Source organism: Paenibacillus thiaminolyticus, assembly GCF_003591545.1.
Lineage (GTDB): Bacteria > Bacillota > Bacilli > Paenibacillales > Paenibacillaceae > Paenibacillus_B > Paenibacillus_B thiaminolyticus_A.
The window spans coordinates 57,672-115,342 of sequence record NZ_QYZD01000007.1; the positions used below are offsets into that span (position 1 = coordinate 57,672).

The 57,671-nt window shown below is 55.6% G+C and carries 39 protein-coding genes and 1 pseudogene (2 of these 40 cut by a window edge); 19 read left to right on the plus strand and 21 right to left on the minus strand.

From position 1 onward, the window contains the following. Together DQX05_RS10335 and DQX05_RS10340 are read right to left on the minus strand one after the other, a co-directional pair. Positions 1–992, minus strand: the start of a protein-coding gene (locus tag DQX05_RS10335) for a DNA topoisomerase III (RefSeq protein WP_119793266.1). It extends 1,141 nt beyond the left edge of the window; 992 of the gene's 2,133 nt are visible here — the first part of the coding sequence; it begins with the start codon at positions 990–992; the stop codon falls past the left edge of the window. Positions 993–1,133: 141 nt separating this feature from the next. Further along, positions 1,134–1,922 (minus strand): SDR family oxidoreductase, encoded by a 789-nt coding sequence (locus DQX05_RS10340; RefSeq protein WP_119793268.1) that lies wholly within the window; start codon positions 1,920–1,922, stop codon positions 1,134–1,136. Positions 1,923–2,127: 205 nt separating this feature from the next. Here DQX05_RS10340 and DQX05_RS10345 point away from each other — a divergent pair, with 205 nt between their 5' ends. Then, on the plus strand, positions 2,128–2,835 hold the full coding sequence (locus DQX05_RS10345) for a TraX family protein (RefSeq protein WP_119793270.1): 708 nt from the start codon (positions 2,128–2,130) through the stop codon (positions 2,833–2,835). A 200-nt stretch (positions 2,836–3,035) separates the two neighbouring features. Next, a complete protein-coding gene (locus DQX05_RS10350; protein WP_119793272.1) occupies positions 3,036–3,776 on the plus strand; it encodes a stalk domain-containing protein in 741 nt (246 codons plus the stop codon). 57 nt (positions 3,777–3,833) lie between these two features. On the opposite strand, the pseudogene DQX05_RS10355 reads toward DQX05_RS10350, so the two are convergent. Next, positions 3,834–4,033 (minus strand): annotated as a pseudogene (locus DQX05_RS10355) (twin-arginine translocase TatA/TatE family subunit). A gap of 213 nt (positions 4,034–4,246) precedes the next feature. On the opposite strand from DQX05_RS10355, the gene DQX05_RS10360 reads away from it, so the two are divergent. The 3 genes from DQX05_RS10360 to serS all read left to right on the plus strand — a co-directional run bounded on the left by DQX05_RS10360 (position 4,247) and on the right by serS (position 6,801). Next, positions 4,247–4,726, plus strand: a complete 480-nt coding sequence (locus DQX05_RS10360) for a glutathione peroxidase (protein ID WP_119793454.1) — start codon at positions 4,247–4,249, stop codon at positions 4,724–4,726. 27 nt (positions 4,727–4,753) lie between these two features. Continuing rightward, positions 4,754–5,245, plus strand: a complete 492-nt coding sequence (locus tag DQX05_RS10365; protein ID WP_119793274.1) for a MarR family winged helix-turn-helix transcriptional regulator — start codon at positions 4,754–4,756, stop codon at positions 5,243–5,245. A 281-nt stretch (positions 5,246–5,526) separates the two neighbouring features. Further along, positions 5,527–6,801, plus strand: coding sequence for a serine--tRNA ligase (gene serS, locus DQX05_RS10370; RefSeq protein WP_119793276.1), 1,275 nt, complete (start codon positions 5,527–5,529; stop codon positions 6,799–6,801). A 137-nt stretch (positions 6,802–6,938) separates the two neighbouring features. Here serS and DQX05_RS10375 read toward each other — a convergent pair whose 3' ends face one another. The 12 genes from DQX05_RS10375 to DQX05_RS10430 form a co-directional block, all read right to left on the minus strand. Next, positions 6,939–7,970: a copper amine oxidase N-terminal domain-containing protein gene (locus DQX05_RS10375; RefSeq protein ID WP_119793278.1), complete on the minus strand. Its 1,032-nt coding sequence runs from the start codon at positions 7,968–7,970 to the stop codon at positions 6,939–6,941. Positions 7,971–8,225: 255 nt separating this feature from the next. After that, entirely contained in the window at positions 8,226–13,742 is a 5,517-nt protein-coding gene (locus DQX05_RS10380) for a non-ribosomal peptide synthetase (protein WP_119793279.1), read from the minus strand. 34 nt (positions 13,743–13,776) lie between these two features. Beyond that, positions 13,777–14,520, minus strand: coding sequence for a VOC family protein (locus DQX05_RS10385; RefSeq protein ID WP_119793281.1), 744 nt, complete (start codon positions 14,518–14,520; stop codon positions 13,777–13,779). Further along, the gene (locus tag DQX05_RS10390) at positions 14,492–16,807 is read right to left on the minus strand and encodes a bifunctional Gfo/Idh/MocA family oxidoreductase/class I SAM-dependent methyltransferase (RefSeq protein ID WP_119793283.1); all 2,316 of its coding nucleotides are present in this window, start codon (positions 16,805–16,807) and stop codon (positions 14,492–14,494) included. Before DQX05_RS10390 ends, DQX05_RS10385 begins: the two co-directional genes overlap by 29 nt. Before the next feature lie 3 nt (positions 16,808–16,810). Then, entirely contained in the window at positions 16,811–17,932 is a 1,122-nt protein-coding gene (locus tag DQX05_RS10395; protein WP_119793284.1) for a saccharopine dehydrogenase family protein, read from the minus strand. Positions 17,933–17,953: 21 nt separating this feature from the next. After that, on the minus strand, positions 17,954–27,016 hold the full coding sequence (locus DQX05_RS10400) for a non-ribosomal peptide synthetase (RefSeq protein ID WP_119793286.1): 9,063 nt from the start codon (positions 27,014–27,016) through the stop codon (positions 17,954–17,956). 31 nt (positions 27,017–27,047) lie between these two features. After that, positions 27,048–30,044 carry a salicylate synthase gene (locus DQX05_RS32820; RefSeq protein ID WP_119793288.1) on the minus strand — a complete coding sequence of 999 codons (2,997 nt, stop codon included), beginning with the start codon at positions 30,042–30,044 and terminating at the stop codon, positions 27,048–27,050. Between the two features lie 21 nt (positions 30,045–30,065). After that, entirely contained in the window at positions 30,066–31,856 is a 1,791-nt protein-coding gene (locus DQX05_RS10410) for an ABC transporter ATP-binding protein (protein ID WP_119793290.1), read from the minus strand. Continuing rightward, the gene (locus DQX05_RS10415) at positions 31,853–33,670 is read right to left on the minus strand and encodes an ABC transporter ATP-binding protein (RefSeq protein ID WP_119793292.1); all 1,818 of its coding nucleotides are present in this window, start codon (positions 33,668–33,670) and stop codon (positions 31,853–31,855) included. Before DQX05_RS10415 ends, DQX05_RS10410 begins: the two co-directional genes overlap by 4 nt. Further along, entirely contained in the window at positions 33,667–35,100 is a 1,434-nt protein-coding gene (locus DQX05_RS10420) for an ABC transporter ATP-binding protein (protein ID WP_119793293.1), read from the minus strand. Before DQX05_RS10420 ends, DQX05_RS10415 begins: the two co-directional genes overlap by 4 nt. Beyond that, positions 35,100–35,777 (minus strand): energy-coupling factor transporter transmembrane component T family protein, encoded by a 678-nt coding sequence (locus tag DQX05_RS10425; RefSeq protein WP_259391896.1) that lies wholly within the window; start codon positions 35,775–35,777, stop codon positions 35,100–35,102. Before DQX05_RS10425 ends, DQX05_RS10420 begins: the two co-directional genes overlap by 1 nt. Then, positions 35,777–36,394, minus strand: coding sequence for an MptD family putative ECF transporter S component (locus DQX05_RS10430; RefSeq protein WP_259391897.1), 618 nt, complete (start codon positions 36,392–36,394; stop codon positions 35,777–35,779). Before DQX05_RS10430 ends, DQX05_RS10425 begins: the two co-directional genes overlap by 1 nt. 226 nt (positions 36,395–36,620) lie before the next feature. On the opposite strand from DQX05_RS10430, the gene DQX05_RS10435 reads away from it, so the two are divergent. Both DQX05_RS10435 and DQX05_RS10440 read left to right on the plus strand, forming a co-directional pair. Next, the gene (locus DQX05_RS10435) at positions 36,621–37,601 is read left to right on the plus strand and encodes a helix-turn-helix domain-containing protein (protein ID WP_119793295.1); all 981 of its coding nucleotides are present in this window, start codon (positions 36,621–36,623) and stop codon (positions 37,599–37,601) included. Further along, entirely contained in the window at positions 37,561–38,376 is an 816-nt protein-coding gene (locus tag DQX05_RS10440) for a thioesterase II family protein (protein ID WP_259391898.1), read from the plus strand. Before DQX05_RS10435 ends, DQX05_RS10440 begins: the two co-directional genes overlap by 41 nt. A gap of 82 nt (positions 38,377–38,458) precedes the next feature. On the opposite strand, the gene DQX05_RS10445 is transcribed toward DQX05_RS10440, so the two are convergent. From DQX05_RS10445 to DQX05_RS10455, 3 genes are all read right to left on the minus strand, one after another. Next, entirely contained in the window at positions 38,459–39,088 is a 630-nt protein-coding gene (locus tag DQX05_RS10445; protein ID WP_119793299.1) for a LysE family translocator, read from the minus strand. 216 nt (positions 39,089–39,304) lie between these two features. Then, positions 39,305–42,082: an endo-beta-N-acetylglucosaminidase gene (locus DQX05_RS10450; RefSeq protein WP_119793300.1), complete on the minus strand. Its 2,778-nt coding sequence runs from the start codon at positions 42,080–42,082 to the stop codon at positions 39,305–39,307. A gap of 326 nt (positions 42,083–42,408) precedes the next feature. Next, positions 42,409–43,074, minus strand: coding sequence for a tetratricopeptide repeat protein (locus tag DQX05_RS10455; protein ID WP_119793302.1), 666 nt, complete (start codon positions 43,072–43,074; stop codon positions 42,409–42,411). 311 nt (positions 43,075–43,385) lie between these two features. On the opposite strand from DQX05_RS10455, the gene maa reads away from it, so the two are divergent. Then, a complete protein-coding gene (maa, locus tag DQX05_RS10460) occupies positions 43,386–43,949 on the plus strand; it encodes a maltose O-acetyltransferase (RefSeq protein WP_119793304.1) in 564 nt (187 codons plus the stop codon). Between the two features lie 116 nt (positions 43,950–44,065). Here the strand turns inward: maa and DQX05_RS10465 are convergent, their stop codons facing one another. Together DQX05_RS10465 and DQX05_RS10470 are read right to left on the minus strand one after the other, a co-directional pair. Further along, positions 44,066–44,638 carry a class I SAM-dependent methyltransferase gene (locus DQX05_RS10465; RefSeq protein WP_119793306.1) on the minus strand — a complete coding sequence of 191 codons (573 nt, stop codon included), beginning with the start codon at positions 44,636–44,638 and terminating at the stop codon, positions 44,066–44,068. A gap of 141 nt (positions 44,639–44,779) precedes the next feature. Next, the gene (locus DQX05_RS10470; protein WP_119793308.1) at positions 44,780–45,109 is read right to left on the minus strand and encodes a thioredoxin family protein; all 330 of its coding nucleotides are present in this window, start codon (positions 45,107–45,109) and stop codon (positions 44,780–44,782) included. 824 nt (positions 45,110–45,933) lie between these two features. On the opposite strand from DQX05_RS10470, the gene DQX05_RS10480 reads away from it, so the two are divergent. The 11 genes from DQX05_RS10480 to ptsP all read left to right on the plus strand — a co-directional run bounded on the left by DQX05_RS10480 (position 45,934) and on the right by ptsP (position 56,360). Continuing rightward, positions 45,934–46,857: an aldo/keto reductase gene (locus DQX05_RS10480; protein WP_119793310.1), complete on the plus strand. Its 924-nt coding sequence runs from the start codon at positions 45,934–45,936 to the stop codon at positions 46,855–46,857. A gap of 176 nt (positions 46,858–47,033) precedes the next feature. Next, a complete protein-coding gene (locus DQX05_RS10485; RefSeq protein WP_087444548.1) occupies positions 47,034–47,222 on the plus strand; it encodes a hypothetical protein in 189 nt (62 codons plus the stop codon). A 310-nt stretch (positions 47,223–47,532) separates the two neighbouring features. Next, positions 47,533–49,620 (plus strand): BglG family transcription antiterminator, encoded by a 2,088-nt coding sequence (locus DQX05_RS10490; RefSeq protein WP_259391912.1) that lies wholly within the window; start codon positions 47,533–47,535, stop codon positions 49,618–49,620. A gap of 32 nt (positions 49,621–49,652) precedes the next feature. Beyond that, on the plus strand, positions 49,653–50,096 hold the full coding sequence (locus DQX05_RS10495; protein ID WP_119793312.1) for a PTS sugar transporter subunit IIA: 444 nt from the start codon (positions 49,653–49,655) through the stop codon (positions 50,094–50,096). An 82-nt stretch (positions 50,097–50,178) separates the two neighbouring features. Beyond that, positions 50,179–50,442, plus strand: coding sequence for a PTS sugar transporter subunit IIB (locus DQX05_RS10500; RefSeq protein WP_119793313.1), 264 nt, complete (start codon positions 50,179–50,181; stop codon positions 50,440–50,442). Positions 50,443–50,461: 19 nt separating this feature from the next. Then, positions 50,462–51,757, plus strand: coding sequence for a PTS ascorbate transporter subunit IIC (locus tag DQX05_RS10505; protein ID WP_119793315.1), 1,296 nt, complete (start codon positions 50,462–50,464; stop codon positions 51,755–51,757). Positions 51,758–51,811: 54 nt separating this feature from the next. Then, positions 51,812–52,804, plus strand: coding sequence for a phosphotriesterase family protein (locus tag DQX05_RS10510; protein WP_087444544.1), 993 nt, complete (start codon positions 51,812–51,814; stop codon positions 52,802–52,804). Positions 52,805–52,817: 13 nt separating this feature from the next. Next, complete coding sequence (locus DQX05_RS10515; RefSeq protein WP_119793317.1) at positions 52,818–53,564, plus strand: creatininase family protein; 747 nt, start codon at positions 52,818–52,820, stop codon at positions 53,562–53,564. A gap of 6 nt (positions 53,565–53,570) precedes the next feature. After that, complete coding sequence (locus DQX05_RS10520; protein ID WP_119793319.1) at positions 53,571–54,305, plus strand: SIS domain-containing protein; 735 nt, start codon at positions 53,571–53,573, stop codon at positions 54,303–54,305. A 43-nt stretch (positions 54,306–54,348) separates the two neighbouring features. Then, a complete protein-coding gene (locus DQX05_RS10525; protein ID WP_119793320.1) occupies positions 54,349–54,618 on the plus strand; it encodes an HPr family phosphocarrier protein in 270 nt (89 codons plus the stop codon). After that, positions 54,618–56,360, plus strand: coding sequence for a phosphoenolpyruvate--protein phosphotransferase (gene ptsP / locus DQX05_RS10530; RefSeq protein ID WP_119793460.1), 1,743 nt, complete (start codon positions 54,618–54,620; stop codon positions 56,358–56,360). Before DQX05_RS10525 ends, ptsP begins: the two co-directional genes overlap by 1 nt. A 713-nt stretch (positions 56,361–57,073) precedes the next feature. On the opposite strand, the gene DQX05_RS10540 is transcribed toward ptsP, so the two are convergent. Further along, positions 57,074–57,671: the 3' portion of an acyl-CoA dehydrogenase family protein gene (locus tag DQX05_RS10540; protein ID WP_259391899.1), read on the minus strand. Its footprint extends 578 nt past the window's final position; the window shows 598 of its 1,176 coding nt (coding positions 579–1,176); its start codon lies beyond the right edge, outside the window; the stop codon is at positions 57,074–57,076.

Here is a 57,671-nt window from a genome sequence, read left to right on the forward strand (position 1 = left end):
ATCGCATCCAGCCGCTCGGGCAGCGTTCCCGTCATATCGGAAGACAGATACCGGCTGTCCGTGCGCGGATACGTCACCAGCTTGTGCTGCTCGTATAGCCGCTGCAGCACATTCGACGTCTGCTTCGCGGAGAAGCCGTAACGCCGGTTCGCGTCCCGCTGCAGCTCGGTCAAGTCGTAAGCGAGCGGGTGCGGCTCGCTCTTCTCCGTCTTCTTCAAGCCGGAGATCACCGCCTCGCGCCCTTTCAGCTTCTCGGCCAGCGCCACAGCCTCTTCCAGCCGGAACAGGCGGGCATCCCCGCCCGGGGCGCGCCATGCGGCCTCGAAGCTGCCGAAGTCAGCGTGAACCGTCTCATATTCCTGCGATTGGAACTCCCGAATCTCCTGCTCGCGCTTCATCAGCATCGCCAGCGTCGGCGTCTGCACCCGGCCGGCGGACAACGGGGTCTCGAACTTGGTCGTCAGTGCCCGCGTCACATTCAAGCCGATGAGCCAATCGGCCTCGGCGCGGCAGCGGGCCGATTCATACAGCCGATCGAACGCCTTGCCGGGCTTCAATTGGCGGAATCCCTCCCGAATCGCCTTGTCCGTCTGGGAGGAGATCCAGAGGCGATGGAACGGCTTGTTCCACTTCACCATCTGCATAATCCAGCGGGCGAGCAATTCTCCTTCGCGTGCCGCGTCCGTCGCGACAATCAGGTCCTTCAGGTCCTGACGCTTGCAGAGCTGCTGGACGGCCTTGAATTGATGAGATGATTCCCGCAGCACCTTCAATCTCATCCGATCAGGGATGATCGGCAGGTCTTCCAGGCGCCAGGTCTGGTATTTCTTATCGTAGTCTTCCGGCTCCGCCAGCCCGACCAGATGACCGAGCGCCCAGGTGACGACATAATCAGGACCTTCAAAATATGTTTTATGCGAGTTGCGGCATCCCAGCACGCGCGCGAGCTCCCGCGCAACCGAAGGCTTTTCTGCCAGAACGAGTGATTTCATGCGTCCATTCCTTCCTTATCGATACTCTGAACCCATTATAGCATGGCGTTCAACCGCAGTGCCGTCCCTTCCACTGCCGCCAACAGCCGTAGCCCCGAAAGAAGTTGTCTCTCGGGGCCCGCATGGCGATGCATGGTCGGCTTAGAGCGAGCGGACGGCTCCCCCGTCGGCCAGCAGCGCCTGTCCGGTCATATAGCTGTTCGCCGGCGAGGCGAGGAACGCGATCAGCGTCCCCATCTCCTCCGGGCTGCCGTAGCGTCCGATAGGAATGCGGTGGCGCTGCTCCTCCTCGATCTGCCCGACCTCCACCTGCCGTGCCTCCGCGGCCAACTGGTCCAATTGGATGACGCGATCGGTCGCGAAGCGGCCCGGACCGACCGTATTGATGAGAATATTGTCCTGTGCCAGCTCCGGAGCCAGCGTCTTCGCAAGCCCGAGCACGCCGACCCGCAGCGTGGAGGAGACGACGAGATTCTCGATCGGCTCCTTGTGAGCGGAGGAGGTCACATTGACGATACGCCCGAACTTCTGGCCGCGCATATAAGGAAGCACGGCGCGAATGGAGCGGATATAGCTGAGCAGCGTCAGCTCGAAGCCGTGCTGCCAGGCCGCGTCGTCAATCTCATCGAAGGTTCCCGGTGCCGGCCCGCCGCAATTGTTGACCAGAATGTCGACCGTGCCGTGCCGCTCCACGGTAACGGCTACAATGCGTTCAATGTCTTGCGGGCGGGTAATATCCGCCATGACGGCAAGCGGCCGGCTGCCTGTCCGTGCCTCTATCTGTCCCGCCGCCTCGCGAACGGTCTCTTCCTGGCGGCCGACCAAGGTCACGCGCGCCCCTTCCCCCGCCAGCGCGGAGGCTGCTGCCAATCCCAAGCCTTTGGATGAGGCCAACACGATGGCCGTCTTGTCCTTCAGTTGCAAATCCATAGATACCCGACTCCTCTCCTGTAAAATACGGCAAGTCTGCCGCACGCCGCGACAGATTCGACATGCGCCTACAATGCTGCTACCGACAGTATACCAAATTCAACCACATTCTTCGTAATCCTCCTCTCTGGTTGTGCTATGATAAGGGAATGGACAACCGTGGCCCGCACGCCGCGGCCGCTATCGCAAGGAGGGATTCCACGCCTTGAACGCGTTCACGCTGAAGCTGCTCGCGCTGGCACTCATGCTGCTCGATCATATTCATTTTTATTTCCCGGATTCTCCCGACTGGTTCCATAGCGCGGGACGGCTGGCAGCCCCCATCTTCTTCTTCTTCGCGGCGGAAGGCTACGCCCATACGCGCGACATCCGGCGCTATATGCTGCGCATGTTCATCTTCGCCCTGGTGATGGCGGCAGGCAGCGAGCTGCTGACGTTGGCGATGCCGGGCGGCACGATCGACAATAACATCTTCCTCTCGCTCTTCGCCGCGCTCGTGCTGATGGCAGCGCTGGACTGGGCGAGATCATCAGGCCAGACGGCGGGCGGCATCCTGATCTGCGGCACGATTATGGGAGCCATGTTCTTCGTCGAGTACAGCTTGCTGGCGGTATCGATGGCGATCGTCTTCCATCTGCTTCGAGGCACCAAAGCGATGATTCCGGCGTTTATCCTCACTTCTCTCGTGCTCTCGCTCGCCCCGTACGCCAATGTGCACCGAGAGGTGATGTGGACGGCGCATTACCTGTTCGTGGTCAATCCGCAATGGATGATGATCTTCGCCATCCCGCTGATTCTGGCCTATAACGGAGAACGAGGCCCGGACCAACCGTGGGCCAAATACGTATTCTATTTCTTTTATCCTCTGCATGTGTGGCTGCTGTATGCCATCAGTTGGCTGGCTGCGGCATAGGCCGGTTCTATGTCAGCCGTGCATTCCCCGTTTTCTCGCAGCGTGCAGCAGGGCAAACGGGATAGGAATATGGTAAAATAGCCCTGCTACTGATAGATTATCAAGCAGCAATGCCGCTGCTGCGAGAAACATAGGCAAAGTCCTAGCAATGATAGGATCTGTTACATGCTTAGGTACATAACTTCAAGAGGAGAGATGACATGAAAAATAGATGGTTCATCGGACTCGTGTTCATGATGCTGCTTGCCGCATTTGCAACCGGAGCGTTGGCCGCCGGCTCGTACAAGCTGATCGTGGACGGGAAGAAAATAGATGCGGACATCCGGGACATCAACGGCACCGTCTATGTACCGTTGCGCACCGTCTCGGAAGCGCTTGGGGCCGCCGTGCGCTATGACAAGACCAGCCAGACGATCACGCTCCATTCGTCTCCGCGTGCTGCGCTGGCCTCGCAAGACGCAGCGGCCGAATCGCGCAAGGGCTCCCGGCAGCACCCGGCTTCGCTGGGCGAGACGGTGGTCTTTGCGGCGGGCCACGGAGCCGATGCGACGGCGACAGGAAGCATAACCGTCGAGGAGATTGTTAGAGGGAAGGAAGCATGGGAACAAATCTATGCGACGAATCGCTTCAACAAAGCGCCGCGCAAAGGCTATGAATACATATTGGCAAAAGTGACCGTCGGCATCGACTCACATGCGAACCCGGACGCGGCGGTCGATGTCAACGCGTTCGACTTCACCCTGGTCTCATCCGCCGGCGCCGATTATCCCGCAGTCGCGGTCGTCACTCCGGATCCTCCTCTCCGGACGAAAATATATGTCGGCGGGACCTATACGGGATGGGCTGCATTCATGGTCCGTCAAGACGACGCGGAGCCGCTCATCGCGAACGGCCGCAAACACGACGGCACGAGCGGCCTGTGGTTCAAGACCGTTCCATAACAACAACGAAGCCGCAGCAGCCCTGGCCTAGGGAGGCTGCGGCTGATTGCGTCGGACCTATGGAAGCTTTTTCATCTCGATCGTCTCTCTGTCTTCCTCTTCCTTACCGTCATCGGTCAGGCCGCGGGTGGAATTGCGGAATTCCCGCAGCATATCGCCGAATGCCCGGCCGAGATGCGGCAGCTTCGCCGGGCCGAAGAGCATCAGCGCCAGCATCAAAATAATGACCAGGCCGGAATCCCGATATTGTTCAGCATGGAGGCCACCTCCTTCCTTAAAGATGTGAGGGCGGATGGTGGTCGAGATTTCTTCCGGAGTGCGTGTTGCTCCGACCTTTTGCAAATTAGGCCCGACTGCCCCTTCCGCCAATTAAATTGTGCACAATTTAATTGGCTCCAATTTTTGGATATGCTATAAATAGGGTAGTAAGTTGATACGTTACTTTTCGAATGCAAAGGAGCGGGTGAATGATGGCAACGGTTTACGATTTTACGGTGAAGAAGCCGAATGGCGAATTGACCTCCTTGCGGGACTACGAAGGGCAAGTGCTCCTTATTGTCAATACCGCGAGCAAATGCGGATTTACGCCGCAATTCAAGGAGCTGCAAGCCTTGTATGACAAGTTCAAGGATCGTGGCTTCGCCGTGCTTGGCTTTCCGTGCGCGCAGTTCGGCAATCAAGAGTTCGAGAAGACAGAGGAGACGATGGAGTTCTGTCAAGTGAATTACGCCGTCACCTTCCCGATGTTCGCGAAGGTCGATGTGAAGGGGCCAGAGGCCGATCCGTTGTTTGCCCATCTGACTCATGAGAAAAAAGGGCTATTGGGCAGCACCGAGATCAAGTGGAATTTCACCAAATTCCTCGTGGACAAAGACGGGCGCGTCGTGGACCGGTATGCTCCGCAGACGAATCCGGCCAAGCTGGAAGATGAGATTGCGGTTCTGCTCTAGCGGGGCCCGAGGTTAGGAGTGATTGCGATGACGACATCCCATCCCCTGCCGCCGGATGAGCGGCTGAAGCTGGATAATCAGCTCTGCTTCGCCATCTATGCGGCTTCCCGGGAATTGACGAAGCTGTACCGGCCGCTGCTGGAGCGGCTGGAGCTGACCTACCCGCAATATCTCGCCCTCCTGGCGCTATGGGAACATGACGGCATGACGGTAAAGGAATTGGGTCTTGGCTTATATTTGGACTCCGGCACGCTGACGCCGATGCTGAAGCGCATGGAGCAGCAAGGGCTGATTCGGCGGGCGCGCGCCGCAGAGGACGAACGCAAGGTCATCCTCTCACTGACCGGCAAGGGCCATTCTCTGAAAAAGGAGGCGGCCTGCATCCCTGCCCAGTTGGCGGATCTGGCTGACAGCGCCCGGCTCGATCCGGCACGCCTGCTGCACGACATCCGTACGCTGCTGGGCCATTTGTCGCAGCTTCCTCCGCACGGGCCGAATGACGGTTTGACTTTTGGATAGAATATTCTATAATAATATCAATCATGATACAGCCATTACGCCAATGAAGAGCATCCAACTCGGAGCGTTCTCGATCGGATATTGACAGCCGCTTGTGCCTGTCCTTGTCTCTAAGTGAACCGGGCCCGCCCGTTACCGCGGAACCAAGAGGATTCTCCGTCACCTGCGCCTGAGCGGGAGCGGGAATCAAGTTGGGTGGCACCGCGAGCTAGCGCTCCTCGTCCCAATCGGATGAGGGGCGCTTTCTGTTTATTTTCGGTAGATCGAAGGAGATGTGACGAATGCTGGATATCAAATGGATTCGCAGCCACCCGGATACGGTTCAGGAGGCGGCCCGGGTCAAAGGAATGGAGTTCGACGTGAATGAACTGCTTCAATGGGATGAAGCGAGAAGAGCGAGGCTGCAGGAGGCGGATACGCTCCGCCAAGCCCGCAATGAGGCTTCGGCCCGCATCGCGGCCTGTCTGCGCGATGGTCGGCGTGATGAAGCCGAGACGCTGAAGGCAAGCGCGCGGGAGATGAACGAGACGCTGGAGCGTCTGGAACGGGAGCTGGGCGAAGCGGAGCGGGAGTTCCGCCGCTGCATGCTGCTCGTTCCGAATCTGCCCGCGGCGGATTCTCCGGTCGGCGCTTCGGATGCGGACAATGTGGAGCTGCGGCGTGTCGGCGAGCCGCCCCGCTTCGCCTTCGAGCTGCTTGACCATGTCGAGCTCGGCGAGCGGCTTGGCCTGATCGACACGGAGCGCGGGGTGAAGGTCGCGGGCTCGCGCAGCTATTACTTGCGCCAGGCCGGCGTGCTGCTCCATCGGGCGGTGCAGCAGCTGGCGCTCGATCTGCTCGTCGACCGCGGCTTCACGCTCCTGGACGTGCCGCTCCTCGTGCGGGAGGAAGCCCTGGTCGGCACCGGCTTCTTCCCGCTTGGCGAGGAGCAGACGTACGCGCTGCCCGAGGACGGCCGCTGGCTCGTCGGCACGTCGGAGGTCAGCCTCGCCGCCTATTACAGCGGCGAGATCGTGGACGTGAGCGAGCCGATCCGACTGGCGGGCGCCTCATCCTGCTTCCGCCGCGAAGTCGGCTCGGCCGGCCGGGATGTGCGCGGACTGTACCGGGTTCACCAGTTCGCCAAGGTGGAACAGGTCGTCCTGACCCGCAGCGATCCGGCGGAATCGAACCGGATGCTGGAGGAGATGGTCGCCCACGCCGAGGACATCCTTCATGCCTTGGAGCTGCCGTACCGCGTCATGGACGTCTGCACCGGCGACATGTCGCAGAAGACGTATAAGCAGTACGATATCGAGACGTGGATGCCAGGGCGCGCCGCTTACGGCGAGACCCACTCGGCCTCGAATCTGCTCGACTTCCAGTCGCGGCGGCTGCAGATCCGCTATCGGGATGAGGACGGGACGCTCCAGTACTGCCACACCCTCAACAACACGGCCGTCGCCAGCCCGCGCATCCTGATTCCGCTGCTGGAGAACCATCAGCAGGCGGACGGTTCGGTGCGAATCCCGGAAGCGCTCCGGCCTTATATGCGCGGAATGGATCGCCTCCAATGAACGCCATTACACAGCAGCAGCCCCCCGAACGGGAGGCTGCTGTCTTTTTCACGGTCATGCGCTTATTTGGACGGAGTATTGGTTACATCCTTGCTCACCTATTGCCCACATCCGTGCTTTCGATTTTGCTTTCATTTTTATTGGCTATTGGCGTTGTTGGCAGCTTTGCTCCCGCTCTTGGCTCCAGTCTTGCTCGAGGTGGGGCCGCTGCCCTCGGCAGCCGCCGCATCCTTCCGCTTCTCGCCGGCAATGGCTGTCACCGCATCCGCGGAGGTCCGGAGCGATCGCTTGACTTCGAAGGTTCCCAGCTCGGTCGCCTTGCCGTCCTTGTCGATCTTGCCGTATTTGACCGTGTCCTGAACCGGGAACGTATGCTGAAAATAGATCAGCAACGCCTCCCCTTCGGGCCGGGTTCCACTCTCCTCCAGATAGATATCCGGATTGGCTGTCGTCCGTCCCTGCCATAACACTTCCGCCAGCCCGTCCTCATTCACGGCGATGTAGCTCTTCACATCCTTCACCGTAGAGTAGTAGCGCAAAGCTTCTCCTTCCGGGAATTCGATCTGGACCTCGAAGCCTTCGGCGCGATACGGCAGCTCCCGGTTCGGGAAGACGAAGGGCAGCAGCAAGGCTTCCTTGCGCGCATCCTCCAGCCCTCCGGTGCGCAGCACCTCATCCCGCCGCACCCGTTCCGGCGTCCGGATAATAGCCGTACGCGTGCTGTTGTTCCACTCCACCTCGCCGCCCAGCGCCTCGCTCACGAAGCGGAGCGGCACATACGTGTGGCCGTCAATGATTTTGACCGGAGCCGCCAGCTCCACTTCTGTACCATTCACCCAAGCGGCCGTCTTATCCGCGACCAGCTTCACGGCATTCGACTTGCCCTTGGAATATACCCATACCGTCTTGGTTGCCGCGTCCCATTTGTACGTAATCTCCTGGTCGTTCGAGTTGCCGAAGTAACTGTAATCATCAAAAGCAAACAACGGAACCATGATGTAATTGCGCTCCCATCTCCATTCCGTTAGCTGAAATCCGTTCATGTACACATTGGTCGCCTTCCCGCCGGCCGCCGTCTTGCCGGCTGCCTCCGCGTTCCCCGGCCCCGCCAATAATTGGACTCCCAACCCGATGACCAGACATAATCCGGCTAGCATCCATTTGCGCATCTTTCCTGCTCCTCTCGCATCGATGTAGGTCCTGGTCGTGCTTCTATGTAAGGGATTCGCTATTCATTCGACTGAATCCTTCTTCCCGATGCTGCACCCGGCGAAGAATTGGGGAAAATGTCTAGCCATGGCGATATGGAATGGGTGATTTGGAAGGGCCGATCATGATTCGAAAAAACACCCCGCGCAAGTTCGAACCGTAAACAGTAAATGGCTATCCTTCAGCCAGTCCCGGCTTACAGGATAGCCACGCGTTCAATTGCGGATGAGCGGCGCCGATATCAGCTTGGCCAGTTCTCTCGCATGGGGCTCTGCTTCAATGCAACTAAAGTGATTTCCCGCAATTTCTGTCACTTCAAAATCTCCAAGACAAATATCCCGCCAAAAATCGAGCGTCATTTCTTCCGTGCCCGGTAAAAAACTGAACGGCTCAGCTGCCAGTAAAAAACGAATATTTCCCATATAAGGAGGAGGGGTAAACCGGGCCGCCTTAAAGCTTTGGCGGTACATCTTGAACATTCCCTCCGCCATATCGACCGGCATTTCCTCTCCGGTTGCTGTCGCTATCGCCTGGACATAAGCCGCGAATCGATCTCTCCTGCTGACCGCCGCCAGACGGCAAAAGAGTTCTCCCGCTTTGTCCAGCCCGGCATCTCCCCCAATCGTGCATGAAGAACCTTCGGGTACGCTTCTGTTGTTACTTTCGAAAATATGCAATAACCCTCGCACGAGATCATCTGGATCTACATCGCCAAAACCGGTGTGCTGGATGGAAATATTCAAATTGGGAACAAACAACGACTCGATGACAAGGTCATCGTCGATATCGAAAAGCACCGGGTGACTGTCGATCAACACGAGATCCGCCACATGAACCCCTTTCTCAACCAGGCGTCTTGCCACTTCAATAGCGATTAATCCGCCCAGGCAATAACCGATAAGCTGCATGCGCTTATGTCCGCTTTCCAACAGACGTCCGGCGTAATCATCGGCAATATGCTCAATCAATCCGGAAGGCTCGTACGCGCAGTAGTTCTCGGCATCGGCCACGGATATCCCGACGACAGGCCCCAAATTTTGAGTTTTTAAATGCTCCACAAGCAAACGAAAACAATTCATCGTTCCCAGACCCGCATGGAAAACAACCCGGAGCGGACCGGTCTCCCCGCCTCCATATGGACTAAGCACTGCATTGCTTGACCCGCCTTGCCAATCTGGCGATGGACCGTCAAACGCACGCTCCTTCTCCTGGCCGTGGGAACGGATAAATTCCGCCAATGCGGCGACAGTGGGGTAATTCAACATTTGCCGGAGCAAAGCGTCATATGGAATTTCACCTTGCGAAGGATCCTTGGCGAACTCGTCGCGCAGTTGGCCTGCCACCTGCGCCATAATGAGCGAATCGGCCCCCAAATCGTAAAAGCTTTGCGATCTGCCGATACCGGGAATGCTCAACGCTCTCGCCCATACTGTCGCAAGCTCGGCTTCCAGCGCATCCGAGCTTTCCTCGCCGCTGCCGGCGGCTGCCATCTCCATCGCCAGTCTCGGACGCCATGCCGCCAGCTCGCTCCGATCGATCTTGCCGTTGCCCGTAAGCGGCAGCGCGTCTGCAATCTGCAGTTGGGACGGCAGCATATGGGCGGGTAAACGCAGCGAGAGAAAATCCGCAAGCTCCGGCGCACTGGCCGGGATCCTGTCCTGTTTCATGCGCCTCGCAAACAGGTGAAAGCCCAAAACGGAAAGCTTGTGCTTCTCTTCAGGCAAGGACAGAATCGGATCATCTCCATATTCCTGCAACAGCCGCATCCAACCGTCCCGGTTCAGGTAAGAAGTCTCCATCCGCAGACGATCGCCCGGTTCCGTCATCATAAACGCCTGCGAAGCCAGAATCCAAGCATGCTCCGCTGTCGGTTCCGTAAACACGAGCCATCCGCCGGGACACACCAGTTCCGTCAACCGGTCCAAGCTGGACGGAATATCGCGGGCGTTCTCCAATACCCCGGCCGCAAGTACAACATCAAAGCTGTTCGGCGCTAGTCCTTGCACCCGGTAATCCTGATCCACATCGAAAAGGCCGAACCGTATTCCCGGATATTGTCCGAACCGGTTTCTAGCCCCCGGAATAAAGAACGAGGAAACATCCGTAAATACATACTCCACGTCGAAGCCTTCCAAAGCGCTCAATACTTTTTCCGTCGTTGCCCCCGTACCGGCTCCAACCTCTAAGATCCGCAGCGGTCTTCCCGAATGGTTCTCGGCTATGTGTGTTAGAAGCCTGCAAATGCAACGGTTGAGATAGCCCGCCATGAGATGATCAACGTATAAGGAACGGACAAGGTCAAGCTTGCCGTCTGGAAAAAGCAGCGCAACCGGATCTTGCCGCCCGCTTAGCAGCTCCGGCAACCGTTCGGCATTGCTTCGAACATAATCCATGAATCCCGAAGAGCTCAGCTTATTCGTCCAAGATGCCTCGGCCTGTTCCCAATATCGGGACAACTGGCCCTCGTCCGGCTTATGCGAACAACGGTAATGGCCGCCAGGGTGCTCCATCAGCAATCCAGCTTTCGTCAGCTTGGCGAGCCAGCGTTGAGCAACCCAGTGAAATTGAGGAGCGATTCCGGCACGCTGCAACATCTCTGTCATCGAGTACATCTCATCGTCGGCAAACAGTCCCAGCTTGAACAGCGCATCCAACATCGAGTGATGAACGGCTGTATCAAGACGTTCCGCCGCCGCTTCGATTTCCGCTTCGTCAAGCCGGGCGGCCACAGTGCCGTCCGGCTCGTCAAAGCCCTCGATCAGCCGGTCAAATTCAGATTGTTCCGCCGCTTTATTCCGCTCCTTCTTGCGGGCAAGCTCCACGACGCCGAGCAACGTTTTATCCTCGCCCGCACCTTCCGTCATCACAACCCCGGCTGCCGCAACCGCAGGGTGCTTCAGCAGCGTCGACTCGATATCGCCCAACTCGATCCGATGTCCCCGTATTTTGACCTGATGATCCTCGCGGCCAAGAAACTCAATGTCGCCGCCGGGCAGGTAACGTCCCAAGTCGCCGGTGCGATACAGCCGTTGTCCGTCCACGGGATGAGGGAAAAAGCGCCGTTGCGTCGTTTCGATATCGCCCAAATATCCCTCGGCCAAACCGTGTCCGGTAATGTACAGCTCCCCGGTTACCCATACCGGACAATCGCGCATTCGGGAGTCCAGCACCCGAAATCCCTGGTTGGCTAGCGGCCGCCCGTAAGGGATGCTTTGCCAGTCGGGTTGAAGCCCCTTATAGACGTGATAGATCGACCAAATGGATGCTTCCGTAGCGCCGCCCAGACTGACGGCCTGCACAGCGGGCAAACGGCGGCCAAGCCGGTCCGGCAGGGCAAGCGGAATCCAGTCTCCTGACAGCAGAGCCAGACGAAGCCGCGGCAGGGCAATGCGAGGCTCAGATTCCAAATAATCGACCAGCATCTGCATCAACGCCGGCACGGAATTCCACACCGTGACTTCATGGTTGACCATCAGTTCCGCCCAATGCGACGGGTCGGTCATTCTGTCATGGCTCGGATACACTAATGTGCCTCCTGCGGAAAGCGGACCGAAGATGTCATAGACGGACAAATCAAAGCCCAATTGCGCAAGTCCCAACACGCTGTCGCCCTGGCTGACGCCGAAACGCCGATTGATATCCGCAATGGTATTGGCGGCAGCGCGGTGGGTGATCACGACGCCCTTCGGCTGACCGGTGGAACCGGAAGTATAGATGACGTATGCGGGCCGATCCGGGTCTCCGCCGTACTGCGGCGCATGCTCCGGAAGCGGCTTGAGCCGATCCACTTCGATCGTTGTCACGCCGTCGGGCCACATCAGGCAAGTCGCTGAGCATGTCAAGATAAACCGTATATTTGCTTGCTCCAGCATCGCCATTCGGCGAAGCTCGGGCTGCTTCGGATCAATCGGGACATAGACGGCTCCCGCCCACAAAGCCCCAAGTACCCCCGCTGCCTGGTGCGCGCATTTATCCATCACAACTGCAACCCGCTCCTCGACGGCGCAACCCGACGCTTTTAATTGTTCCGCCACCGCAGCGGCCCGACGGGCCAACTCTCCGTACGTCACCTGGCCTCCGCTATCGATAATGGCCGTGCGATCCGGGGTTGCGGCCGCTTGCGCCAGCACCGGCTCATGCAATGGGCGATCGGGCACTGGCGCGTCCGTAGCGTTGATCCGCTGTCGTTCCGCCATCTGCCAGCCAGGCAATGCCGCGGATTCAACTGAATCCCAGCTTCGATGTGAATCAGCAAGTGAACGCAGCAATTCCTCAAAGCAGTCGAACATATCGTCGACCATTTGGTCGGGGAAGACGCCTTCCCGCACATCCCAATTGACCTGCAGTCCGTCCGGGCTGTCCATCGCCTGGCAATCGATGAAGACTTGCGGCGTTTGGCTGATGCCGTACCCGTCAATTTTGCCTGTCAGTTGATGGGCCGGTTCGACAAGACCGATGGCGCTGGTAAACACCACCGGCATCAAAGCGGCTTCCCTGCCGCGCCTGCGCGCAACCTCCCGCATCACCTCCACCCCGGAGAACAGGCGGTGATCCAAATCCTCGAACAGCTGTTTCTGTAAAGCTCTTGCACGCTCAATAAACGATTTCTCCGCGTCCCAATCTACAGCCAGCAAATTAACCGATGTAAAATCGCCGACAATAGCGTGAACCTGGGGATGCAGCGGCAACCGGTTCAGCATCGTCAGATTGAGACAGAACTGCCGGCTGCGGCTCCATCTCTCGAGGACGGCGCCGTAAGCGGCCATCACGGCAGCGGTCGGCGTCAAACCCTGCTTTTGCGCTCGCTGCTTGAGCCCTTCCCAGGCCGTCTTGTCCAGATGAAGAGAGCGGCGCCGAAAGCGCGCCGGTCCGTCGGTGACCGGTTGTCTCGCCAAAGGCAGATCCGGCGCCGGAGGCAAGGCGTCAATCCGGCCAAGCCAGTAGTCCTTGTCCCGGGCATAAGCGGGCGTCTCCTTCAAGCCGCGTTCCGCGAGCAAATAGTCGCGGAAGCGGAGCGGAAGATCGGGCAAGCGCCGCCCCGGCTCGTTGTACAGTGTTTCAAACTCAGACAAAAGCAGCCAAATGCTGGCCCAATCGGCGACAAGAAAATCCATGGAAACATGCAGGATCGCGTGATCGCCCGTTCGGGTCACGCCAATATTGAATAAAGGCCACCGATTCGTATCGTACTTACGATGACTCATGTCATCCCGAATTGCAGCAAGCCTAGCTTCCGCCTCTCGCCGCTCCCATTCTCTTAGATCGGTGTACGTCACGTTCAGCTTCGGAGCGTTCTGCATGACTCGCTGCTGTCCGTTCTGATCAATTGTCGCCCGAAGCATGTCGTGGCGGTCAACGAGCCGATTCCAAGCCGTCTCCGTCCGTTCGGGGGCGAGGTCAGGATAGTATAATTCCATGTAGATATGGCAAGCTACCCCCCCATAATCCATCAACTCGCGGCGCCCCAAAAAATAAGCGGACTGCACATCGGTAAGCGGAAAAGGTTCAAACCGGGACACCGGATCGGGTGTAACGGCCGCTGCCCGCGACTCTGCGCGCAAGATATCCAGCAGTGCCTCTTTATTGTCTTTCAAGGCCTGCACATCGCGATCCGTAAGCACTCCTTTGGGTGCTCTGTAGCGCAGGCTCCCCTCCTCCTCCCATACCGACATTCCCGCCTGGCGGAGCCGCGCCAGCAGTTCTGCACCGTTGGTTTTAAGATGTTGCGGCATCATCGATCCCTCCTGTTTTTTGCGAGCCGGCCGCTCATGAATGAAATGTTTCCTTGGCAGTTGTAAAGACCGCGCCATGCAGGCGGCTTGGATCCAGCGTTTTTGTCAAGCCGGAAAGGCATACCTCAAGCACTCCCGTTCTGGGCGAAGAGACGGCTTTCAGCCACTTGTCTTCTTTTGCAAGAAACTGAAACGAATGAAGACGGTCATCGGGAACCCCCATTTTTACCGATTCCACCCCGGATGCTCCGTTCGGATGTTCAATTCTCTCCGGACGCTGGGGCGGATCGTAAGCGGAGACGACAAACGGCAAGCCGATTGGCTCCGGCGCAAAAAGACTATATTTCACTTTCAATCCGTCCGGTCGGGTTCTTCCGCCATGGATCATTCGCGACGTTGATATCCCCGCCTGGTTGACGGCCGATTTGACCGCTTCCAGATCCCTTATCCGGTCTGTTCCCGGCCCATGAGACGCCTCACTTGTTCGTTCTTCCGGCTCCATCGCAACATCGCACCAGCCTTCGGAACATTTAGACCAGTAAGCCCATCGTTTTCCTGCGGCCCGTCCGTATATCAATCCAAGCGGCGGAATAAGAAATGTCAATGGCTTCGGTATTTGAAAAAATTCAATAAACGGTCCTTTCTCAAACCACAACAAGGCGTTAAGCGCCCGCTCCGGCGAACTGCCCCATTGGATCGAAAATCCTTCCGCCTCATAATCCCGAACAACGTCGGAAATATTGTTCACCTTACACAAAATGTGGCTGCACTTCAGCATCTTTTCCCTTCCTCACTGTAAACAGTTTTTGTCCGAGAGGGGCAAGCGGATGAGCTTCATCCGGAAGGGCCGTCACTTCCTGGGCAGCAGCCCGGCGGAATACGTCGAGCCACTGCTGGACGGACATGAAGGTGGTGTTCGTGTTTTTTCTGTCATCTTCCGGACGGGTCATCATAAACGCTTGCGAAATCAGCATTTCCGTAAATTCTCCGACAGGCTCTGTGATGAGCATCATTCCCCCTGGAACGAGGCACTTCATGAGACTCTGTATCACTCGATCCGTATCGCGCGCGTTGTTCAGCATCCCCGCCGCAATCACGATATCGACGCTTTCCTGCTTCAAACCTTGCGCAAACAGGTTTTGGTCGATATCGACAATTTGATATCGCATCCAAGGGCAATCTTGGTATCGCTCACGGGCTGCCGCAATAAAAAAGTGGCTGATGTCCGTAAACAGGTAATCCGGTTGCTGACGGTTCGAAATCGCGGCCTTCAAGCTGCAAACGACCGCATCCGTAGTCGCCCCTGTGCCGGCGCCGATTTCCAGGATTCGCAAGAAACCTTCCTCTGAAGGCAACGTGTCGCTCACGGCCTGCTTGGCGGCGGCAATACGCATCACAGCATCGGCAACCGACTGATTCAGATAACGCGACACTGCGGAATCGCGATATAGTGAATGTGCGATGTCCATGCGTCCCTCGGGGAACAGCAGCAGCGCCGCCTGCTGTTCGCCGCTCATGAGCTGCGGAAGCTGCGCGGCGTTGGTCATGAGGTAATCAATAATTTTGCGGGAGCCCAGTGTGCCGCTCCATGCTTCCATCGCAGACTTCCAACGTTGCTCCACCATGTCCTGTGTTATCGGGGCCGTACCCAGAAAGCAATCCTGGCGCTTGATTAAGTATCCGCGTTCCGCAAGAATCTGAAGCCAACGGACGATGAGCTGCCGATGCCGGGACGCCACCTTCGCGGCAGCGAGAATGTCTGCCTCGCTGTATTCATGATCCGGCGTTGTCAGCGTTCCCTGCGATTGAAGCGCGAACAGCATAGATGAGAGAGCCGCCGCATCCAGACGTTCGACGCATTGGATCACCTGCCCGGCATCCAAGTCCTGGATTCCCATCGCGGCCTCTTCCCCGCAAGCGGACAGATGGCTTTCCGCCGTGGGAGGAGACGGCCTGTCCACGCGTTCATGATCAGCTCCCATCATTTGGGAGACCGCTTCCTGTAACCGTTCAACCGATAGCGGCTGGTGGCCGCGGTGGTTCCGCAAGACCGGGTATCCCAACGCTTGGGTCAAATCTTGCCACTGGCGGGAGCACAATAGCTCCTGCTGCGCTCTTGTGTCCACAGCGGCATTTCCTTGAATCATGTCTCTCATCGCCAGCAGATCACGGCCGATCGCGCGCGGCCACTGTTGCAGGAGAATGTCCCTATAGCTGGCAACGGATGCCGGACCCAACATTTGCGCGCTGTGTTCAAGCAGATGCGCCGGCGCACCCGCCGTCAGCTTGCCGGGAATGTCCTGAACATCTGGAACGTGCAGTCGGGGACGCCAGATGACAGGACCATGAGTATCGATGAGCGACAAGCTTCCGCTAGGGGCACCGATCGTCAAGCTATGCAGCAAGTGCAGAAAATTGTCCGGATCATCGGGGTCGACTTCATTATGGGCCCTCAGCGTAAGCGGAATGTTCCCGATCACTCCGCTTACCACTTGAAACGGCCCCTCGTCCTTGATCACATGGTTGATCTTCCATGGACGAACGGACGGCAATGCTTCCGCTAAAATATGCATCATCGGGTAAGAAACCTGTGTGGCACAGGCCGCGTCGATGTATAGCGCCTGCTGCTGCCCCAGCAAGGCGTTGGCGCCAGCGATAAAACTGCGCACTGCGGGCAAATGCACGTACAAATCGCCTGTCAAATAATGAACTCCGTTGTGCCGCGCCACTCTCAGACAAGCCGCCAAGTCCTTGTGATGAACCGGTTGTTCCTGGAGCACGTGAATTCCGCGCGCCAGCAGCTTGAGCGACAACTCGGTGCCGCTGCCGCCCATGACTCCGGATCGCAAGACAACGCAAGCGAGATCGATGTTATCGGGAAGCTGATCGGCCTCTGTGTATAGAGGAATCCCGTAGCGCTCGGCGCATTGCTTAGAGCGTTCGCTTCCTTTGCCCAATAAACCAACAAGTTCAAACCGGTCCGGAAGCGCCTTTACAGCCTCGAGATAGAACTGCCCGAATCTGGAGCCGCATACCACGGTCCGCAACCTTCTATTTCCGTTCATATTTCACCCCTGTCCGACTTCCGTAAAGGTATGAGTAAGATCAACGTTCCACTCACCCAGCAAATTCATCATTTTTACCGGAGATACTCCTTCCACCGCGAAATAACATCCCGGCATCCTTCCCTCGTCCTCCATTATGAGCCTAGCGGCATTGGCCGCTACAATTCCAGACAGCGTGTTCCAATCCTTGTTGTACAGCAAAGTGGACGCCAGCCGCAGCGGCTTGCCGTCTTTGCGGCCGGCGGCGAGCAGATGAAACATGGTGTATTCATTCGCTTGTTGCTTAGGTGCGCCGAATTGTTCGGCCAGCATCCTGGCGGACACCTGCTTCTGCTCTTCCGTTTTATACTGCTCCAGCGCTTTGATCATCACGAACTTGTTCAGGATGGACTTGTCCTCGTAGGTGTTGTAAAACAAGGCCGATTGAAAACGATAGATTCGGGCCGCCGCCAGAAATTCATAGTGCAGGATGGGGTACGTGTCCCGCTCGCCCGCAGGGGAAGGCAATCGGTAGCTTCGGTGACACGGGCGATCCATTCTGCTTATCTCGCCGTTGTTGCAGTAAGTCATCCCAAGTCCGGTATCTTCCTGAATGCTGCAGACGATGTCATACGCCGCATTGAACGAAAAATCGCCATTCCCCGCAAAAAACAATTCGAGCGAATCGACATCATCAAAACAGGTTTCCGCAATGTAAGCCGGGAATATCTCGGACAAGCCGGGGTACACCCCGGCCGAGACCATACACGACAGCTTTTTCTCTTCGATTTCCCGCCTGCTGTTCCATAATCGATTGTACAAATTCTCGTCTCCTGAGACATCCACGTAATGAGCGCGATGCTTAATGGAAGCTGCCGCAACCCGCCCCAATATTTGCTTCGAAGGACCCGCACAATTGACGACAATAGCGCATTTTCCACAAAAGCGGTGAAGCGAATCGCTGTCGTAAATATCCGCGTACATGAAGTCGATTCTGGATTCAGCATGCCGGTATTGCGCACGCAGCTTTTCGAGATTTCGTCCCCCAAGCACCATAGGGAAATCGGTTGAAGCAAGAATCGTTTCCACCGCTCCTCCGCCTACTTTTCCGGAGGCTCCCAGAATTCCGATCATTTTTTTCTCCACCGTAATCGTCTCCTTCTTGAATCAAATCGAGCCCTCTTCATAGCCCGCCGCTTGATCCGACTCTCTTTCTTTCGTCTCGATAAGCCGGGCAAGTATGCCAATATTGGGAGCCTCGAAAAGATCTTGCAAAGACAAGTCGATGCGGCACCGCTCCTTCAGAAAATTGATACATTGGATTGCGCGCAAGGAGTCGCCGCCCAACTCGTAAAAATCGTCATCGATTCCCACCTGCTTGCAGCCGAGCACCTCTTCCCAGACGCTTGCGATCTTTGCCTGAAGCTCGGTTGCCGGCGCAACGCGCGTCTTGTCCGCCGGCCTCTCGCCCGCCTTCGCTAACGCCGCCAGCGCCTGTCTGTCCACCTTCCCGTTGGATGATAAAGGCAGTTCCTCCTGCAACACATACGTTGCCGGCACCATGTAATCAGGCAGCTTGCGCCGCAAGGCGTCGGATAGCTTTGCCAGCTTGAATCTTCTCACCTCTTCGGGAGCTTGCGCCACGATCAAGCGCTGGCCGAATACGTCCGCGGCGCGGCTGCTTTCTGGCAAGACCATCACCTTTGAAAATGCCTTCTCCATTACAACCTTGCGCCATTGTTCCGCCGCGAGCAAGGGAAGGCGGCTCTCCTGTCTCTCATCTTCAAGATGGCTGAAGCCATCCTCGAAAAATCCGACAGTGGCCAGCATCAGCCGGTTATTGTTGGTCGCTTCAATGAAGATCAGATATCCGCCGGGCGCCAGCATTTCCTTCAGATGCTCCAGTGTCTTGTCCACATTTTTTGCACGGTGCAGCGTATTATCCGCAACAATCACATCGAACTCGTGGGGCTGAAATCCTTGCTGAAGCGGTTTTTTGTTCATATCGAATAGACGGTATTCCATCGAATCCGATTGGCCCTGGTTCTTCCTTGCCTGATCCGTAAAGAAAGAGGACTCATCGGCATATATATAGCGTCCCCGGCCCGCGCATAAGGGCGCAAGGGTGTCCGCCAAACCTCCCGCCCTCGTTCCGATTTCCAGCACCCGAATCTCTTTGTCCGAAGGATAAGCATTTACAATCGTGCGGAACATCTCGCAGGCCAGATTGATGTAATACTCCCGGGCCAGATTGAACCCGCTCAACGCTTCCGGCGTGAAAAAGGAATCTTCGGCAAGGTAAAGCTCGAGCGGATCGATCTCGCCTCTCAGCAGACCGATCAACGACGCTTGCCCGCGACGGAAACATTCTTGTAACGCCCGCGCTTTATCCGCTATGCCAGGGAACCGATTATGTTCGCCATCGAGCAGGCCGGACTGTGCATCGCGTAATAGACAACGGTTCAACAAGAGACCTTCCTTGTTTTTTTGCAGCAGCCCCTCCTCTGCCAATACATCCATCCAGTGGCCGATCAGCGACTGGTAACGGGGATGCAGCCGATAACGGCGCATCAGTTCGTCAAGGGTAAAGCTCTCCCCTTCCTGAGCGAACATGCCTAAGCTGTTCAACGTATTGCAAATGACCGCCAAGCTTACACGGTCGGTATAATCCGTAAAAGCCGAGATCTCCTCAACGTCGACGGTGTCCGGGAGCTGCGACGCCTGCCGTTGAGCGGAGGCGCCGATGGCCTGCCAACGCGCCGCACAGATCGCAGAGTCTGCACGCTCGATGTCAAACCAATCCGAGCCTTCGGCATCGCTCGGGACCACATAACCCACCAACTGCCTATTACTGGACGGTTCGCCCGTCACGCCGACGGCGGCGTCTTTCACCCCGTCATGGCGCTTCAGCGCCGCTTCAATCTCGCCCAGCTCGATCCGATGGCCCCGGATTTTGACCTGAAAGTCCTCTCGTCCAAGAAACTCGATATCTCCGTTCGGCAGATAACGCCCCAAATCGCCCGTACAATAGAGCCGCTCGCCTGTGCGCGGATGAAGGACAAACCTTTCGTTCGTTCTGGCTTCGTCGTTCCAATAGCCTTCGGCCAGGCCGATTCCGCCGATATACAGCTGGCCGGGCACCCAGACGGGGCAATCCCCCATCCATTCATTGAGCACATAATAGCGCTGATTCGTCATCGGACGGCCATACGGAATGCTTCGCCAATCCGGGTCGACTTCCCTGATCGGGTACAGGTTGGACCAGATCGACGCCTCCGTAGCCCCTCCCAGACCGATCACTTGAACGCCGTTAACATGAGCCTTGATCTTGTCCGGCAAATCCAGCGGAATCCAGTCGCCACTGAGCAGCACCAATCGAAGAGATTGGGGCAGCTTCTCGCCGCTTCCGGAAGCATACTCCAACAACATCTGTATCAAGGCCGGAACCGTGTTCCACACCGTGATACGCTCTCGTCTCATCCACTCAAGCCAGCAAGCCGGATCTCTCGTCCGATCCGCTTCAGGCATGACGACCGCGGCTCCCGCCGCCAGCATGCCGAAAATATCATATACCGAAAGATCGAAGTTCAAGTTGGACAAGGCGAGTACCCGGTCCTCCGGCTCGACGGAAAAACGCTTGTTCACATCCAGAATGGTGTTGACCGCGCCCCGGTGGTCGATCATAACCCCTTTGGGAACGCCAGTCGAACCGGAGGTATAAATGACGTAAGCCAAATCGTCCGGGTTCGTCGACCCGTTCGGCCGATCGAGATCGCCTGCGCTTGGCGCGATATGATCGACATACAACCGCTCGATCCCTTCGGGCCAGCCAAGCTGCTCGTCCAGCCAGGACTGGGTCAGAACGACGCCGACGTTGCCGTCGCGCAACAGCTGACAACGCCTCTCCTCCGGATGGGACGGATCGACAGGCAGGTAGGCAGCACCGGACTTCAGAATGCCGAGCGCGCCGACAACCTGTTCCCAGCCTTTCTCCATGATCACCGCAACCAACGAATGGGGCTGGGCCCCTTTGGCACGCAACAGATGTCCCACAGCGTCGGAACGAAGCCTCAACTCCTCGTAGGTCAAGGTGCGGCCAGAACCAATCACGGCCGGGCGATCCGGCTGCATGGCCGCTTGTCTGGCAAATAAACAATCGAGCGTATCCGGGGATACGGGCGCATCCGTACGGTTCGCCTCCATTCTTCGTTCGAGCCGGGGTACCGCAACAAGATTCGGCTTTTCGATTCGCCATGCCGGCTCTTCCTCCGCCAGTCGCCGGAGCAACTGACAATAGGCTTCAAGCATATCGTCAAGGAGTCTCTGTGGAAACAGTTCCTCTACGGCGTCCCAGATCAGGAGCAATTCTCCGTCCTGTTCCACGACCTGATGATCCAGCCACACTTGCGGCGTCTGCGTAATGTTGTAGACAAGCTTGCCCAGCCACTTGCCGCCGGATCCGCCCAACTCGTCGACACCCAGAGCGCTCGTAAATACGACCGGCATCGCCCCGCCATGATAGGCTCCGGTTTTTTTGGCCAGTTCACGCTGTACCTGCACCCCTCCGACACAGGGATGATCCAGATCCCGCCACAGCTGCTGCTGCACATTCCGGGCCCGCTCCAGAAAGGTCGCCCCTAATGAATGATCCACGGCCAGCAAAGTAAGCGAAGTAAAATCGCCTACGATATCCTGAACCTCCGGATGGAGCGGCAACCGGTTGAATTGGGTCAGATTGATCGTAAACCGGGGCCGCCTGCTCCACACTGCGAGCGTTTCGGCATAGGCGGCGAGCAGAACGCCCGAAGGAGTCAATCCCGCCTCCGCCGTCCGCTTCTTGAGCTGCCGCCATGTTGCGCGATCCAGACTGGAATCCGCACGGATGAACCGCTGCCGGGCCAAAGATTCCGGATTTTGCGCCAGAGGCAGTTCCGGGGCCGGCGGCAAATCGGACAGACGGTGAGACCAATACTCCCGATCACGTTCATATAAATCCGATTCCTTGAGCCGTTCCAGAGCCAAAACGTAATCCCGGAAGGACAAGTCCAAGGAGCTCAGACGGGCGTCCGGATCATGATAGAGCCGGTTCCATTCGCTGAGGAGGTGAAACATACTCCAACCGTCGAACAGCAAGTTATCGAAGCTGATATGAAGCCGAACCTGCTTCTCGCCAAAAACCGATGCCCGAACATCGAACAAAGGCCATTCGCCAATCGACAGAACCTGGTGGGACATTTCATCCCGAACCCGATTCAGTTCGGCCTCGGCAGCTTCGGAATCCATCCCCCGCAAATCCGCGACTGCAATTCGATAGGGCGGTACATGCGCCAAGATTTGCTGACGCTGACCGTCGGGCAGGATCACAGCCCTCATCATGTCGTGATGATCGATCAGACGCTGCCAGGCTCGATTGATCCGCTCCAAATCCAGGTCTGTCCCCTCAAGCTCAAAATAGCAGTGTGTGGATACGTTGCCCAAGGAATAAACACCGCTCCGGCCGACCCAATAGGCTTGCTGAATATCGGTCAAAGGAAAAGGAAGATTTCGCTCTTCCGGAGCCGGGACGATGTCAGGCAAGCGGACAATAGAATCGCTGCCTCGCTCTTTCTCCTGGATAAGCGCCTGAACACGTTCGGCCAGTTGGGCGATGGTCGGCCTTTCGAAAACACTTCCCAATGAAAGCTCGACCTCAAACTTTTCGCGCGCCATAGCGCCCAGTTTGATCGCGAGTAAGGAATCCCCTCCCAATTCGAAGAAGTTGTCGGTCATCCCGATCGGCTCCGCATCAAGAATACGGCTCCACATCGCCGCAAGCTCCCGTTCGATGGGCGTACACGGAGCCGTAAAGGTTTTGTCCCCTGCCGCCGATGTCTGGTGAGCGGGAACAGGCAGCGCCTGCCGGTCAACCTTGCCGTTTGCCGTAAGCGGCAGCTTATCCACAGGAAGAATAATGGGAGGAACCATGTAGTCGGGCAGGTTCCGTCTCAAATAATCGGGCAGCGTGTCCGGCTTGAAGTGTTTGACGCGATCCGGCGCCCGGGCTGCAATAACATGCTGTCCATAGATGCTGGCCGGATCGTCTTGCTCCGGGAAAGCGGCCGCTTCCGCAAACTTTCCAGACTTCAACAGATGCAGCCATCTATCCGCCGACAGGAGCGGCAGATGGGTCTCCCTTCTTTCATCTTCGAAACGGGTAAAGCCATCCTCAAGATAGCCGGTGCTTATCTGCTGCAACCGGCTGTTGCGGGTCATTTCCAGCAATAACAGCAGGCCCCCCGGCGCCAGAAGAGATTGGACATGCTCCAGAGCTTTGCCGATATTCCGGGAACGATGCAAGGAATCGGCTGCGATCACGATGTCGTAGCTATGGGCATGAAACCCTTGATATTGCGGATGCCGGTCGATGTCCAGCAGCCGGTGCTCGATGAACGAGCCATGGTCCCATTTGTGTTGCGCCAAGCTGAGAAAGTAGGCGGAAGGGTCGGTGCACGTGTAGACGACCTCGTCGGGCGTAAGCACCGACAACATGAAATTGCTCAGCTCGCCGCTTCTTGCGCCGATTTCCAGAATCCGTACCGGTTGACGTCCGGCTCGGTCTTGAACCGTTATTTCCAGCAGTCGTCTGGCGATGCTGTTGCGATAGTCGAAGCCCGGCATGGACCGCATCAAAGTGTCCGGAAACAAGGCGCGATCGGAGAAGAACAGCTCTAGCGGGTCGACATCGCCTGTCAACAAGCCGGCGTCGAACTGACCGATCTGCCGCACATACCGCAAAAGACTTTGCGAATGGGGTTCCCATCCGGATAAAGCCTTGTTTTCCTGCCCTGGTTCAGACACGTCAGCCGGCAGCATTCGAGTGCTGATCCAGGCGCCCGTGCCGTCTTTGAACAACACCCCTTCGCCTTCCAGAATGTTAAGCCACTGACGCACCAGTTCCCGATAACGAGGCTGAATGCCGCTATGATTCATTAACGAATCGAGCGTATGCTTCTCCCCTGTTCGGAGGAAAACGCCCATCTTTCTAAGCGTTAGGCCAATATGACCTACGCTCAAGCGTTCCATATCATCCCAAAATCCGGAAAACTGCTCGGGCTCCATCTTTGGCGGCAACCCTTGCCGAGACTGTTTGCGACCCCCATCCGCTATCCCATTCCACAAGGTTCTGGCCTTCTCCGGATCCGCGCTTTCGATCTCAAATAAGGACGAATCGTTGTCCGGGTCGGGAACCACATATCCCGCGAGATGCCTCGTTCCCCGTGGATCGCCCGTCGCCACGACGACAGCGTCGCGTACGCCCGGGTGCCGCTTCAATGCCGTTTCAATCTCACCAAGCTCAATGCGGTGCCCCCTGATTTTGACCTGGGAGTCTTTGCGGCCCAGAAACTCAATATTGCCATCCGGCCAATACCGCCCCTGATCGCCGGTTCGATACCAACGCGATTCCTTCCATTCGACAAAACGCTCCGCGCTCAGCCGGGAATCTCCCCGATACCCTTGAGCTACGCCGGCTCCGCCGATCCACAGCTCTCCGGCTACCCAGTCGGGGCAATCCCGTCCCTTGTCGTCAACAATCCGATACGTCTGGTTGGAGAGCGGACGGCCGTACGGAATCGACGTCCAATCCGCAGGCAGCGGCAACGCAACATCAAAACAGTTAGACCAGATGGAAGCTTCCGTGGCTCCCCCCAAGGCGACAAGGCGGCTATGTTCGGCCGCTTTGTTCAGCCGCGGCGGCAGTTCCAGGCCGATCCAGTCGCCGGACAGCAGAGCAAGGCGCAGGGACGACAGGCTTTGCCGTGCGCTCTCGGCAGCCACCAACAGCATATCGAGCAGAACTGGGACGGAATTCCAGATCGTGACCTGATACTTGTCCAAGAGATACAACCAATGGCCCGCATCCCGGCGCGTCTCTTCCGACAGCAGCACCAGCGAGCCTCCCGCGCTCAGCAACCCGAAGATGTCGTAAACGGAAAGATCGAATTCGAGGGAGGATACAGCCAAAATCCTGTCGGTACAGCCGACTTGATACCGCCGGTTGATGTCCGACACGGTGTTCCATGCCCCGGAATGACTGATTTCGACCCCTTTGGGTTCTCCTGTGGAGCCTGAAGTAAAGATAATGTAGGCCAAACGCTCTGGAGACAGGCAAACGGGTTCCGTTAGCGGAATGGCGTTCGCCGCATCGGCGATCGACAGCACGACGGCATCGGCCGGCCATTCCACGGCATCAACAAGGTCATGATGGGTAAGCACGTAACGGATTCCCGCTTGCTGATGAATCCTGGCGCGGCGGGCGGATGGCTGATCGGCGCCGATCGGCACATAGCATGCCCCGGCGGCCATTATACCGAACACGGCAGCGACTTGTTCGATTCCGCGCGGCAGCGTGACGGCGACAGGCTCGCCCTCCCTTATCCCCTTTTCTATGAGGACTGCCGCCACCCGCAATGCGTAGTCGGACAGGTCGCCATACGAACAGAACGTATGTGAGCGGCTGTCTATAAGCGCGGTTTGTCCCGGATTCGCCGCGGCACGCTCAAAAAAGGAAGCGTGCAGACATTGAGTCTGCTGTGGATGCAGCCCTTCAAGATCATGCTCCTGTCTTGGAGGCTTCGCAGCCCAAAGCGCATCCGGCGAAGCTTGCCAGTCGTTGTGCTCCTCCGCCAGCCATTCGATCAATTCGGCGTACGCCGCCAACATCCGTTCGACCATGCCGTCGGGGAACAATTCGTCGACGGCATCCCAAGCTAGCAACAAGCCCCCGTCCCTTTCGTATATCTGAAAATCAAGCCATACCTGGGGGGTCTGCGAAATCATATAAACGAGTTCTCCTAATGCTTGACGGCATTCGCCGCTGATCAGGGGGGTGCCCAGATTGCATGCGAACACGACAGGCGCAAAGTCTCGTTCCCCTGGGCGGACACGGGCCAGATCGCGTTGAAGCTGCACGCCGGAATAGGCCGCATGCGCCACATCCTGATGAAATTGCGCCTGAACGCTTCGCACCCGTTCCACAAAGGATTGCCGGGAACCGCAGTCCACCGCGAGCAAAAGCAGATTGGTAAAATCGGCGACGGCATCCTCAATTCCGGCTTCCCCGGTTTGGCGGTCAAACAGCGGGACGTTAATAAGGAACTGCGAATTGGCGCTCCACCGGTCAAGCACTTCTGCATAAGCGGTTAAGAGCACCATCGCCGGCGTGACTTGGCAAACTGCCGCCCGTTTTTGCACAAGCTCCCAGTCCGCTTTATTCACAACATAGCTTCTTCTCTTAAAGACAGGCGATGTTACAGTTTCCGGCCTTGCCTTCAACGGCAAGTCGGGTGCAGCCGGGAGCGTTGGCAAACGCTCTGTCCAATATTCGGCGGCTCTTTGTTTGTCTTCCGCTCGTCTCGACGCTTCCCGGCGCAGATAGTCGGCAAAGCTCCAGTCTTCAGGCGCCGCGGGCTTGGAACCGCGGGCATAGGCAGCGGCCAAATCCCGTAAAATAATATTCAAGCTTTGCACATCGGCAACGAGCAAATCAATATCGAAATGCAGCCGGGTGCGGCCTTCCGGCAGCAAGCTCAGCTCGATGCCGGCAACCTCCCCCTTCTCCACATCCAAACGCCGATGCGACAACCGGTCGCGTATCTGCATCAACTCGCTTGCAAGCTCGTCCTCCGGACAAAGCCGCAAATCCTGTACGGCCAGCGTGTGGATAACAGGAGCATCCAGCACCTCCTGCCGTCCATCCGCCAAAAACCGGGCCCGAAGCATGGCATGATGGGCAAGCAATTGTCCCCAGGCCGATTCCAGGCGCCAAGGCTCGACGCCTGTACCGTCAATCTCCAAATACGCGTGACATCCGACTCCGCCCAACGGCTGATCGTCGCGCCGTCCGATCCAATAAGCGTATTGCACATCGGTAAGCGGGAAAGGTCCTTCCTCGGGCCCACTCTCTTCAATCTCCTTCACGCGCTCCTTCACTGGCGAAGCTTCATTAGGGCTCTTTTGCAGTAAAGGCCACCAGTCGATCAGGCGCGGCGAGGCGATCAGTTCGGCAAATGTGATTGACGAGCCGGCGCGCCGCCATTGGCTCACCATCCTCATCATTTGCAGAGAATCCAGGCCAAGCTCGATCAAGTTCTGATCATCGTCGAACTCGACCGGTGCGGGCAGCAACATCTTGATTTGAGTCCGCAATTCTTCACAGCTCATCGCCGAGATATGGAGCAAAGATTGAGTCATCACAGCATCCCCTTTCCCTAATAATTGAAACTTATCCTTTCTCATCGGCTTCCTTTTTCCCACTGCGGACGATCAACTCCCTGGAAAAACTGCTCAATTTTTCACGCGTCTCTTCCAGTTCTCTGGACGGCACGGACATCTCCACGATGCCTGCCCCGGCTTGAAGCCATGCGTTCTTTTCTTTCTGAAAAATCGTCCGCAGCACAAGCGCGGCATCCATGGCGCCATTGCTGTCAAAAGTCAGCACGCAGCCGCTGTAAAGATTTCGAGGTTCTGTCTCGAATCTTCCTATGGCATCGATAGATTCTTCTTTGGGAATGCCAGAAGCCGTAACCGCAGGGAACAGAGCATGAAACGCGTGCCATGCATGGCAATCGGGCTTCAGCTTCCCTTGTAACCTCGAAGCGATATGCTGAACCGTTCCCCTGCTGGCCACCGACATAAAATCATGCACGGTAATTGTCCCGGCCTCGCAAATTCGCCGCATCTCTTCTTGCGCCAGCTTGACGGAAACGGCATGCTCCGCAATCTCTTTCGGGTCGTTCATCAATTCCTCTCTGAGCTTGTTTTCCTCTTCTGTACCGCATCCCTTGGAACGCGTTCCTGCCAGCGGGAACGTGCTCACCCAACCTTGAGAATCGACTTCGACAACCGTTTCCGGACTGAACCCAGCCGCATGCAAGCCGTCAAGACACAGCAGAAAAGATCTCGCGGGAGTGTTGACCTTTCTTCCCGCCAAATAGCTGGCAACCATATCAAGTTCTCGATGGAGCGGGATTTTTCTGGATAAGATCACTTTTTGATATTGGCGCTGTCGAATCTCTTCCACGGCCGCCTCCACCACCTTCATGTAGGCTTCGGCATGATGCGTATGTACCTCCGGGAACTCCGGCTTCGCTTGGTCCGCTCGGCCCGCAAAACGCTTTTCTAACCCTTGGTCTTGAGCGTGATTCCCAATCTGCCCCAGCAGTGTTCCAACCTCTTCGAATCGCCCCTTATCCAAAGCTCTCAGCAGAAGCGAGCCTTTCTCAAATCTCAGTTCAATCTCCGGGATAAACAGCTTCAGCAGGCACGCGTCTTCGGACAAAAGCGGCAGGCCGTAATGATAACGGGACAGCCCGAAATTGGCGATTCCGTAAGCGCGCCAGTTCTCAACCAAAACAGACGAGAAGGCGCTCTCCATGTTTTCACTCAAGGTCCGGTTTACAAATTGCAGCGTTTCTGCGGCTGTGTTCACTGTCGTGTACTCGGGAACGACGGTTACCATGGCGTGGATGCCCAGGCCCAAAGACAATTCGTCCCCGTTTTCGTAAAGGACATAGTTCTCGTACAAACCGGACTCGATCACTTGTGCCGCAGCCATATGAGCGTCCCCCCTGAAACCGAATGTTTCTTCCAGGTAGACTGTCCGGTTGTCTTCCGCTTTGCGCTCCGATCCTGCAACCAGGTCTTTCAATTTCGCTTTATTGATTTTGCCGACGCTGGTAAGCGGCCAAGAATCAAAAAATTCGATTTGATCGGGCATTTTATAGCGCGCCACTCCCTTGTCCTGAAGAAAACGGTGGATATCCGCCAAACCGATTTCTTTGCCTCCCGTCATCACACAGGCGCAGCTTCTTTCTCCAAGCCTTTCATCGGGAAGGCCGATCAAGACGGCGTCTTTAATTTCCGGGTGTGCCAGCAGCCAGGACTCGACTTCCGCGGGCACGATCTTTTCGCCTGCCCGGTTGATTTGCTCTTTGATGCGTCCGCCAATCTGGATATTGCCGTCCGCCGTAATTCTCGCCCGGTCCCCGGAGCGGTAAAACCCGTCGGGCGTAAAAGCTTTCCGATTCTGTTCGGGCGCCCTATAGTAACCGCTGATGGTATAAGGGCCTCTGACAAGCAGCTCGCCGAATTCGCCTTCCGGGACTTCGTTTCCCTCTTCGTCAACCAATCTGATCTCATCATCGTCCGATATCGGACGTCCCTGGCAGCTATGAATGATGGGATCGGGATCATCAAGGGATGTGCAGCATATGAGACCTTCCGCCATGCCGAAAACCTGCTGAAGCTTGCACTTCATCTCCGGAAGGATGCGCTTCGCCACATCTTCCTCCAACATCGCCCCTCCCACCTGGAGGACTTCAAGACTTGAGATGTCGCTGGAATTATCCCACCCGAGAACTTCAAGCCATAGATTGACGAGGGCGGGCACAAGCGCGGTAATGGTCACCTTCTCTTTCTCGATCAGCGGAAAAGCTTCATCGCAGCTTGTCGTGTGGCACATGACAACCTTGCCGCCGGCCGACAATGTTCCTAGGATGCCGGGGCAGCAAAGAGGAAAGTTGTGGGCAACCGGGAGAACGGCAAGATAGACACTTTGCTGATTCAGCTCGCAGCGCGTCGCAGCGGCTTTGGCATTATATGCGTAATCGGCATGCGTTCTCGGAATCAGCTTCGGTATCCCTGTTGTTCCCCCGGACAAGAGCAACAGAGCAGTGTCCCGGTAGGAAGGGGGTTCCATCTCCACTGGAGGTATGCCGATATCGGCGAGGCGAATTCCGCTTTCACTTACACCGTCGGTAATTACTAAGCGGACGGAAGGATGTTTGTGAACCATTCGCTCCGCCATGGGCCTGTAGTCGAAACCGTGAAACACATCGGGAATGATATACGCGACCGGTTTCACGAGCTTAAAAATACCGTCCAGCTCCGTCTCCCTGTGGACGGGCAATGCGAGAATCGGCAGGGCCCCGATGCGAAACAGGGCAAAGCAGGCGACGACGAAAGAGATGCGGTTCGGCAACTGTACAACCACATGATCGCCTTTCTTGATGCCCATATTGTAAAAGCCGGAAGCCAGTTCATCGGCTTTGCGGTCAAGCTCCTTATAGGTAAGCCTTGCATCGTCTTCGACAAGCGCAACGCTGTCTTGATAAGCTTCAGCCCATCTTCTCAATTGTTGTCCAAGCGTGAACGGCTCCCAATAACCCAGATCTTCGTATTTACTTGCCGAGCGCTCAGCACATTCCTTCATCTCCAACATTCGATCCACTCCTCGTATTCTTCACAGGGGATACCCATTGACATGTCCGAGCAGCCTCTCCTGTACGTTTTTGTCAACGGAAATCTTCCACCCGCCTGTTCGGGTCTGCAGCTCCCAAAGCTTGGAGTAAAGACCGCCTTTTCGCAGCAGTTCCTCATGTCGTCCCTGTTCCACGATTTGGCCTTTGTCCATTACCATGATGCGGTCTGCCTTGACGACCGTTTTTAGACGATGGGCGATCATGATGACCGTCCGCCCCTTGATCAGCCGTCCGATCGCCTTCTGCATTTCCGCCTCGTTTTCCGGGTCGAGAGAGGAAGTCGCTTCGTCCAGCAAAATGACTGGCGCGTTCTTCAGAATCGCTCTGGCAATCGAAATGCGCTGCTTCTCGCCCCCCGATAGCGTAGAACCTCCTTCACCCACCATCGTGTCGTAGCCTTGCGGCAGCTTCATGATGAACTCATGGCAACAGGCTTCCTTGGCGGCCGCCTCAATCTCCTCTTGCGAAGCGTCCTCCCGGCCGTAACGGATGTTATTGCGGATCGTATCCTGAAACAGGTAGACGTCCTGAAACACCATGGATATTTTTTTCATCAGCTTTTCCGGCTCCATCTCGCGTTCGTCACTGCCGCCGAACAGCACTTTCCCTTGCTGCGGGTCGTAAAAGCGCACGATCAGGCGAAGCATCGTGCTTTTCCCGCTTCCCGACGGGCCCACAATCGCCGTTAGTGTCCCTTCCTTCATCTCTGCGGAAATATTGTCCAGTACAGTGTTGTGGTCGTAACCGAAGGTCACATTTTCGAACCGGATATCATGGTTCTCCGGCGGTTCCTTCTCCCCCGCCATCACGAGCTGATTCATCAGGTTGACAATTCGTCCCCCCGCCATGGCGTCATACTTAAATGCGGGCAAACGCATAATCGCAACCGACAGCGGATCAAAAATACGGGTTCCGACCAGCAAAAACATGGCGAACAAAGGCACCGAGATTTCCCCGCCAAGAATGAGATAGACGCCTGTCATCGTAATCAGGGACAACCCCGATTCCATAAAGGCGATGGCGACGAGGAAAAAGGGACCGAGCGCGCCCTCCAGCTTGATGCTTTCTTTCATGTAACGATAAAAAGCCCGCTCCAGCCGTTTAAAGTTTTCCCCGCGCAGATTGTAAGCTTTGATGACTTTCATGCCGAGCAAGTATTCCTGCAAACGGTTCGACTGAGTGATTCTAGCTTGGGAATGACTGTGGCCGAGTTGGCGTTCCAGACGGGAAACACCCCACAGGATCAGCATCGACACGGGGAACCCCGCGAGCATGGCGATCGGCATTCTCCAGTCGATAAAAATCAGCCCGGAAAAAGCGAGAACGGGGATGATCACACCGCTGACAAGCTGAGGCAAAATATGCGTGACGGCATTTTCGGTCTGGGTAAAATCATTCATCATCATATGGCCAAGCTCTCCGCCGTCCTTCTTCATGAGAAATCCGAGCGGGAGCTTGCGGATATGTTCGGCCAGATGGATCCGTCCCTCGGCAGACGACTCGTACGCGCCGCGGTAAGTGGCGCGGTAGGACCTCACCTCGGCCGCAAACACCAACGGGAGAAATACCACCATGCCTCCCCAGGCAAGCCACAAGATTGGCATATTCAGAACCGGCTGCCGACCAGCGTAAAAAGCATAAATCATGCTGACCACCACGGTCATCAACCCTAACGGAAACAGATTGGCCATATTGGCCAAAACCGCCCAAAGAATGGGCTTCAGCATTTTTTTCGGGTTGCCTGTGGTGATATCGTTCAGCCGCTTCATCATGGCGCCGTCACCCTCTCTTTCTCCTGTACATGATCGATCTGCCATTGCGCGGACATCATGTAGGCATCCCACATGACTTTGTACAAGCCGCCTCGGGAAATAAGCTCATCATGCATACCGGAATCGTTGATTCGGCCGTCCTTCAACACGATGATTTGTTCCGCTTCGCAGATGGTCGTCAAGCGGTGGGCGATGATCAATACCGTTTTGCCCTTGATCAGTTCCCGCAGCGCAAGCTGCATGTGATACTCGTTTTCCGGATCGGCATAAGCGGTCGCCTCGTCCAGTACAAGGATCGGCGCGTTTTTCAGGATGGCTCTTGCCACCGAGATCCGCTGCTCTTCTCCTCCAGACAGGTATACCCCGCCTTCGCCGATAGGCGTATCGTAGCCGTGCGGCAGCTGTTCAATAAACGTGTGGCATTGCGCCGCCCTGGCCGCCGCATACACTTCCTCCCGGGCCGCGGTCGGCCTGCCCGCCGCAATGTTGTTGTAGACGGTATCCGAAAACAAAAAGGTATCCTGAAACACGAAAGACATGGCGTCCATCAGATCGCTAGTGTTTATGTCCCGAATGTCCACGCCGCCGATGGTAATGCGTCCTTGCCGCACATCCCAAAAGCGGGGGATCAACTGAGCGACGGTTGATTTCCCCGATCCGGACGGCCCCACCAGAGCCGTAATTTCGCCTTGACGCGCCGTAAAGCTGATGTCATGCAGCACATCCTCGCCGTTCGGTCCGTCGTACGAAAAGGAGACCTCATGGAACTGAATTTCGTAGAACGATGGCTTCCGGGACATTACGGGCTCCGGAATCGCCTTTTCGGCCAAAATCCCGTCGACGCGTCTGACACCCTCAACAATGACGTGCAGGGTAGAGGCCAGAGTGTTGAGTTTGAATATCGGCGTCGAGATCCCCGGCGCGAGCACGAGGAAAAACATCAGGGTGACGGCAAAAGCCGCGTTTCGGGGATCTCCGCTCATGAAATACAGTCCAATCGGCAAGAAAAAGGTGCCCAGCGACAGGAAAATAACTTTAAAGGACACATATCCGTTCTGGAAATTGTCGGTATACTTGAGACTGAAATCGCGGTAACGGATAATATCGTCATGGAACTTTCGGAACGAGCGGGCGGTTTGCCCGAAGATTTTTATGGACGGCATGCCCCTCGTATACTGGATGGCTGACGTATTGATGTTTTCCAGCGCGTCGAAATACTCTTTCAATCCCGCCTTCGCTTTGCGGCCGGCCATCATCGAAAACTGGGAGGCGAAACCGATCAGCATCGGAATGACGCAAGCCAAGGCAAACCAGACATTCAGCGCAAACATCGTTGCCAAAATCGCTGTAATCATGACTGCCGTACTGATCAGATCGGGCAACTGATGGGCGATAAACTGTTCGATTCGCTCCACATCCAGCTCCACATTTTTTTTGATCTTCCCCGTGGCGTTCTTGTTGAAGTAGCCGAGAGGGAGCCTTCCGATATGCGCGGACAGCTTGACGCGGATGCTGTATAAGATGCGAAAAGCGGCAATATGCGAACACATCCCCCCTACATACATCAGGAAATAGCCGACCGCCATTCCGGCGACACCCAACACGGCCCAGCGGATTACAAAAGGAGCGTTCACGCCAGAAATATCCGGCGCGTGGCGGAGCAGCTCGGCCATTACAAAGTACACGGAGAGATACGGAACAAGCATCATCAACACGCTTCCCGCGGATAAAATGCCCGACCATACGAGCAACGATTTCTTTTCGCCCGCAAGCTCCAGGAGCCTTGCAATCCCTTGTTTTTTTCGATGTTTCAAAGTGACCGTCCTTCCCTTCTCTTCATTTCTACCGTATGGTCGCAGGCAAGCTCTGTCAAAATCCGGTCATGCGTAATAATGACGACGGTTTTTCCCGCACGGGCAAGCTTTCTCGCCCAGGCCGCCACATGAAGAACGCCCTCGCCGTCAAGCCCGCTTGTCGGCTCGTCCAGCACAATCAATTCCGCGTCCGAGCAGTATGCAGCAGCCATCGTAACCCGCTGTTTTTCTCCCCCAGACAACGACGCGGGGTGTCGATCCTTTAGCGATCTCAAGCCAAACGCGTCCAATGCTTCATAGGCCTTCAAGCGAAGCGCTTCATCCAGACGTTTGCTCAAAATGAGCTCGCCTCCCACGCTGTCGGCATAGAGTTGGTAGTCCGCGTCCTGCATGACCAGATAGCTCATGGCACGCCTTCGGCCTGCCGACAAGGGAATCCCCCGGCTGAATACCGTTCCCCTGCGCTGGCGGAGGAGACCACTCAAAATCTTGCCCAGGGTGGTCTTTCCCGCGCCGTTTTCTCCCGTGAGCGCGGTCACGCTCCCCTGTGGAAGCGTGATGTCGATCCCGTTTATCCCGTCCCCGTTTCGTTTATAACGATAGGCAAGTTGTTTTCCCTGAAGTGCGGATTCATCCGCCGGGACGACTTCGGATTGACGCGCAGTTGTGTCCTGAACCATATCCGGGTGGCGCAGGCCATATGGGCGAACATCTTCGTAGGCAAGATGCGAAAATTCATCCCTCGTCCATATGCGGGCAATGCCGCCTCGCTCCATGCAGACAAAGAAATCCGCAACGGGCAGCAACGAATGCAGACGGTGCTCGCTGATGACGAGGGTCGTTCCGTTTGCTTTAAGCCTTCCCAACATGTCCATGACGGTGTGCGTCGCTTGTTCATCCAGATTGGCGGTCGGCTCATCCAGGATCAGAATCGGCGGCGACAGAACGGATGCGGCCGCAATCGCTATTCGCTGCTTTTGTCCGCTAGACAGCATGCTGAGCTTTCGGTCCAGCAAGTGGGAGATACCAAGCAGCTCCGCTTGCTTATCAATCCGATCCATCACCTCATCCGGCGCGATTCCGAGATTCTCGGCCGCAAACGCCAGTTCGTCCCGGACGTTTTCCATAAAAAACTGGCTTCGCGGATCCTGAAATACGACGCCGATCCATTTGGTGCGTTCCTCCGGCAACAGGGAGGAGGGATCTTTGCCGCCGACAAGCACTTCTCCAGCCAGGCTCCCGGGATAAAAACCGGGAGCAAGCCCGCTCAAAAGACGCAAAATGGTGCTTTTGCCGCTGCCCGAGCGGCCGCACAGCACGACGCACTGTCCGGCCTCCACGGACAAATTCACATTGTGCAACCCGGTTCTCTCCCCTGCTGTTCCGTCTTCATGGCCATAGTGGAAGGTCACGTCGTTCAACGCAATCATCAAGCTAGAATCCCTCCCCCCCAATATACGGCTGTCCCCAAGAGGACATAAAAACCCGCCGCTATCCCGTCCGCCGCTTGTAATCCGACCGGATGGATGGAGGTTCTGCCGGAGCCGCACTCAATTCCCCGCAGCTCGGCAGAGGAAGCGAGCTCCGACGATAGCTTCAGACAGCGGACGATGAGCGGCACGAAGTAGCATTCATAGACAAAAGCAGGATTCTGAAGGGGGCTGTGCCAACGCGGGAAAATCCCTCTGGCTCGGATGCCGCCATGGATCGCTTTGAATTCCATGATCAAAACGGAGAAAAAGCGAAACAGGATGCATACCATAACCAACACCGGCTTCGGGAAGGCCGCCCTTTCCAAGGCGCACATGATGCGGCTTGGAGGCGAGCTCATCAGCGCCGCCCCGAGCATGACTACCGGCATCATTCTGGAGAAGGTGTACACAATAATCCCGAATGCCGCCGAGAAATCGGGCATAACAGACAGAGTGGCCGTTAACGCGGTGTAGATCAAAATAAAATAAACCGCCTGCCGAAACATAAGGTTATAAAGCAAATACAGTGCGCTTAAAGCAACCAGCAGGTGCAACTGAATAGCATCGCTGGCAAGCATGACTAGAACGCTCGCCAAGATCAGCATAAGAAGATGAGTTCTGGGATCGAGCCGCATTATACCAACCTGGCCTTCTTCATATGTTTTTTCAGAAGCGCGTTTCCAATAAAGCAACCCGCGAACGCCCCCGTGAAAGAGACGACGCACATGATCAGAACCATGCTTGGCGTACCGTAGTAGTACAACATGGTGGAAAGCTTCTCGGGAGAATAACTTTGCTCCAAAATCGCCAAATATTGATCCTTGAAGAAAATTAGCGGTACGACGCCGCAAAAGGAATAGCCCGCATAAAACAAACCGTAACCCATGCCATTGCGGACAGGATTCTTGTATGTATCGCTTCCCCACATCACTAGCTCACAGAGAATGCCCACGACAGCTAGCGTGATCAGGAAATACACAAATCCGAACGCTACAAAATATAAGCCCGTGATCAGCGAACTGAAGAAGAAAATCCCTCGCTTCCCTATCTTATTGGACATCACCATATAAATAGGACCATTGATCAGCGCAGTTACCCCCCCGCCGAATAGATAAGCAATGGGATGGGCGAACATCCCGGTGAACGTAATGATGATGATCATGACAACATTAAAAATAGCGAGCGTAATGAAATCCTGCATTTTCCATCCGTTTTTTACTGCGACGTCCTTTACTTGCGCCTGTGCTTGCACGATTATTCTCCTCCCGGTACTTGTGTGAAATAAAAGGATAATTTATAATAATCGTAATTATTACGTTTATCCATCTTTGTTGAAAATTCCTATTGATTATGATTATCATTATCATGTAATCTATTTCTACTTTACTTTCACATGGAACAACCCGTCAATACAGTTTGGATCTTTATGTCTAATCGTGTCATCGCTTTGTCCGATCGTGACATTGGGAGGTGGTAAAATGAGAGATATTATAGCTGAAGTGTTTGCCCCTTGTCTGGCGGCGAACGGGTTTTACCCGGATGACGGAAATGAGCAATTCTGTCGCGAAGGCGTTTGTTATACGCTCTCATCCGAAAAAGGCAGAGGACACTTTTGGGCCTATTCTCATAAGAGTCTGTTTTCCGTTTATGTTCAGGATTTTGTCCTTTATGAGGATTTATTTCTGCAATACCGGCAGCCCGAGTATATAAGTATCAACTATTATGATTCCGTGTCGGGCGAAGAACTGAAACCAAGCAAACAACTAACGTGCAACTGTGTCAAAGGACATATAGGTTCTGGCAATGTGTATCAAGCCGTCTATCATAAAAACATTCCCATTCGCTCCACGGGAATTGTGATAATCCCGAAGTACTTTGAGGATTATTTAAAAAGCAATTATCCGGGAGAATACAGGGATCTTCGCTCGGCTTTTATTAGCGTTGACGGAGAGGAGGGTTTTCCAGAATTGGTGTTTTTGCTCAGGCAAATCAGGAGTTATCGGGGATCGGGCATATCCGCAAAGCTGTTTTATGAGGGAAAAGTTAAGGAGGCCTTGTCTCTCATCGTCGAGAAAACAAAGGAAGAAAGACCGGCCGATGCAACGAAGAGTTTATCCGGTCAAGATTTGGACAGTTTGGCTTCCGTTATCACCTACATAAACGATCGCTTCGCTTCTGACTTGCAGTTGGAACAGCTTGCCCGTATTGCCTGTATGGGATTAACCAAGCTCAAATATACGTTTAAACAGGCTTACCAATGCACGATTACCAAGTATATCCAGAACAAGAGGATAACTCACGCGGAGCATCTCCTTGCGAACACGGACCTGTACGTGAATCAGATCGCTCACATCGTCGGCTATAAAAATACCGGCCGCTTCTGTGAGTTGTTCAGAAAGAATACCGGGTTAACCCCCAATGAATACCGGAAGCTTTCGAAAACGAAGGTTTCGGTGTAATAGAAGCGAGGAGAATGTAATGGAAACGAACAATGCAATTACCCCCTGGTTGCTTGCCTGTCCTCAGGCCAAAGACAAAATTCGCCTTTTCTGCTTCCCCTATGCAGGCGGAGGCGCCTCCATTTATAGGGGATGGGAAAAGACGTTGCCAGTTGAAGCGGGTGTGTACCCGATACAGCTTCCGGGCAGGGAGAACCGGATAACAGAAATGCCAATTCGTGAAATGGACGTGTTGGTGGATGCCATTTCCGAAGCGATTTTCCCCTATTTGCGGCGCCCATTCATCTTGTTCGGACACAGTCTGGGAGCGCGAATCGCGTTCGAGCTTGCGCGAACGCTGCGAAGAAAATGGGATATTCAGCCTTGCCGCCTGATCGTCTCAGGAAGCCGCGCTCCGCATATACCGGAACCAAAGCCTCTTCATCATTTGCCGGATGAGGAATTTATTAAGGAACTGCGCCGATTTTCAGGCACGCCAGAGGCCTTGCTGCAAAGCAAAGAGCTTATGGAACTATTCATGCCGGTTTTGCGCGCAGACTTTACGGTCGACGAAACCTATGTCTATGCGGTGGAAGCGCCGCTTGATTATCCAATTTCGGCATTCGGCGGGACAAACGATCCGGAGGCGAATCGAGAAGAGATGGAGGCATGGGCATGCTTTACAAGCAGCGAATTTACGCTCGAGATGATGGAGGGGAATCATTTTTTTCTGAAAACGCAGCGTGACGTTCTCTTGCGATCTCTTTCACAACTGATTCTTCAACACCTGGAATAAGAGCGATGGCCCTGCCGCAAGCACGAATCACGGAATGGGATGGATCCGAAATGGATTCATCCTCTCCGCTCGTCTCTGAATATTATATTCCTTTGATTGCTACGATAAACTCATATAAAAAATATCCGGCAAAACCAAATAAAATAAATCCAGCGATGATGGAAACCCTTTTGATTATCGTTTTGCTCATGGCTTTCCTGGTGACCGCCACAATGGCTAGTAATCCAACATCATGGACGAGAATACCGGTTAAAATACCTGCCCCGACAATTAAAAATTTTCCCGGTTGTGTCATATCATACGAATCCGAAAGTACAGCTCCGAACACGGAGATCCAGAACACGAGGTTTCCCGGGGACACCGCTACAAGTAAACCATTGCGATAGGAGCTGAAAAACGATTTGTTCGGTTTATCGCCAGCTAACGCAATATCATGATCCGAGTTTTTGATAGAATCATAGCCTAAAAACGCCAAGAACCCTGCACCGATAAGCCACATTAGGATTTGAATGTATGGTATGGCAAGTACGGAAGCCAAGCCCATATATAAGGCAATAATTAATAGAAGATCGATGGTCATTCCGCCTAATCCTACCGCCCAACCATGCATAAACCCCTTTTTCAGGCCTTGCTTCGTCATTTCAACGGTCATTGCGCCTACAGGCATTGCAACGGCAAGCCCCGCTAGCAGATACGTGAAAAATAGATTCAACTACAAACACTTCTTTCATAGGATGATGTCGTGATAAGTTCATATCCACTTTACTATAATAATACATAGAATTAAATAATTATGCAAAAATAAGCGTGAAAATTCAATATTGGAATCAAACATACAGCCTTCCGCATCCGACACGGCGAATGTACACAAAAGCAGACCGGAATTGCTCCGGCCTGCCTGAATTTCGTCCCTGTTCCCTCTTACTTCTTACTCCGCTGCGGGCTTGTTCTTCAAGCCGAGCACTTCCAAGCCGTAGATGCGCGCGGCTGTGTCCCCACCCTGCGTCGGCTTCTGCACGAGCAGACGGACGTAGCGTGCCTCGGTCTTGGCGATGGCGTGCTTGCTGGTCGCCTTGTCGTTGTCGATCACGGTAACCGCATCGCTCCAATTCTCTCCGTCCATGCTTAGCTGAATCTTGAATTCGCGCGTATTGAAGGCCGGGGATTCGCCGCCGGCTTCAGCATGGTGAACGACGAACTGGGTAATCGCATGCGCCTGCCCCAGATCGACCGACAGCCAATGCTCGCCGCTGCCGACCGCGCACCACTTCGTGCTCATATCTCCGTCGACGGCAAATTGCGGCGCTTCGCTGTCATTCACGAAGCTGGACGCCTCCGTCTTCGCCTCGATCGCCAGATCCTCCGCGCGGAACGCCGCCTCTTTGGATACCGTAATCAGCTTGGATTTCGTCATGACATCTTCGCCGGCCGCATTTTTGGCCTTCAGCGTAATCTCATACGTCCCTTCTTCCGCATAGCTCACCTTCGGATGACGATCCGTGCTGGAAGCAGGCGTGCCGCCCGGGAAGCTCCACTCCCATTCAGCCGTAATCTCGGTTGATTTATCTGTAAGCTGCACGGCTTCTCCCGGCGCCACGAAGGTCTTGTCGGCCTCGAAGTCCGCCTTCGGCGCCGGATAGGCCGGCCATTCGAACGATAGCACCGCCGAGCGGCCTTGCTTGTAGTGACGGTTCACCGGCAAGACGGCCAGCTTCGTCTCCTGTTCCATGCCATTCCGCTTCATCTCGGACACATAGTAATAGTTGTTGCCTGTCGCTCCGACGAACTCGCGGGAGCCGTCCGGCAGGACCCGGTATACTTCGTAGAGCATCGCATCGTCGCCGAGCGGAGTCCAGGTCAAGCGCGCATCGGCATAAATGCCGTCGCGCACATCGTTCTCGATCAGCTTAAGATCAGAGACTTGCCCGACTTCCGCCGCTTTGTCGTCCAGATTGCCAATCTGGAGCCGGCCGATGTTGACCGCATACAGATTGTTGCTTGTCTTGCCTTCCACTTGAACCGAGACGCCGACGATCTTCTGGCCCGCATACGGGCTCAAGTCGTAGACGGCACGCGTCCAATCGCCGTGAACCCCGGCCGCTTCGGCGGAAGCCGGCTTCACGATCTTGTACTCGTCCGGCGCCCCCTCCAAGGCTACGCCGATGTTAATGCCTGCCGCTTCGCTATCATTGGATTGATAGATGAGCGACATTTGCAAGGCGGACGTCGCTTCGATGTCGGTCTTGAACAGCTTCACGTTCGACGAAGCCCCTGGCGCGACCGTACCGAGCAATCTCAGTGAGCTTCCGCCATAGAAGGAAGTGCCGAAATCGAAGCTAGGCTTCAGCTTCTGGCCTTCCTCGTTCACCATCCAGCGCCAGGTCGGCAATATATCTTGGAGGCTCCGATTGAACCATTCGCGATCGCGCACCCTTTTGCCGTTCACGCTGAATTGCTTCCCGTTCCCCGTATTAAAATGCGTCACAAAGTCCGCCTTCGTAATCACCGTCTTGTCCACGATATCATGGGCAATGCCGCGCCAGGCGTTGCCTTGCGCCTCCGTATTCGACGGGTCCTTGTTCTCCCCGACCCAGAGCTTCTGCTCCTTCTCCATGAAATCCTGGTTCGTCTTCGTCGTATTGAACGCCCAATCCGGACGATACAGGCCGAGCGAGGTTACGGCCGTGCCGTCTTCCGGGAACAAGACCGGGAAGTTGTATTTGCCCTGGTAGCCTCCGCCGCCTTCCAGATCCATGCCAGCATACAGATCGTACGGATCGCGCTTCAAGCTGTCGGCCAGCTTGGGCGAGTTCTGGAATGGCGTGACGTAATCATATTGGCCTTCTTTTTGGAATTGCCAGCGGAAGTCGATGAACATCTGATCCGCGACACGCTCTTCCCCGTCCTGGAAGAACATGCTGTTCTTGTCCGTCAAGGCGCCCTGCCATCTGACCGGCCCCTCCTTAATCATCGAATCGTACCAGATGATGTCCATATGGGACGGCTTCTTTTTTTGCATATATTTCAAAAACTGCTGCATAAGCTGCGCATCTTCCGCTGTCGCCCCCTGCGTCTCCTGGTTGATGAACCACCCGTCGAAGCCGTAATAAGATGCGACTTCAATCAGCTTGTCCGCGACCGGGAACGATCCGTCCTCCTTCTGCTGCACCAGATCACGCAGCCATTCGATCTTGCCGCCATGCTCCGTCTGTGGAAGGAAAACGGTTCCATACACCGGAACGCCGTTCTTATGTGCTGCATCGATGACATCCGCGCTTGGAGGTACAATCAGTCCTTCCCCTGCTGAACCGCCCCACATAATGAGCTTGTCCACATACTGCCAGTAGCTGAACGCATAGCCATGGAACTGATCGTTCCCTTGCGACGGCGCGCCGCTTGTGCTTTTATACATGGACGCGAGCGCCATGACCTTCGGCTCCGTCTTGGCGTTCGGATTCACCTTGTGGCCCTGCACCCGTTCGGTATTCAGCTTCACCGAGCTGCGGTTGAATGGCGCATCTTTGTCTGTCTGCGGCGACCATTCCAGCAAGGTGTCCGGATACCAATAGGACGAATGCGGCTGCGCCGCATGGGCTTGTCCGGCCCAGCCGGTGAGTGCACCAGCGATCATCGCCGTGCTGAGCATTAAGGCAAACTTGCGCTTCATATTGCTGCGGGACAGAACGGTTGGTTGTAGGCGTTTCATGAAAAATCCCTCCAAATGGTCCATTATGTATACTGTTCACATGGAAATAATTTGTCTCCAGCTTTCGCCGTGACCGCTTAAGCCGCAGCGAAAAAGATAACGCTTCCATACAATGACAACTCCATTGTAAACGTTTGCGTCACAAAAAAAAGGGCAATTATCCCCGATCGGATAACCGCCTTTAATTAATCTCCCGAACCTTTAATTATTCCACTACTGGTATTTCCGGATTACCCTCTTCCTGGTACAGTTCAACAGTTTCCAGCAAATGCGGGAACCCAGAAGCAATACTTATAACGCTTACGACGGAATCCGGGATATCCCTGTTACCGCTTGAGCATGCTCTTCAGCATCCACTTCCGTTCTTCCCGCTTCTTGTAACGCGGCAGCGATCGATAGATCGCCATAGCCTGGTTCCACGCCTCCCGGGCTTCCTCCTTGCGGCCAAGCTGCTCGTACAGCTGACCGAGGCGGTAATAAGATTCGCATGATGACGAGTGGACCTCCTGATAGGCCTGCAAAGCCTCAATCGCCCGGTTCTTGTCCGTCGCCGCATACAGAGAGGCAAGCCGGAGATGCGGCTGGCCGTATTTGACCCGGGGGTTCAGCTCCAACGCCTTCCTGATGGCGGCTTCTCCCTGTTCCCGCTCGCCGGTGTGCAGCCAGCAGGTTCCGAGATCATCCCAGAATTCAGCCGAATGATCCATTGTCTCCTGCAGCGGCTCCAGCCATTGTCTCGCTTCCCGATAGGCTCTGCGATCGATCAGCATCCGGGCGAGCTCCATCTTGGCGGACACATCATGCGGGTTGGTGCCGAGCTGCTGCTTCAGCTTCCCGATCCGGCTCCTGCGCTTCAGCGGCTTAAGCAAGCTCGGCGACAGACCGACGAAGCGCCGATCGAGCACATATAGAATGAGCAGCAGCACGATGATGGCTGCAAGCGGATTGCCCAAAAGCCAAAATAGCATGCCAAAGGCCAGAAATTTGCTCACGTTCCATTCCACCCCTACTAAGAATGATCCGAGTATATCATAATCTGCCCGCCGCCCATACCTGCCCTGTCCTTGTTCCCCGCTTGTCCGTTGCCGTGAATTCGGCTGCCCCATGCGAAGACAGAAGTGATTGAAGAGGGCGGCCATGTCCTGAAGGAGCAGTACCCGGAACGGTTGGCGGATTTGATTGGCCGGTTTTTATCGGAACGGAATGGTGCGGCAGGGTGCTGACAACTTGCAACGGGTGAGCCGGTGGCTTCATAATAAGGGGAGCTTGTGACTTATCTACAACTAGCGAAGAGGAGACTTCTATGAGTTCGGAAAAGGAGAAGATGCTCCGGGGCGAGCTGTACCGTGCCGGAGATGAGGAACTGATGCGCGATCGCGAGCGGGCCAGACGATTGACCCGGCTGTATAATCAGACCGTGGAAACGGATTATGAGGAGCGGACAAGACTGCTGCAATCGCTCTTCGGCAGCTTGGGAGAAGGGACCTATATCGAGCCTTCGTTCAAATGCGACTATGGCTACAACATTCATGCCGGAAGCCGATTCTACGCCAATTTCGACTGTGTCATGCTCGATGTATGCGAGATTCGCATCGGCGACGACTGCTTCCTGGCGCCTGGCGTTCATATCTATACCGCTACCCACCCGCTGGATCCGATAGAGCGCAGCTCCGGGGCAGAGTTCGGCAAGCCGGTAACGATCGGCGATCGGGTCTGGATTGGCGGCCGGGCCGTCATCAATCCGGGCGTTACGATCGGCAGCAATGTCGTCATCGCTTCGGGAGCCGTCGTCACGAAGGATGTGCCTGATCATGTCGTCGTCGGTGGCAACCCGGCTCGCATCATCAAGACGATCGACGTCAATTAGCACAGCCGGACCGGCAGCGGTCCAACAAATAAAACAGCCGGATACGGGCCATGGCGGCTCCGCATCCGGCTAATGCCGATCGGTCAATCACACGATGATGGCCCCGGGCTCCGAAGCTATGCCTTCATCCCGGTCATCACGTAATATTGTTCAGAAGGAAAAGAGACGCTGATCTCCTTGAAACCGCGCTGCAGCATCGCATGCAGCAGATCATCGGACAATATCCGGTGAGCGGGCGGCGGGCCTTCCTGCGGCTTCTTCACGTCCCACTCGGCGATCAGCACTCGGCCGCCCGGCTTCAGAAGGCGGTGAATCTCCTTCAAGCCCTGCTCTGGCGGCTCCACCTCATGCAGCACGAGTGAGGCGATGACATGATCGGCCGCCCCATCCGGCAGCGGCATGCGTTCAATCTCCCCGAGTTGGCTCTGGATATGGCTGATCCCTTCCTGGCCGGCCCGCTTTTGCAGTTCCTCCAGCATCTGCGGCTCGGCATCCAGCGCAATCACCTTGCCGCGGGTCAGCTTCGCTGCAGGCAGGGTGAAATATCCTGTGCCCGCGCCGATATCGACAACCGTATCGCCATCCTCGATGTTCAATAATGCGACTAGGCGCTCAGGGGGGAGCGATTGACGGCGTTCCGGACTGTCCAGCCTCGCCATGTTCTCCGGGTTGAAGCGACGTTCTGACATTTCTTCTCCTCCTTGACAATCAACCTGTTGCGCGACGGCTCCCTAAGGAAGACCGCCACAAATCTCATCTGCATTCATCTTAACCAAGAAGCGTGAAGCCGACCACAGAGGGAAGTCCCGATTCTACCCGGACCTTCCGCATTAAAAAACAGCTTCATGAGCGCTCTCTATCATGTCCAGCAGTGCGGATAGCGGCTGGGTTCCTACCTTCCTCGAGACCTCCCTGCCCTCCTTGAACACGACAAGCGATGGAATGCCTTGAAGCTGGTAATGAACGGCGGCGACGAAGTTCACATCCGCATTGCATGCGGCGATGCTTGCCCTCCCCCCGGCTTCGGCGGTCAACTGCTCCAATACGGGAGCCATCGCTTGGCAGGGCTTGCACCACGGCGCCCAAAATTCAACCAGTACAATCGGATGCTTCCGTATATGCTCCTCAAAAGTAGCATCCGTCAGTTCCACGACCGGCACGAGACCACCCCCTTCTCCCTATTATATACCCCTCCCCGTATCATTTCATGCTAAAAATTAGATGTCTTAGCCACAAAAAACGGATCAGCCTGGATTGTATCCTGGCCGATCCGTGTGTGAACAAGCAATGAATGATGTCTTCCCTTACGGCAGCTTCCTTGCCTCCAATATCCGCTGCCTACGCACTGAAGAACGCGTGATCACTGATGATGAGCAGCACCGCTGCCCACTGGGTGAATGTAAAAGGTAACCGCCTCAGACCTATCCCTCCTATATACGAACCGGTCCGCAAGCTCTATTGGCCGCTCCCGTTCCATTTCTGTAGCGGACAGCTAGGCAATGAAATGAAAGAAATGCCAATCGGCCATCATCGGGATGAGACCGATAAGCAGCGCCGCTGTAGTTGCGAGGAGCCATCTTTGCCCTCTGGAATACGGAGTGTTCCTGCCTATCCAAAGAGGAAGAGCAAATAATAGACCCGCAAGCATCGCTAGTATCCAATTGTTCGTAATTGGTCTTCTCCTATGTGTAGATATAGGGACGAACCTGCTTATAATATCCCGACCTTCCCATCACGGTCAAGGTAAGATCCTACGCGCAAATGGCGAATATGCACGTTCAAGGTTCCGTCCCCGGTAAAAGAGTCCTCCCACACATTCGCGCGTGTCTGCGAGAAATAAAAGCCAAGTATAAATGGAATCTTATACTCGGAAGAACAGCGTAAGCGCCCCGCTGCGCTCCGAACGCTGGCGCTTCGAATTGTCCGTACGGCTGTGATATGATGGGTACAAGAGCTTAGCGAGAAAGGAAGGGGGTGACGAAGCATGCAATACCGCAGATTGGGACGGACCGATCTGAAAGTATCGGTTATCGGCATCGGAACATGGCAGTTCGGCGGCGAGTGGGGCCACGATTATACACAGCAGGAAGTGGATCGTATTTTACATAAGGCCAAGCAGCTCGGTATCAACCTGATCGATACCGCCGAATGCTACGGCGACCACCTGTCGGAAGCCTTCATTGGCGATTTCCTGCGGCGGGACAAGCGGGAGGACTGGGTCGTCGCGACCAAGTTCGGGCATCAATTCCATTCCCATCTGAACCGCACGGATCGATATGGGGCGCAAGAGGTGCGCGGGCAGCTGGAAGCGTCGCTGCGGGCCTTAAAGACGGATTATATCGATCTGTACCAATTCCATTCGGGCAATGATCAGGCATTCGACAATGATGACCTGTGGACGATGCTCGACAAGCAGGTGCAGGCAGGAACGATCCGGCATATCGGACTGTCGCTGAACAAGAGCAACAGCATGCACCAGACGGCTTCGGCGACCAGCGTCGGAGCGGGAGCGATTCAACTCGTCTACAATCGGCTCGAGCGCGGGCCCGAGGAAGAGGTACTCCCTTCTTGTCTCGAGCAGGGTCTCGGCGTGCTGGCGCGGGTTCCGCTCGCGAGCGGCTTCCTGAGCGGCAAGTACAAGCCGGGAACCGAGTTCGCCGCCAATGATGTGCGCCATCGCCATGGCCGCGAAGAGCTTGACGAGCGGCTGAAGCAGGTGGAGGAGATTCAGCAGAACGAAGTGCCCCAAGGCATGGATATGGCCGAGTGGGCCCTGTCCTGGTGTCTCCGCCATCCGGCGGTCACCTGCGTCATCCCCGGCTGCAAGAACGAGCAGCAGGTGGAGAGCAATGCCCGGGCGGCACGCCATGCCGCGGGCGATCATCCGCAGATCTGGGCGGATCAATAACAGGCAAGCCGGCATCGGCGCCCCCGGATGCCATGGCCTGCTCTGCATGACAAGCAATAGGTATGATTTTCGGAGTTGTCCACACTCCGGCACCCGTGATAGTCTTATCCGTAAGGAGCCTGTTGAATCGGCTCCGGCGAGAAGAGACGCCGGCAGAAGCGAAGGAAGGTGTAAGGATGACGGAACAGCATAACGAGCCGAAGAAAGTTAATCTGGCGGATGCGATGAAGGAAATGCTGGCCAAGAAGAAGCAGCAGCAAGCGAATCAAAAAGGCGGATTTTCCGGCTCATCGTCGGCCAAAGTGTTGAAAAGCCAAAATACGAAGAAGCCGAATAACCAGCGGCGCCGCACAGGCGGATCCTAGCAGCGTTCCGCGCGGCCATTAAGGGGCTTGTACCGCATGCCATATGTGCGGGACAAGCTTCTTCGTCCTTCAATGATGACCGCTTCAACTTTATTTCCCCACTCCTCCTGCAAGACGGGCATCCCTGCCCTTGTCTAACGGCAGACGCTCACCAGCCCCACTTTTACCCGAATATATCCGTATAATTTTGCAAACTCAGAGGAACAATGAATGTGCTGTAACAGCGTTTTCACCTTCAGTATAATAACAAACAAATAAGGCAGTACAAGACAGGGGGTGCAAAAAGATTCTGGATGACAGAAGTGCTTCCATTCTCGCGTTACTGCAACAGAGGGAAGACTATGTACCTATCCGGGAGCTAATGGATGCCTTTCACATCTCCAAGCGGACCGTGTATTACGATGTCGACAAAATTAATGGATGGCTGAAGTCTAATCGTCTGCCCCCCATCGAGTATGTGCGGAGATCAGGCTTTCTCCTTCCGGAAGCGACTCGCAAGCAACTGCCCGTCACAGCGGGGGCCATTCACCACTCCCAATATAATCCCTCTCGCATGGAACGGAAGGCTTGGCTCGGAATCCATCTGATTCAGCGGACAGAACCGCTATTTCTCCATGATATGGAGGAACTGCTCAAGGTCAGCCGCGGAACCGCTCATGCCGAATTAAAAGGGCTCCAGCACCAATTATCTGCTGTGCGGTTGAGGATTGTCTATCATCGCAAGCAAGGCTACATCGTTGAAGGCAAGGAGCAGGATCAGAGAACAGCACTATCCCTTTTTTTGTACGACTTATTATCTCATGTAAGTTGGAAAGACTTCGTGCCGCAGATTCAAGGTCTGATTCATGCCAATCTGTATCGGAACCAGCTGCCGATATTGCAGGCGGAGCAGTTGTCATCCGTCTACCGCATTATTGCTTCCGGGGAACGAACCATCGGAATGGAACTGACAGACGAGACCGTCTTGCAGCTTGCCGCTCGTCTGCTGCTCTTCACGAACCGGCTCGTTCAAGGGAAGCAGGTAACGATGGACGAGGATGAGAAGGACGCTTTAAAGAAAACGCCCCAATTCAAAGCAGCCTTGCAGATTTCCCGGGAACTAGGGTCGTTGTTCGGCACCGAGTTCCCCGAGGACGAGATTTGTTATATGACCGTTCATTTGCTGGCCGCCAAGGTCAACAAGTTGGAGGAAGAGTCGCATGACCTCATAACGAACAGGCTGCGCGAAGCGACAAGCCGAATGATTGAGTCGTTCGAACAGCGAGGCTGCATTCATTTCACCAATCGCACAGCCTTGGAGAATCAATTGTTCCTCCATGTGAAGTCCGCCTATTACCGGATCAAGTATGATCTCCAGATCGAGAATCCGCTTACGGACATGGTCATGGAGAAATACCGGGAAGTGTTCGAGCTTACGAGACAATCCGTATTCCCGCTGGAGGAACTGCTGGGCAAGCCGCTGGATAACCAGGAAGTTGGCTATCTCGCCATGCATTTCGGCGGTTGGTTGCGGAAGGAGCAAGTCAAGCCGGCGCCAAGCAAGACCGCCGTTATCGTATGTGTGCACGGTGTCTCTGCTTCGCGCATCCTTCGGCTTGAGCTGAAGCGTTTGTTCCCTGCTATCGAGTTCGTCGCTGAACTATCCTTGCGCGAATATGAAGCCTTTACCGGGCAGGTTCATTTTATTTTTTCTACCGTACCATTATCGGAGTGCAGGGTGCCCGTGTTTATCGTCAGCCCGATACTGACCGATGCGGACAAGGTCCACTTGCTGAATCAGGTTCAGCCTTTTCTGGACGGCGGAAGCGTGATGAATGCGCTTGGCCCTTCCGCGCAAGACATTGTCGACCTGGTGAAAAAACATTCTGCCGTCTTGAATGAATCCGCTTTGCAGGAGGATATTAAGCGCTATCTTGCAGCCGTGCGGAACCGGCCTCCCCAGGACAGCCGGCCAACCTTGCCGGAGCTGCTGTCCCCTTCGCGCATTACAATCCGGGAAGGAGTTGCCGATTGGCGCGAGGCCATACGAATCGCTTCACGGCCGCTAGTGGATGACGGAAGCATTCGCCAGCAGTATGTCCAGGCCATGATCGATGCGATTGTTGAGCATGGTCCCTACATTGTCATTGCCCCGGGAGTAGCTATTGCCCATGCCAAGCCGGAAGATGGCGTCGTTCGAACCTCGATGGCCCTTCTTACGTTACAGCGCAGCGTTGCGTTCGGTGAAGCCCTGAGACATCAGGTTCGACTGTTATTCATCGTTGCCAGTCTGGATGGAGATTCTCACCTGAAGGCTTTGACTCAACTATCAGACATGCTTAAGGAAAACAAAAACAGGATGATGCTGGAGAATGCAAACGAGAAGCATGAAATTATGCGATTGCTTCTTCCCTATTAGACTACAGCAGTGGACATCAAGGAGGTTATTTGATGCTTTTTTTGGAACCAGGCCTGATTGAGCTGGACGCCAAGGCCAAGGATGCCGAGGAGGCCATTCGCGCCGCCGGACAATTGTTGGTGGACAGCGGCGCAGCGGAGGACAGCTATATTGAGGCGATGGTGGAATCTTACCGGGAGAAAGGGCCTTACTTCGTCCTTGCTCCTCATATCGCCCTGCCCCATGCCAAACCCGAAACCGGGGTAAAGCAAGCTTCTGTCTCCTTCGTTCGGTTGAAGCAGCCGGTCGAATTCGGCCATACTCGCAACGATCCGGTCGAGTTCGTCTTCGCGCTCGGTTCTTCATCCAATTCAGAGCATATTACGCTGTTGCGGAAGCTGACAACACTGCTTAATGAACCGGCGAATGTGGAAGCGATGAGGGAGGCGGCAACCCCCAAGGATATAGAAGCTATCCTGATCAACGCTGAAGTCTAATATTCCGGTATTCAAGCCACGCGATTAACGGTTACTTTGCCATCTTTTACGACGAACCATTTCACACCTGAGGAGGGCTACTATGAAAATGCTATGCGTGTGCGGCCTAGGGCAAGGAACAAGCTTGATTTTGCGAATGAACGTAGAAAATGTGCTGAAGGAAATGGGAGTGCAAGCGGATGTGGAGCATACCGACGTGTCCACCGCATCAGGCACAGCCGCCGATTACATTGTGACCAGTAATGAGCTTGCGCAAAGTCTGCAAGGGCATTCAGCCAAAATCATTATCGTCAATAACTATTTTGACTTGAATGAAATTAAAGAAACGTTGAAAGAAGCACTGTAAAAAAAGGAGGCATCTCAAAATGGAAGCTCTCTTTTGGATTTCGACGAATATTTTCGGAACACCCGCTATTCTGTTAGGCTTTATCGTTCTGGCCGGTCTTCTCCTTCAGAAGAAGTCGACCACCCAGGTCATCAGCGGCACAGTGAAAGCGGTTATCGGCTTCCTGATTATTAACGCCGGCGCCAGCGTTATCGTCGGTGCGTTGAATGTTTTTGAACCGATGTGGAAGGAAGTATTCGGGCTTGAGTCGCAATCCCTGGGGCAATTTTTGGGGCAGGAGTCGTTCAACGCTCACTTCGGCAGCGCCGTTACATTAGCCATGCTTGTCGGCTTCCTCATCAACGTGCTGCTGGCACGCTTCACCCGGTTGAAGTACATCTATTTGACCGGACATATGATGTTTTGGACGGCTACCATATTCGCCGGCATTGTCGTCCATACTGCAGGAGAAGTATCACAGTGGAAGCTCGTGCTGTTCCTCGCCGTAATTTTAGGGCTGTATTGGACGATTCAGCCTGCGTTGACCCAACCGTTTATGCGCAAAATTACCGGCAATGACAATATCGCGCTCGGACATACCTCCGCATCGGTCGCACTGCTTGGGGCGCTGTTCGGAAAATGGTTCGGCAACGCCAAAAATGATTCGGAAAAAATCAAGGTTCCAAAAGGATTGGAGTTCCTCCGTGATTCTAACGTGATTACCGCGGTAAGCATGGGCGCCCTATTCTTGGTCGGCGCTGTCGTTATCGTCATGAAGGGAACGCCAGGGGCCCAGGAACTGATTGCCCAAGCCGGTCAGCAGAACTTTATTATTTATGCGATCATTCAATCGCTAACCTTTGCTGGCGGCATCGCTATCGTTCTGATGGGCGTTCGCATGTTCATTGGCGAGCTGGTTCCCGCTTTTAACGGAATTGCGACGCGGATCGTTCCGGGCGCCAAGCCGGCTCTCGACGCTCCGATCGTATTCCCGTACGCTCCGAATGCGGTCATTCTCGGATTTATCGGAGCCTTCGCGGGAGCGCTCATCTGGCTGATCGTGCTCGGCAGCACGGTGTCTTATATTTTCGTGCCGACGATGATTGTCCTGTTCTTCCATGGTGCTACCGCCGGCGTATTCGGCAATGTGACCGGCGGCGTTCGAGGCGCGTTAATCGCGGGCTTCCTGACCGCTACCGTGGTAGCCTGGGGCCAGTTCTTCATGGTTCGGTACCTGATCTCGTCGACCGTTCCGGATACGGCGATGTGGGCTGCCGATTCCGACATGTTCATCCTCGGGCCGATCATCCGTTTTCTCGCCCAACTGCTGTTCTAGAACGCATTTGCTCCCGCAACCACGAATATACACAATGCAGGGGGAATGAAAAGTATGAGTTTTATCCGATTGCTTGATCAAGACATACCGAAGGAACAACTGGGATTCACTTATTCCCACGAGCATATCGTCTGCCGGCCCGCTCACTGGTCTGAACGCGGCGAAGATGACTTATTACTGGACGATCCGGCCAAATCGAAGCTGGATGTGCTTGATTTCAAATCCTATGGCGGACAATCGATCGTCGACGCAACGGCAATCGATTACGGGCGCGATGTGCCCGCCGTTCATCACATTATGAAGGACACCGGCGTTCAGATTATCGGCACTGCCGGGTTCAACAAAAGTTTCCTCTGGGATGGCAAAATCAAAGACGAGCTCAAGCCCGTCCTCGGCGATTATGAGACGTATTATGAATGGATCGAGGCGAAGAGCATCAACGAATTAACCGAGTTCGTCATCCGCGAGGTCGAGGAAGGCCTTGAGGGCACTCCGTTCCGGGCCGGTCAGGTTAAGTTCGGAACCGGTTACAACCGGATTACCCCGCTCGAGGAAAAGACGCTGCGCGCCGTCGCCCGCGCTCATCATGCAACCAAAGCGCCGATTCATTCCCATACGGAAGTCGGCACGCTGGCTCTGGAGCAGATTGAGCTGCTCCGCAGTGAGAACGTCGATGTCAGCTTCCTGAGTATCGGCCATATGGATCGTAATCCCGATCCTTATTATCACGAGCAGGTGGCACGGATGGGCTGCTATCTCTCCTTCGACGGGATCGCCAAAATCAAATACGCTCCGGAGAGCACGCGTATCCAGCTTATCCTGGAACTCGTGCGCAAAGGCTATGAGGATCAGATTCTAATCAGCGGTGATACGGCGCGCAAAAGCTATTACAAGCACTACGATTACGGTCTTGGCTTGCGGCATATTATCGCGGACTGGGTACCGCGGTTCATCGATGAGGCGAACCGGGCCGGGTTCGATGGCCAGCAGCTGGTGAACAAATTTTTCATAAGCAATCCGGCTAACTGCTTCGCTTTCAAGCGGTAAAGGAGACGGGAACATGAATTTTCAAGAAGAGAACGCCATGGATGTTGCCGGCAAAATTGAACAAAGTCTATGTGCGATTCTGCCGATCGGGGCCGTGGAGGCGCACGGCCCTCATCTCCCGCTAGGCACCGACAATCTGCTCGCCGAGCGGTTGGCCCGGCTGCTGGCGGACAGAACGAACAGCTTCTTGCTGCCGACCCTTCCCTATGGGCAAGTGTGGAGCCTCCAGAATTTCCCCGGCAGCATCAATGTCTCTAATGAAGCGTTGATCCGAATGCTGTACGACATCGGGGAGAGTCTGGTCCGCCAGGGCTTCCGCATCTTCGCGATGCTGAACGGCCACCTGGGCAACGCGCCCGCCCTGAAGGACGCGGCCCGGCTGCTGTATCGGGATTATCCGGGGCTGAAAGTATACTACTTCTTCTACCCCGGCTCCAAGGAAACGATCGCGAAGGTTCGGGAAACGCCATCTTCCCATGCCTCCTATTTCCATGCGTGCGAACTGGAAACGTCCTATATGCTTTATCTGGCGGAAGAACATGTGGATATGTCCAGAGCTGTCAATGATCCCCCGGCGATCGATCTGGAAGCCGACTGCACCCCGACTCCATGGGAGACGTTCACCTCCACCGCTGTGCTCGGCGACGCTACGCTGGCCACGAAGGAGAAGGGACAACAAATCATTGAATCTACCTTACAGACGATGACCACGATAATCGCGAATGCCAAGCAACGAATTTTATCAGAAAGGGAGCCATGATGCCGGATGCTTCATACGTACTTGAACCAAATTCATGACATGCTGCACCGTATCGAACAACAGGAAGCGAATGCGATTAGTCTGGCCGCCACGAAGACAGCGGAAGCCATCATGAACGGGGGAATTATTCATCTGTTCGGCTGCGGACATTCTCATATTTTGACGGAAGAAGTGTTCTACCGGGCCGGCGGGCTTGTGCCGATCCGGCCTATCTTCGTCGAGAAGCTGATGCTTCACGAAGGGGCGGTTCGTTCCTCGGAGCTGGAACGGCAGAACGGCCTCGCGGAGACATTCATGGAGGATCAACCTATTCGTCCTGGAGAGGTGATGTTCGTTCTCTCCACTTCCGGAAGGAATCCGGTTCCGGTGGATGCCGCTCTGATCGCCAAGGCCAAAGGTGCGTTCACGATCGGCATTACCTCGCTTGCCTATTCCCAGAGCCAGCCATCCCGGCATCGAAGCGGCAAGCATTTATATGACGCTGTTGATCTCGTCATCGACAATTATGCGGTGAAGGGCGACGCCATATTGACCCATCCGGATGTGCCGGTTCCCTTTACGCCGACTTCGACGGTCACCGGCGCAGCGATTCTCAACGCCATTCTGGCGGAAGCCATTGTCAGGATGGCTGAACAGGGGTATAACCCCCCTGTATTTCTAAGCGGCAATATCGACGGAGCCGACGAGCATAACAACGCTCTGATCGAGCGTTATCGGGAGAGAATCCCCCTGCTTTCTTGACCCAAGGTTCCAACTAGCGCAATGTCCGACAGGAGGAATAAGGATGGTAACCAAACAACTCGTAATTCAAAATGAACAAGGCTTTCATGTGCGTCCCGCACAGATATTTACCGATAAGGCCAACGAATTCAAGTCCACGATCAAGGTCAAATCCGAGAGCGGAGAAGAAGCCGATGCCACCAGCATGCTGGAACTGATGACGCTAGGTCTCGTCAAAGGAACTTCGATTACCCTCGAAGCCGAAGGACCCGATCAGCAGGAAGCGATCGAGGCACTGGCCGGGCTGATCGAGAGCAAGTTCGGTGAAGAATGATGGCGGAGCAGCACATTCATGGCATCGGAGCATCGAACGGAATACGGATCGCCAAGGCGTTGGTGCTCCGTAATCAGAGTGACCTGACCAACAGGCGCGAGACCATTAGTCAGGATGAGACAGAGACAGAATTGGAGCGGTTGAAGCAGGCCAGGGAGCATAGCGAGACTGAACTGCTCGAGTTAGCGGAGCATGCGAAGCAGACGCTCGGCGAGAAGCAGGCCGGCATTGTCGTCGGCCAGGCGCGGATGTTGTCCGATCCGGCCCTCTATCCGCTTATGCAGAAGAAGGTAGCCGAGGAGCACCTGAGCGCCGAACATGCGGTAAGCGCCGTGACCGAGCAATTTGCCGCCCGGTTCGAGCGGCTCGACAACGAATATATGCGGGAGCGAGCCGCTGATATTCGTGACCTGGGCAAGCGTCTGCTGGCGCAGCTCGGGGGCGGGCAGCGCACCGACCTGTCCGGCTTGCGCGAGGAGGTCATCCTCGTCACCGATGACCTGGCGCCATCCGAGGCAGTCCAACTCGACAAGAGGTATGTGCAGGCGCTGGTGACGGAGATGGGCGGGAAGACATCGCACACGTCGATTCTGGCACGTTCGCTCGGCATCGCAGCCGTCGTGGGAGCGGGTGAACCTGTTCGCCAGATTGTTAACGGGGAATGGCTTATCGTGGATGGAAGCGAGGGTCTCTGCATACGGATGCCGGATCCGGAGACAGTCGAAGCGTACCGCCAGCGCCAAGAGAGCGAGCAAAGCGAGCTTCACGCCTTGGCCCGGTTCAGAGAAAGGCCGGCGGAGACGAAGGACGGCGTCCGTGTGGAAATGGCGGCAAATATCGGGACGGTTCAGGAAGCGGTCGCGGCCAAGGAGCTGAACGCGGAAGGCATCGGCTTGTATCGGACCGAGTTCCTGTTCATGAATACGGACCGCATGCCGGATGAAGAAGCTCAGTATGCCGCTTACCGGGAAGCAGCGCAACAGATGGACGGCAAGCCGGTTGTCATCCGCACACTGGATATCGGCGGAGACAAGGAGCTTCCCTATCTGGATCTGCCGCAGGAGGCGAATCCGTTCCTTGGCTACCGCGCCATCCGGATCGGACTCGACCGGCAGGAGCTGCTGCGCACGCAGCTGCGGGCCATCGTCCGCGCGAGCCACTACGGGAATGTCAAGGTGATGTTCCCGATGATATCGAGCCTCGAGGAATGGCGGCAGGCCAAAGCCATCTATGAGCAAGCGCGCAAGGAGGTCGTTCAGGAAGGTCATCCCGTAGCCGATGCGATTGAAGTCGGAATCATGGTTGAAATCCCCTCTGCCGCCCTTCTTGCCAGGTCATTCGCCGCAGAGGTCGATTTCTTCAGCATCGGAACGAATGATCTCGTGCAGTATACGCTGGCCGTAGACAGAATGAACGAGAAGGTATCCTATCTGTACGATTACTTCCATCCCGCCGTCCTGCAACTGATTCAGAGGGTGATCGACGCCGCTCATGAGCACAGCAAATGGGCCGGCATGTGCGGGGGCATGGCCGCCGATCCTCTGGCCGCCCCGCTGCTCATCGGGCTCGGTCTCGATGAATGGAGCATGGAAGCTGCCTCCATCGCCACCGTGAAGCGGGCGCTCTCCAGGCTGGACAGCCGCGATTGCCGGGCGCTGGCCGAGCGCTTGCTCCAGCTGGGCACGACCGAAGAAGTGCGGCAAGCGCTGCGCGGGTACGTGGATGGCTTGCCAGAACAATAACGGATCGAACAAACTAGCTGCCGGCGTCATGAATGCGTTATGCCGCGGCATGAGGGCGTGACGTCATGCTGGGGGCATGCTGCGTTATGCCGCGGCATGAGGGCGTAGCGTCATCCTGGGGGCATGCTGCGTCATTCGGGGCTGTCTCATATGTAGCTTGTAAGCTGCAGGGAGACAGCCCCATCCTGCTTCTCACAGCTCAACTTGATAAAAAACTGCAAAATTACAGCTTTTCCTTGCGAGGCTTCTTCCGTGACCGAAATTCCTGCAAAACAGCATGAATATAAGCCATTCCCATGAATGGAAAGCAAAAATCGGGGAAAATGATGCGCTTTTGCAGGAATTTCATCAGATTGTGGCTCAAACAGCGTAAATTGCTGTAAAAATGCAGGATTGCCTCAACCATCTTCCGTCTTTCGTGCTGCCGTTAGTTCCACCGTTAGTTCGCCGTTAGTTCGCCGTTAGTTCGCCGTCAGTTCCACCGTCAGTTCCGCCCCTACTTCCGCCATTAGTGTTGCCGTTAGTCCGACCGCTAGTCCTACGATTAGTCACTGTTAGTCCAACCGCCATTTCCGCCCCTAGTCCTGCCGTTACTCCCGCGCCGCTAGTCCCCCTGTCGCCTTTTCCGCCTCTACATTCTCTGTTGTCCCGTCTTGCCCTGCGCCATGCTTCAATCCCTAGTAGACTGTCCCTTGTTCGGCTTCCGTCACCAACTACTCACCCATTCCTGCTCCCCCGTCTTCGAACGAGACGAGCAGCGAATGGTGGCAGGCTGTCTGCAGATCACGCCAGACCCGGTTCAATGGGTCGCTCTTCATGACCGATGTCATCCCCATGTACGGGAAGACGGCCTGGGCGCATTCGAGCGCGGTCCGGGCCGCATGCCGGCAGGATGCGGACACGCGAGCTTGCTCATCGTCATCCAGCGCTTCGCCTCCGGCCATCCGCTCCCATGATGACTCCAGATCGCCGTAGAACGGTTCGACCGCGGCAGCCAGCTTCGAGCGCTGCGCCGCGAGCAACCGCTCGACGAAGGCGGCGCGTTCGGATGCCGACCAGGCCGTGCGCCGGGCCTCCAGCATCCGCTCCGCTTCGTCAAGGAAGCGGCGCCCCAGGCCGACGGCGACACCGGCGAACGAAGCCTGCGCGAACGGAAGGAACGGATAATCATAGATCGCGTCCCGATCCTCTGTCTGGCGCTCCGTCAGCAGGAAGGTCATCTCCTCCGGCACGAATTGCTCCCGCACGGATATCGTATGGCTGTCCGTCGCCTGCAGGCCGAAGGCATCCCAATCCTCCTCAATCGTCACT

What these genes read in the sequence shown, in the direction of transcription:
- DQX05_RS10340 (WP_119793268.1), bottom strand. Translation starts at nt 1,922, where the DNA reads ATGGATTTGCAACTGAAGGACAAGACGGCCATCGTGTTGGCCTCATCC.
- DQX05_RS10350 (WP_119793272.1), top strand. Translation starts at nt 3,036, where the DNA reads ATGAAAAATAGATGGTTCATCGGACTCGTGTTCATGATGCTGCTTGCC.
- DQX05_RS10360 (WP_119793454.1), top strand. Translation starts at nt 4,247, where the DNA reads ATGGCAACGGTTTACGATTTTACGGTGAAGAAGCCGAATGGCGAATTG.
- DQX05_RS10365 (WP_119793274.1), top strand. Translation starts at nt 4,754, where the DNA reads ATGACGACATCCCATCCCCTGCCGCCGGATGAGCGGCTGAAGCTGGAT.
- serS (WP_119793276.1), top strand. Translation starts at nt 5,527, where the DNA reads ATGCTGGATATCAAATGGATTCGCAGCCACCCGGATACGGTTCAGGAG.
- DQX05_RS10375 (WP_119793278.1), bottom strand. Translation starts at nt 7,970, where the DNA reads ATGCGCAAATGGATGCTAGCCGGATTATGTCTGGTCATCGGGTTGGGA.
- DQX05_RS10380 (WP_119793279.1), bottom strand. Translation starts at nt 13,742, where the DNA reads ATGCCGCAACATCTTAAAACCAACGGTGCAGAACTGCTGGCGCGGCTC.
- DQX05_RS10385 (WP_119793281.1), bottom strand. Translation starts at nt 14,520, where the DNA reads ATGCTGAAGTGCAGCCACATTTTGTGTAAGGTGAACAATATTTCCGAC.
- DQX05_RS10390 (WP_119793283.1), bottom strand. Translation starts at nt 16,807, where the DNA reads ATGAACGGAAATAGAAGGTTGCGGACCGTGGTATGCGGCTCCAGATTC.
- DQX05_RS10400 (WP_119793286.1), bottom strand. Translation starts at nt 27,016, where the DNA reads ATGACTCAATCTTTGCTCCATATCTCGGCGATGAGCTGTGAAGAATTG.
- DQX05_RS32820 (WP_119793288.1), bottom strand. Translation starts at nt 30,044, where the DNA reads ATGTTGGAGATGAAGGAATGTGCTGAGCGCTCGGCAAGTAAATACGAA.
- DQX05_RS10410 (WP_119793290.1), bottom strand. Translation starts at nt 31,856, where the DNA reads ATGATGAAGCGGCTGAACGATATCACCACAGGCAACCCGAAAAAAATG.
- DQX05_RS10420 (WP_119793293.1), bottom strand. Translation starts at nt 35,100, where the DNA reads ATGATTGCGTTGAACGACGTGACCTTCCACTATGGCCATGAAGACGGA.
- DQX05_RS10425 (WP_259391896.1), bottom strand. Translation starts at nt 35,777, where the DNA reads ATGCGGCTCGATCCCAGAACTCATCTTCTTATGCTGATCTTGGCGAGC.
- DQX05_RS10435 (WP_119793295.1), top strand. Translation starts at nt 36,621, where the DNA reads ATGAGAGATATTATAGCTGAAGTGTTTGCCCCTTGTCTGGCGGCGAAC.
- DQX05_RS10440 (WP_259391898.1), top strand. Translation starts at nt 37,561, where the DNA reads ATGAATACCGGAAGCTTTCGAAAACGAAGGTTTCGGTGTAATAGAAGC.
- DQX05_RS10450 (WP_119793300.1), bottom strand. Translation starts at nt 42,082, where the DNA reads ATGAAACGCCTACAACCAACCGTTCTGTCCCGCAGCAATATGAAGCGC.
- maa (WP_119793304.1), top strand. Translation starts at nt 43,386, where the DNA reads ATGAGTTCGGAAAAGGAGAAGATGCTCCGGGGCGAGCTGTACCGTGCC.
- DQX05_RS10465 (WP_119793306.1), bottom strand. Translation starts at nt 44,638, where the DNA reads ATGTCAGAACGTCGCTTCAACCCGGAGAACATGGCGAGGCTGGACAGT.
- DQX05_RS10480 (WP_119793310.1), top strand. Translation starts at nt 45,934, where the DNA reads ATGCAATACCGCAGATTGGGACGGACCGATCTGAAAGTATCGGTTATC.
- DQX05_RS10485 (WP_087444548.1), top strand. Translation starts at nt 47,034, where the DNA reads ATGACGGAACAGCATAACGAGCCGAAGAAAGTTAATCTGGCGGATGCG.
- DQX05_RS10495 (WP_119793312.1), top strand. Translation starts at nt 49,653, where the DNA reads ATGCTTTTTTTGGAACCAGGCCTGATTGAGCTGGACGCCAAGGCCAAG.
- DQX05_RS10500 (WP_119793313.1), top strand. Translation starts at nt 50,179, where the DNA reads ATGAAAATGCTATGCGTGTGCGGCCTAGGGCAAGGAACAAGCTTGATT.
- DQX05_RS10505 (WP_119793315.1), top strand. Translation starts at nt 50,462, where the DNA reads ATGGAAGCTCTCTTTTGGATTTCGACGAATATTTTCGGAACACCCGCT.
- DQX05_RS10510 (WP_087444544.1), top strand. Translation starts at nt 51,812, where the DNA reads ATGAGTTTTATCCGATTGCTTGATCAAGACATACCGAAGGAACAACTG.
- DQX05_RS10515 (WP_119793317.1), top strand. Translation starts at nt 52,818, where the DNA reads ATGAATTTTCAAGAAGAGAACGCCATGGATGTTGCCGGCAAAATTGAA.
- DQX05_RS10520 (WP_119793319.1), top strand. Translation starts at nt 53,571, where the DNA reads ATGCTTCATACGTACTTGAACCAAATTCATGACATGCTGCACCGTATC.
- DQX05_RS10525 (WP_119793320.1), top strand. Translation starts at nt 54,349, where the DNA reads ATGGTAACCAAACAACTCGTAATTCAAAATGAACAAGGCTTTCATGTG.
- ptsP (WP_119793460.1), top strand. Translation starts at nt 54,618, where the DNA reads ATGGCGGAGCAGCACATTCATGGCATCGGAGCATCGAACGGAATACGG.